Source organism: Marinomonas spartinae (assembly GCF_016461715.1).
In the GTDB taxonomy this organism is placed as follows: domain Bacteria; phylum Pseudomonadota; class Gammaproteobacteria; order Pseudomonadales; family Marinomonadaceae; genus Marinomonas; species Marinomonas spartinae_A.
The window spans coordinates 1-57671 of the sequence record NZ_JAEMUI010000005.1; the positions used below are offsets into that span (position 1 = coordinate 1).

Genomic DNA, 57671 nt, shown 5'->3' on the forward strand with positions numbered 1-57671 from the left:
TATCACCTTTTTTCTGATCGTTTCGTCTTTGCTGACGCTATCAGATTGCGCTACAGCAAAAGAGATTAATAAGCAACGCTGGCTTCAGCCTAATATAGAGAAAATTTACTGCGAAGAGGCTGCTCTAGATCAAGACAAAGCAATAAAAGGGGAACAAGATAGCACCTCTATTCAGTTCTTGGCTTTGGTTAAAAATTATACTGCTTCAAGTGATTATCTTGAACCAGTTGGCTACTTTCTAGCGACTAAAACTTACCCTAGAGCACCGCCAGTTTTCTTGATATAGCTTCGCTCTTTCTAACTTTTTAACTTTGGAGAATACATCATGAAAACACTAACTTACGTTTCAACAAAAGAAGTCAATGCCTTAACCTGGCCAGTCACTATTGAAAATACAACACTATACTCACCCGCATTATGCGTGTTCACAGATTTTAAAACATCGGCTCCTCGTGTAATCGAATCCAACACTCGCGCTGATGAGTTGGTCAGACTGATGAGAAAAGAACATGTTCGCATGAAGGTGGTCGTTGATGAGAAAAATAACTTTGTTGGCGTAATCAGCCTAGAAGACCTATCAGAAGATGCTTTTATTAAGCACGTGGCAAATGGTTATGCTCGTTCAGAATTGCTTGTTGCAGATTTAATGAAACCAAAAGATAAAGTACTAGCCTTGTCTTATGCCTCTCTAAAAAATTCTGATATTGAATCTTTACTGTACAGTCAACGCGAAACGGAAGGCCAACATTTACTCGTTATTGATGAAGAAACAAAAACCATTCGAGGCCTCGTTTCTGCAAGTGATATCGCTCGCCAGCTACGCTTAGACATTGATGTAGCCTTCTCTAGCTTTAAAAACATATACAAAATTGCTTTATTAGGCGAAAAATATAATAGTAAAAAACTTAGAGTAGCCTAGAAAAAGATTACTCATCAAGTGTGTTTTGCTTATAAAAATGAGAGGGTTCAAAGAATGACTTTGAACCCTCTCATTTTTACCCTTCTCGTCTTTGAATCCAATAATAGTAAACATCCCCTTCTTGCTCTTGTTTAACCAAAGTATGCCCTAAAAATCGACAAAAATTAGGTATATCTCTGGTCGTAGATGGATCTGTTGCAACCACTTTTAGCACCTCAAGGGGCTCTATTTTTTTCATCTCCACATGTAGCATCATGACTGGCTCTGGGCACATTAATCCGCTAGCGTCTAACAATGAATGGTGTTCCATAATCTGATCCTCCGACTGATTACCCCTATTATAAACCTCCAGGTTGGCTAGACAAACTTTTCTGACAACCAACTCTTAACCATGCTAGCCACCTTTGAAACCACCTCGTCTTGTGTTATGGCCTGCTTTTTTAGCGTCTTAAAATCATGATCGGCTCCTTCAACCCACATGATCTCAATATTCTTGTTGAGTTTTTGCTCCAGGACCCAAGTAGGCTTACCGAACACATCCCTCGTCCCTTGAATAATCAAGCAAGGGACATCAACAGCTTCCAAAAACGCCAAACGATGCTTCTCAGGTTTACCGGGAGGATGAAAAGGAAAACCAAAGCAAATAACCCCCTTCACTCTATTATCACTTGTCAGCTGCGTTGCAACTCGCCCTCCCATCGATTTACCCGCAACAATGAGAGGGTCCGAGACACTTAGGTAGTCAGCAAACTCTGGTATTAATGTATCGAAACGTGGTGGCGGACGCTTTTTTCCAGTGGCCTCTTGTTCCTGCATATAGGCAAAAGTCACGGGTATGACAGGGCAACCTTTTTCTCCTAACTGCTGGCTAATGCGTTGTAGAAAGTCACTATTTTTGTGACCGACGCCCGCTCCATGAGCAAGATAGATAGGCAATATTTGCATGGCTTCATCTCAACACTAAAAACGAGTTTTTTAACTTGAATAAAAAGTTTCTCTCTTGAACTTAGCAAGATTTTTATTTTGACCTTAAAACCTTGATCCAAGTCATACGAACAGAATCCCCATAAGAGTAAACTGCCATTAGAAAATTTAATAGGAAAACATCATGATCTGGGATCCATTACTCATTCAAAAATACAACTTATCAGGCCCTCGGTATACTTCCTATCCGACAGCTCCGTTGTTCGATGCATCCATCAGCAAAATTGCTCTCATCGATAGAATGTTAAGGCCTTCAGACGCCCCAATCAGCCTCTACTTCCACATCCCATTTTGCGCTCATCTTTGTTACTACTGCGCCTGCAACAAAATTGTGACAAAACAATACGACAAGGGCGAGGAGTATGTGGAGTTATTAGGAGAGGAAATACGCCTACGCAGCTTAATGATTGACGCTGATCGTCCGGTGACACAACTGCACTTCGGAGGTGGCACACCAACCTTTTTGTCTGAGTCACAATGGCAGCAGTTATTTGATGTAATCAATAGACATTTTTCTTTGATTACCAATGGCAGTCAAGACTATAGCGTTGAGATTGACCCTCGAGAGATAAGCAAGTCAAAACTGACGCTTCTGACAACCATGGGCATAAATCGCGTCAGCATAGGCGTTCAGGATTTCGATATAGCGGTCCAAAGAGCCATTCACCGCATACAACCTGTTGAAATAGTTGAAAAACTCGTCAATGACTGCCGCGAACTCGGTATACGTTCTATTAACTTCGATTTAATTTATGGCTTACCGTTCCAAACTCTAGACGGTTTTAAAGAGACGCTGAATATCGTTTTGAGATTACAACCAGAACGTATTTCTGTCTTTAACTACGCTCACTTACCTGAGCGGTTCCCTGCGCAAAAACGGATTCCAGAGGAGAACCTACCTTCTGCAGAAATGAAGCTGCATATACTCAAAATGACCATTGATACATTAATAGAAAATGGCTACGTCTATATTGGCATGGACCATTTTGCTAAGCCTGATGATACGTTGACGATTGCTCAAAACGAAGGCAAATTGCAACGTAATTTTCAGGGGTACACCACCCATGCAGATACAGATTTGATTGCCTTTGGCGTATCCGCGATCAGCAACTTAGGCGGCGTGTATATCCAAAACCATACTGACTTGTCTCTTTACCAAAATAGCATTGAAAACGGTCAACTCCCTATTATGAAAGGCTATATCAGCGATAATGATGACAGAATTAGACATCAAGTCATTATGACGCTTATCAGTCAATTTAGATTAAGCTTTCAAGCCATAGAACAAGAGTTTACTATACGCTTTAAAGAGTACTTCGCAGTAGAGCTTGCTAAATTAAAGCAGCTAGAATTGGATGGCATCATTGAAATTCTGAGCCAGCAAGAAGATACTATTATAAAAGTAACAGATCGGGGACGATTACTTATTCGCTGCGTATGCATGGTTTTTGACAAACATTTGAACAGCGTAGTCAAGTATTCAAAAGTAATATAATCTAGGGAGAGTGAAATGCCCGCAACACACACACAATCACGTTTTAGCAGTAAGTTATCTTCTCAGTGTCAAAATTGTAGCTTAAGTGCGCTATGCCTACCTATCGCTCTGGCAGACGAAGATATTAATCGATTAGATCAAATCATTGAGCGAAAACGCCCTCTAAAGAAGGGGGAGGTGTTATTCCATCAAGGCCAACCTTTTAGTTCTGTCTTTGCCGTGAGAACCGGCACACTAAAGACTTTTAATATTACCTCTTCAGGCGAAGAACAAATCACAGGCTTCTATTGCCCTAGCGAACTGGTTGGTCTAAGCGGGATCGATGATAATACCTACCCTATTTCTGCTAAAGCACTAGAAACAACCACCGTATGCGAAATCCCATTCAGTCATTTGGAGAATCTTTCCGCACAAATTCCGTCACTCAAACACCAGATGTTCAAAGTAATGAGCCGTAAAATTGGCGATGATCAGCAAATGATGGTACTTCTGGGCAAAAAGAATGCTGACGAAAAAGTAGCCTCATTCCTTCTTAACCTATCGAACCGCTTTAAAAAGCGTGGTTATTCAGCGACGTCCTTCCGACTTTCCATGTCCCGTGGTGAAGTGGGTAACTATTTAGGCTTAGCAGTAGAAACAGTTAGTCGTGTGATCACACGCTTTCAAAAAAACGAATTAATCCAAGTAGATGGTAAAGAAATTTCCATTATTGACTTGCCAGAAATGCAAAAACTCGTGGGAGTTGCGCCTGACTGTGGTAAAATAGCTCAGTTTTGAACTACAAACTAGGCGCACTTTGATTATGCTGTATGATGATTTCTACGTTAAGTCATTAATTCGTTCTGTTGAAGACTGGCCAAAGCCAGGCATCAACTTTCGAGATATCACCCCTATTTTTAGCGACCCAAAAGGCATGCGTATGGTCGTTGATGCTTATGTGCATCGCTATATTACCAGCGATATTACTCATATCGCTTGTATTGATGCTCGCGGCTTTTTGATCGCGGCCGTACTGGCATATGAACTACAAAAACCGCTGATTTTGATCCGTAAAAAAGGGAAACTGCCTGGCAAAACCATTTCACAAGCGTACGACTTAGAATACGGTTCCGCTGAGTTGGAAATTCAGGAAAACTCAGTAAAAACTGGCGATAATGTTTTATTGTTTGATGATCTTATTGCTACAGGTGGCACCCTATTAGCAGCTATTGAGCTATTAACGAGCCAAGGTGCAGAGGTTAAAGAAGTGGCCGCTATTATTGACCTGCCCGATCTAGGTGGAAGCCAAAAATTACAGGATAGAAACATCCCCGTTTTTAATCTGTGTGCGTATGAAGGTGATTAATCATCTATTTGCCTTTATTCACTAGAGGCAGTCTAAAGCATCAATAAAAAAGGTGGCGAATGCCGCCTTTTTTATTGATCGACTTTTACTAGCCAGCCTTTGAAGCACTTCGCATAAAAAAGCGCGTCAAAAATATCAAGCTATCCTTCTAAACTTCTAAAAAGCAACATCAGCACCAACAGAAATACCATCATTACTTTTTTGACGCTGACCATTTTTGTAAATAGCTTCAGTCGCACCGTAACTAATAAAAGCACGGGTATTGTGCGTTGTCATATACTCAAGGCGTGCGTTATAGGTATACATATGATCCAGTCGAGAAATCGTTAGCACCTCAGGAGAATAATAACCGGAAGCGTATATGCTTAAACGATTCGCCATTGGGAAGGTATAACGATACCAACCACCTAACGCTACCGCTAATGCAAGATCATTATTTTCATCTTTTAAATTAGAATCGAGAGCATATAGACGCGCCCCTAGTCCAACCTGCAACGGCCCCGTTGCATCTGTATCTTGAATACTCAAGCCTGCATAAGCAGAAGAGGTATCTTTATCCGCATCATGCGTCCCCCCCGCATCAATTGAAAAAGGGCCTGCATCAATACTGGCATCCGCTTTCAACAAATCGTTTCTTAAGTTCACACTTACGTTAGAAGCCAATACCATGGAAGAGCTTAGTAGCCCTGCGGTCAACAATAGTGCTTTGTTGCTTAGTTTCATTAGAACTTTCCTATAGTGAAATAATATTCAATTTATTAAATGCATCTTCTGATTGTTTTAAGCCTTTAAAATCAAACAGCTCATTATCAGCAAGATGGGAAGGCACCACATTCTGCATGGCAGTAAACATAGAATCGGTTCTACCTGGGTAATCTTTTTCCCATTGCTGAAGCATATCTTTTACGACTTGCCTTTGTAGATTCTCTTGTGAACCACATAAATTACAAGGAATAATGGGATAAGCCTTCATATCGGCAAATGCTTGAATGTCTTTTTCCTTGCAATAAGCCAATGGTCGAATAACCATATGCTTTCCATCATCACTTAACAGCTTAGGCGGCATAGACTTTAACTTACCACCGAAAAACATATTTAAAAAGAGCGTCTCAAGTATGTCATCTCGATGATGACCTAAAGCAATTTTAGTCGCGCCAATCTCTTCTGCAAATCCGTAAAGTGAGCCACGACGTAAGCGAGAGCATAATCCACAAGTAGTCTTACCTTCTGGAACGATTTCTTTGACGATGCTATAGGTGTCTCTCTCTAAAATATGGTAATCGACTCCAATTTCGTCAAGATAGGCTGGCAACACATGCTCGGGAAAACCAGGCTGCTTTTGATCTAAATTCACAGCGATGATGCTGAAATGAATAGGGGCGCTGGCTTGTAAATTTCGTAAGATATCCAGCATAGTAAAAGAGTCTTTACCACCAGATAGACACACCATCACTTTATCACCGTCTTCAATCATATTGAAGTCGACAATGGCCTGACCTGTTAAGCGTCTTAAACGCTTTTGCAGCTTATTAAACTCAAGTTTTTCTTTCGGGTTGTTAGATAAATCCATTATGTACACGCTATAAACTAAATGCCGCTATCTTACTATAATCATTATTTTGTCGCATTAAAAAAGCAGCAACTTGATAAAAAGCTTGCACATTAGTGACGCTTTGACAAATCATCCACAAAATGCAGCTTAGTCCCACACAGCTTGCAAATATACTCTGTGCCTTTTTGCGCTCTAGTATGACGCTGTTTGGTGAACGTGTGCGTTTGACAATGGCATTGGTAGTAATAACTTTGTTTTGGTGGTGGAACATCAAAGCTATGGGTACGTTGTGGTGGAAGTCCATACACTTTGTGCATTACCGCCTGCCACTCTTTGCCATGTGGTCGCACATCATTTCCGTATATCTGAAACACAATAATATGAGCAACCTCATGGGGCACAACCGTCTCCAAAAAGTCCTGAGGATTTTGCTGGTACATATACGAATTAAAACGCACTTCATTTTTGTGCAAATGAGCAGTACCTGCAGCTCGTCCCTTTTGACGTAGATTCGCATTTGGTAACTCAAACTCAGTGCCGAAAAATTGATTCGCTCTGTTTATGCAGTCTACTACTTTACGCTGTATAGTCGCTAGGATCTGTTTTGGCGCATCAGTCTCATAGGATTCATTCTCCATATCGAAAGAAAGTTGGCTTTTGGCATACATAGGCGGCCCTATTCCTCGTTGGTTCTTACGTCATTCAAGATGGTCAACAATTGCTCTGCATAAGAAGAAATGGCTTCAACGGATAGCCCTGTTAAACGACTCAATGAAGCGACATTGCTCGGTTTATGCTGTTGCACTAGTCGCAACTGACGATCTGACAAAGGATTATTCTGCACTCTACTTTTCCAAGTTTTTAGTTTATGCCAATCTATCAGCTCTTTATGAAGCGCATTCTCATCTAATATTGGATAATAACGCTCATGGGGCAAAAGTATCTGCTCTTCTCCCTTCAAAACTCGCTTGGCCTTTTGATTCAAGTGCACACAAAAAGTAGTGGAATAGTCTATTTTTATATAACTAAATCCAATTAAGTGCCGAATCACCGCCTTCCACTGAATATCGGTAAACTCCCTGCCTTTTCCAAATAAAGACAGAGTTTCACCTTGAATGCTTATAACACCTTTGTTGCGCTTTCCAAGCAGGACATCAATCAACACAGAAAAAGGCTGCACCCCTTTTGTATAATAAATAAGAGAAAGCATTTTCTGTGCCGCTATGGTCGCATTTTGCTCAGAAGACGGTGACAAACATCGATCACAGCGTCCGCAAGGCTCAATTTCTTCTCCGAAATGCGCGAGAAGATGTTTGCGGCGACACCCTCGACTTTCAAGTACTTTAAAAAGCGCATACAATCGATCATGACTCTCACAATCACTAAATTGTTGCGCCTGCAGCATATCTTGAAGCCCATACAATAATAAGGATTTTGCAGGCTTACCATCTCTACCAGCGCGACCAACTTCTTGAAAGTAGGCTTCCGGACTGCTCGGTAAATCAAAATGGATAACAAAACGAATATCAGGCACATCAATGCCCATACCATAAGCTGTTGTTGCTACCATAATGACACCAGGCTCATTCAGAAAACGTTGATGATGCTTTTGCTTATCCAGCTCATGCATGGCTGCGTGGTAAGGCAAGCTAGTTAGCCCAAGGCGTTCGAGCCAGCTCGCTAGCTCTTGGGTTTTTTTTCGTGAACGGCAATAAATAATACCCTTTTCACCCGCCATTTCATGGTGCAAAAAATACAATATTTGCTGTTTAGCTTTACGCTTTTGAGCAATTTGAATCTCAATATTCGTCCGATCAAAACTGTTTTTTAAACGTAAACACCCGTTGATTTGCAGGGAATTTTCAATGGTCTGAATCGTTCTTAGATCGACCGTACCGGTTAACGCAATGATAGGAACCTTGGGGAAAGTGGCGCGTAGAGTCCCCAATTGGCTATATTCCGGCCGAAAAGCCTCACCCCATTGGGCGATACAATGGGCTTCGTCAATAGCAAAAAGGGAAATTTGAATATCTTTTAAAAAGCCAATTACCGTCGGTTGCACTATTTTCTCAGGCGACATAAAAAGCAAATCAACTTGATCATGCCGCAGAGCCCACACCAAATCTTCTTGCTCTTCGATATTCAAAGCAGAATTGAAAAAATAGGCATTGACCCCCGCTTTTCTGAGCACATCCACCTGTTGCGCCATTAATGCTAGTAGTGGGCTGATGATAATACCAATACCCTCACGTATTAACCCAGCAGATTGATAGACTAAGGACTTACCACCGCCAGTAGGCGCCATCAACAAAACATCATTCCCCGAACAGAGGGCATCAATGGCTTCCTCTTGTAAGGGGCGGTAGGCTTGGTAGCCGAAACGGGACAATATAGTGTGTTTGGTTATCATAAGAGAATTATCTCTTAAGTAAGGGCATTGTGCATCGATTTTTAGACGCTTTTTCGCTAGAATTCGCCACTTAATCCGCTGAAATCACTTTTAAAGTTTTAGGAAATCTTATATGGCACACCAACCTCTTGATGATCTTGAGTTAGATACAATAGAAACCTTTTTAGAATCCGATCGAGTTCATGAAGAATGTCAGAATTTCGTTATGGCCCACGGCTTTTTAACAGCACTGGCTATCTGCCCCTCCCAATTTACCGAAGAACAGTGGCTACCTGTCATTTTTGAGGAAACCCCAAACTTTGAAAGTCAAAAAGAAGAGAAGCAAATTACTCAACTGATGTCTCGCTTATTTGTTGATATCCAAAAAGAGCTTGAGTCAGAAGACGAGTTTCTCATTCCATGCGAGTTAGAAATGGGACCAAGCGCAGAAGAACTCAGCGAACTTCAAGAATGGGCCACCGGTTTTATGGAGGGGGTGTTTATGACTGAAACCTTCTGGTTTGAAACCGAAAAAGAAGAAGTCGTGGCGGAGCTTTTACTCCCTATTATGGTGGCCTCTGATTTATTTGACGATGAAGAAGTGATACAGATCCGACAAAGCGAAAAGCTCACTCGCTCCTGTATTGAACAAATTCCTGAAGTTGTAACAGACCTCTTTCTTGTGCTGCGTACCGAACCAGAAAAGCGCCCAGCTCCCTCCGCATCTAAGCATGCGAACAACAAACAATCAGGCAAAAAAACCAAAAACAACAAAAAGAAAACACATGGCAAAAAGCATTAAGAACGAAAAGCTCTAGTTTATAAAAGCAATAATACTTCTCGGCTATTATCGCTTATTTTCAGTCACTTTTTTTCTCACAGCAACAAAGGTTATGTCATCTATCTGTTCTGAGTGACCTTGGTATTGAGAAAGCTTATTCTTTAGATCCTCTTGCGCTTGATTTAAATCGGCATTGGCATAACACGCCGATACAAGCGCTTCCAAGGACTCAGCCCCTAACATTTCCCCAGCTTCATTTTTTAACTCAGAGACACCATCAGTCGCGATAACTAAGGTATCCTCTGCAGCAATGCTGAATTCACCTAACGTGTTATCAAACTCGGATGGTCCTAAAATTCCTAAGGGCATATGCATGGATTGCAAATAGTCTAGCCTGCCATCTTGGCGGCGTATATAAGCCTTGGGCATACCACCTCCCCAAAAAAACAAATGACCACCAGGCTTAATTAAGACAATGTAGGCTGCACAAAACATATAATCGGGCAGGATACTGATCAACATACGATTAATATGGCTTGCAAGTTTAGAGATTTCTATATGATCATCTACGGCATCAAAAAACGCTTGCGCAACAGGTAAGGCGCCAATGGAAGCGGAAAGACCATGGCCGGTAAAATCCCCTACAAATATGAGACGCGCTCCATCAGAACGGGAGTTAACAAGTGCTAAATCGCCATTGAAGCTAGCGGCAGATAATCGGGTAACCGCCACATTATGATCGGTATTTTCACAGCGTATTAAGACATGATCAAGCACTTGATGAGCCATTTTATGCTCCCGCTCGATCATCGCTTTGTAATACACCAACTCCCGATTTTTTTGCGACATCTCTTGCACAAGCATCACCTGGCGCTTGTGACTCTCTATACGAGTATTAAATAAAGCCTCTTGAAAGGGCTTCGGTAAAAAATCATCAGCGCCAGCACTGAAACATTTCTCCATGGTCGAATCAGAAGATTGCGACGATAAAAAAATCATTGGAACAAAACGACCATTAGCTTTTAATTTGAGCTCCCGGATGAGAACTAAGCCGTTTCCTCCTTTTACAAGAACATCTAGGGTAACTAAATCAGGCTCCCAGTCTTCAAAAAGGTCAATCGCTTCTTGAAATGTCGTGGCGGTCTTTACATCTAGCCCATGCCCCTTAGCGCACACGCTAACGATTTCACGGTAAATAGGCTCGCTGTCGACACATAAAAGCTTCATTAAAATGCCTTTATCGAATAGTGAAACGTTTGTCAAAACGAGAGATCATCAAAATATTTCTGATGAAGTCATTGGCACCTTTTAACTCTATTTCGCACTCATCACCTAAACTGTTTTTCATGCTAAGCAGCATACCCAAAGCGGCACTATCCAAGTACTCAACCTGGCTCATATCAACACTAAAAGACAATTTCTGGCCAATAAAATCAGCGTAAGCGTCTTTAAATTCATTGAATAAAGAAAAATCAAAACTTCCAATAATGATAATATCAACACAATTATCAGCTTGATGATAATTTACTGTAATGCTCATATGAACCATCATAACGCGAGTTATTACCCGCGTCCTCCTCCGTGACAATTAGGTGATCCAGACACATCACCTTGACGCTCCGACCATTCTTCAGGGGTAAACAGATGCATTGCTAACGCATGAATAATATCCATTTGTTTAGATAATATACTGTAAACTAGCTGATGACGCTGCACTAAACGCTTACCAGAAAACTGTTCACTAACTAAAACCAACTTAAAATGTGACTCACTACCTTCTGGCACATTGTGCATATAGCTCTCGTTTTCTAAAACGAGATACTGAGGAGAAAACGCCTCCTCTAAGCTCTGTTTAATATCGCTTTCTATTTTCATTATTATCTCGGTCTATCATTTAATCTAGTCGTTCTAATACTATATTAACCCCATATTTCGCAGTCATATAGCATTCATGTCAGTAACCCGTTAATCACACCGACTTTATGCTGGATTTAAAATGGCTTCCATATCACCATTCAGCAACGTTTGACCTTTTTCTTTTGGATAAGCCACGTCAATAGAAACCGCTCCGCCCTCACGCCACACACTGATCACCGTATCCATATTCGCCGCCATAACAGCTCGTTTATCATCAGGTGCCGCCGCGATAACTTGCAAACCGATGTCCTTCATAAAGCCCATACAAGTCGACGTTTTAATCATATCTATTTTGTTAAACGCTTCATCGAACATGGCCAAAGAGAAGCCGCCAACAATGTCACCATCCATTGTCTCGTGCAATCGATAAGTCGTCGATAACGCCGCCGCGATTGCCAAATAAAATGGGATTTGATGCTCACCACCCGACCCCGTCTGAATTCGCTGACTTAACGTTGTCTTCTTGTTACCATCCGCATCGAGAATATCGACCTCGAAGTTATAAAACTTACGATAATCCGCCAGATCCTGTTGCTTCTCTTCGTCTGTAATCAGCTCTTGAATCGCCGTAATGGCACGCAAATGCTCTGGATCCCCCGTCATTTCAGGGTCAAACAAACCACCGACATTCGCTTGATCTTGTGCACTAAAACGATCGACCAAGTCAAGAATATCTTTCATATCACCATTTGGGTAATAACGGAACTGGTAAGTTTCATTATTAAAGGGGCGACGCTTTAAACTGTGATTGAGTTCTCTAATAATGTGAGCGACCTGATCCAAGGAATCTTTAAGTTTTGACACATAATCAGAACGGAAAGTTTCCTCGGCTTCTCGCCTAGCAAGCTCGGCACGTTTGGCATATTTTGCCAACTCTGTTTCACTTAACACGTCAATTTGATAATTCACATAATGTTGAAACTCTTCAAATTTGGATTCCAGATAATCCAGTTGGATATCATTATCCATATTCGCATTATGATATTTAGCATAGTGGTCAGCCACATCTTTACGCACTTTTTGATCAAAGCTTCGCGACTTATCTTCTGCTTTTTCGGCACGACTGATGGCTTCCTTATAAATGGCGGCCCCATTGACCATACTGTTTTCTAACAATGCATAACGCTCACTGGCAAATTCTGCATTATAAAGCGGGCTGGTAGTGAGACGATTACGCTCCTCATCAAGAGCCGATAAGGCCGAACTCAATTGGTTTTTCTGCGTATTCAATGCACCGTATTGCTCGGAAATTTGTTGCCGTTCGCGGTCCAATTTTTTCTGATCCAGTTCTACCGTTTCAATACGCACTTTCAGCGCTTCAATCTTCTCTTGAAGGTCTTTATCATCATGCTGCTGAAGTTGAGCGATTTCCGCTTCGACATTTTCAAGCTCTTGTGTCAGTCGAGTAACTGCATGGGTCGCATTATTTAATGTTTCAGCATCGAACTGATTGCTCGCCATAATACGTCCCAACAGATTATCTGCCTGCTCTAAGCGCTGGTCAGCCTTAAGGTGATCCATCAACTCGCCACTTAATTTAGCTAATTGCTCTTCGCGGGACTGCCTCATGCCTTCTGTATTAATACCTACCATCATATGCGGCACAGATCGTATGGTGGAAATACTGCCAGACAACTTCAACATCCCATCCGCAGTCATCGCGCTTTCTTCACGCAAGAGCTCGCGCTCTGTTTCCACTGGCTTGATACCACCTAACCGACGATTCAAATACGCTTGGGCATGGTCATTGTTGCAACGAATAAATTTGAGCGCTGAATTACGATCACCACGGCTTAGCCATAACCTAGTCTGGGTTGTATCAACAACACGACAGCCCATTAGCTGACGACGATGGGCACGGAAAATGCGAATTGCTTCTTCCGCATCCTCAGGCTCAACAATCAAAGCTTCACGCTGAGCTCCTAAATACCCTTCAATTGAATCTTGCCATTTACGATCCGTCACCTCTGCCAAATGACTAAGAGGGGTTGCCGTGATCTGAGCGTCTTTTAATAGCGCAATCAAACGCTTGGTATTTTGCGATAATGGGCTCACCCCACCTTTCAAGGAAGATACATCCGACTCGAGTTGTTTACACTCATCTTTCAAGTTCAAAATGGTACGATTTAATTCTGAACGCTGCCTGAATACCAAGGACTTTTCAGTATCTAAACTTTCATTGAGCGCACTCAATAGTTGAGTTAACGGTTTTAAACTCGCTTCAATACGGCCATCTTCACCAATCAAACCAATATAATTGCCTGTTTCTTTTACCAGTGCATTTGTCGGTTCAGATAACAGATCCTCAAAGGCCGATAGAGATGACATCAACACCATGATTTGGCGGGCCTGAACAATGGCCTTTTGATCTTGCTGAGCTTGCAATACTAAGAACTTTTTATTCTGCTCTAACTGCTGAAGCTTAAGCCCAACATCAGAATGCTCGTACTGCTGTTCTAAGCGTAACAATTGCCCCTGCAATTGCTTAAGCAAATGCCCTTGCGTCGTCAACTCTTCATCAATTTCTTCTTCACGCTCTTTATGGAGCTCGTACTGGTCTTGTATGTCATCTTGTTTGGTACTTAACTCATCAAAACGCGCTTCCGTTGCGATCCAATGATAATTAACCGCCGTTTGCTCCTGCTGGTGTTTTTTCTCACACTCTTGCTGGATCAATTTGAGATCGTCAATACGCTTGGAGACTTCTTGGGTTTTGCTTTCCAATTGACGATATTCATGGAGTGATTTTTGATACGCTCCCACCTGAAGTGGCGCTTCTGCTAAAACGAAATCTTGAACAAAACGCGTAGGCGAAGCAATGGGCACAAATTTTAAGGCGTTTTTAAAGTTCTTCAAGAAACTATCAAGGGTAATCAACTGATCAGAACTTGGGCTAAGCTCTTCTAAATAGCGATTGATATATTGTGTAGCTGAAGCACTGCCTGACTTAATGTAAGGGTCTAGGCAGGCTTTTTTCATATTTTCCCGCACTTCAATCCAAGGTTTCGCCTTATAGCTTTTGCCTTCCATCGCATCAATAAAGTCTTCTTTATGAACCCCCAAATTCGGCAACACATAACGCCCCAAGGTATCCTCCTCAGGTGACGCCAACGATGCACTTAATGCAATACCAACCGTCGATTCCTTACCTGTGATAGAGTCTTCGAACACTAGCGCCAGATAACTGATAGCATCTTGCCTTGGTTGCGCACCGAAGCTTTTCGAGTTGGCTTGGCCTGAATCAATCATGCCTAAAATATAAGAGCGAATACTACGCCCACTTGCCTTACCATCGTTTGCACTGGCGTTATAGTTAAGATGGCGTTTACTTGCGCCAGTTAAGACGGTTTGAATGGCATCTAGAATCGACGATTTCCCAGACCCCGTTGGCCCGATAATCGCAGTATTACCTCGGATATTGATTTCTTCTGCACCCAACAGGTACCAGTTTACCAATACAATTCGATTTAACTTTTTCATGTCTTGGTTCCTGTCCTAGTCTTCTTTTTTCATCGATTCTGTTGTATTTTTACCATTATTAGACTCGGCGTCAGTATCACCTGCGTCATTAGATCCGTCGACACTCACATCTGAGGAACTGGACTGTTGAGCATCATCTGGATCCAACTCAATATCGTCATCGTCAGGATCTACACCATTGAACGACTCCAGTTGACGCAAGTAAGCCTCCGTCACAATTAATCGCACGACAGGCGTTATATTAATGATCATATTTTTGCTGTCTTCATCGTAAGTTTTACCACGAATAATGACACCATGACGGCTAAATAAACTGAGAATGTCTTTAAAGCGCGTTTCCGTTGGAATTTCTCGCTTCACCAATTGCACATAGCGATCCAATATCGTATGCGTATTCGTAGCGACAAACCCATTATCGACTTCGAAGTTTTCCACTTTTTCTTCGTATATTTGGCGCAGTACCAATAGAAAAAGGGTTTCATCGGTTTTTAAACGAACAAACGCTTCGCGCTGAACGGGTAAAACGCCTGCCAAACGCTCATTCTCATTCACATATAACTTCATACCCAGCGCATCAAACACATTGGAAAAATAATCATGATATGACTCAACCAATAAATAATGCTTTCTTTGCCCATGCTTAAAGGCGCTCACGAACTGATTCGCGAGTACGAAGTTGGCGGTTTGTTGAAACTCTTGAGCGTCTTTTCCAGACTCCTCAACCACTTTCTTTAATTCTCTAAGCATTACGCTTGGCTCCTACGCACTACATTAAATTCACGACATTCTACAAAGTCATGCACATCTAAATAACGCTCTGTAAATTGTACTTCAAACGCTTTTTCTATTTTCTTTGCGGTTACCCCCAAAGAGCCGACATAGCGCAAATGATCAAAGCACACTAAGTCTTCGACCGACTCAATGGTGAAGTCCAAGATATGCTTGTTCTCTTGGGTGTTCATTTGCCGTTCCAGATAACTTTGCAGCTTGGTCACCGTTACTTGGCGGGCTTCGTGGAAGCGGCGTTGATGATCTCTCAGTTTAATGGCATCAATAGAAACTTCCGCAGGGGTCATCACTCTTGGTGGTGGCGGCTCTCGGCGTTTCATCGGCTGTGCCGCAGATTCCATCCCCACAACGCGAGTACCAATGACATTTTTTAAGGTCGGCAAGCGCTCGAATTTGGCAACATCAGATATAATCCCAGATATTTTATTTGCCATGCCTGGGCGAGAACTGTCCATATAACGAGCCGTATCAGCGGCGCGTTTTTCTAATCGATAACGGTATTCATCAATGCGATCCAAACGTTGCTCAATGGTACTGAAGGTTTGAATAATGTCTCTACAGTCTTTTTCTACCAGAGCTTGCGCTTCGGCCATGGTAATTAACTGTTGATCCACATAACATTGGGCCACATCGCCCATTAATGCGGGGTTGGACAAAAATTCCTGAGCGTACTCTAGAATTTGCCGTCTAAAGCGAAAAGGATTATTGCTGGTTTTGATGGTTTTATAGTCTGCGATTAAAATGCCTTCTACAAATAAATCAAAAAAACCAGCCACGATGGCTTTTGGATCGCGGCTTGAAAACAACTCTCTTTGTAAGCTACGGATCCCCAGCAAAATCTGATTAAGATGGGCCGAGAAATCCCGCGATGCTTCAGCGGATTGACTCAAAGTCACCCCACGCTCTTTGGGATGTTTCGCAACGGATTCCAAGTTACTTAGAATGCTCAGCACCGTGGCCCCATAGTTGCGTTTACCATGACGGCTAATTTCCACCAAAGCACGCAACAACATAGAGATTTGCGGCGTCATCAACACACTGACACGGTACAGCTCTTGCTCTTCGACAAGCCATCCGGTATTGACTAGCCGATGATAAATTCTTAGGGCGTAATCATGAATGGTTTTAGGGGATTCGAAGGATTCCTTTTGCTCATCGTGCCAAGCGTAACTGTCTAAGTTATGCAGAGTATCTTCAATCGATTCAATAATAGTCGATTTTTCTTTAATAGGATCTTCAGCGTGGTCGTAAAAAACCTCCGCTAAATCATACAATACCGCTTCAATTAAACCACGGTTTGAACCAGATAGTGCTTGGAAAATTTCATCAGGAAGGTGTCTAAAAAGCATCCATTATGCTCCAAAGCTAGAGAGTAAAGTCAGCATTAATTGTTTTGTCCCAAATGATGAGCAATAACCTGATCCATGGCCTGTTTGACGATGTCATCTTCACCAATAGGAGACAGTAACTCTATCTCTAAATCATCACGTTTTAGACTTTCTATTTGAGCCGGCACATCATAACGTAAATGACGCCCTACCGCGAAAAACAATGGCAAAACAGCCACTTTCTTAACACGCTTATCTAAATGTTGCACAACGTCTTCCAAACTTGGCTCTGTCAACTCCATATAAGCCAAACTTGAGCGCTCTGCACCGAAACGAGAAATCGCTCGATCATATAACGACTCGAAAGGCTTCTTCCACATAGGGTCTGGGCTTCCATGTGCAAGAAGTATGATGTGATCGTATTCTTTGCGTAGCATTGTGATACCTAATGTTTCTTAATCCCCCCATTTTAGCCATCATAAGGTAGAAAAAGAAGGCGTTTATAGAAAAAGCTTACTTAACTGTACAATAGTTAAACCACTTTTGGAGATTTTTGCTTTTCTATAGAAAGCATTGATCCCATTTCCTTTTTTTTGCGTAATCATTATTGTATTTGAAAATAACTAGGGCCATAAAAATGAAGATACTTGTATCTGGAGCAACCGGCTTTATCGGACGCTCACTTATTCCTACTCTGCAAAAAGCAGGGCATCAAGTATATGCATTGGTGCGTCAAACAGACAGTCGTCTGGATAAAAGTATTCAGCAGTTTACCGTCCATACACTAAAAGAACTGGATGAACCAATGGACGCCTTTATTAATTTAGCAGGAGAAGGCATTGCCGATAAACCGTGGACAGAAAAGCGCAAAAAAAGTCTATTTGATAGCCGTGTCACTCTAACCAAAAAAATTCAACAAGCGCTTAAATACTGCCCCAAAATCGTTATATCCATGTCAGCCGTCGGTTTGTACGGAAGCGACTCGAACCAAACCTACCATGAAGAAAGCCCTCTACCACAAGATGGCTTTGCCCATGAAATTTGCCAAGCTTGGGAGAAAGCGGCAATAGACTTTGCAACGCACGGTGCACGCCTAGTCATTTTCCGACTCGGTGTCGTATTAGGCCCTAACGGTGGCGCCTTAGACAAAATGCGCCCTGCTTATTTATTTGGCTTGGGTGGGAAAATTGGCAATGGCAATCAATGGTTTGCGTGGATACACATTGACGATGTCATCAAGGCTATTAATCAAGCCCTATCAGATGAGAAGATGCAGGGAGCATATAACCTTGTTGCCCCAGACATCATTCAACAGAAAACCTTTGCAAAATCTTTTGCAGCGTCACTTAATCGCCCTGCGGTCTTTCCTCTGCCAGCCTTTATCTTGGAACTGGCTCTGGGCGACATGGCAAGCCTATTAACAAAAGGCCCTAAAATCCTCCCGACTCGACTAACAAATGAGGGGGTTGAATTTACCTATCCTGCAATTGATGGCGCCTTGATAGCGGTTCAAAATCGGCGTTAGCGCTTTTTCTTTATCTCTTTTTCCTAAGCACTGGCATGCCATTATCATCATTCAAGGTGTGGGTGCATTTGGGGTATTGAATACAGCCCCAAAAATAGCCATTTTTGCTTTTTTTCCTAACCAAGTAATGGCCACATTCTCGACAAGGATATTTTTTGGTGCTAGCTGGCACGCCATCGTCATCTTCAACCGTAATTTTACAATCAGGGTAATTACTGCACCCCCAAAACACATTGTCCTTAAAGGTTTTACGCCTCAATGGCGAATGACAAGCGGGACATAAGTAACGTTTTGCTCTAACAGGCTTACCTGCTTCATCATTGGCCGTGTAATCACAAGCAGGATAGGACTCACACCCCCAAAACACCCCGTTTTTCCCTTCCTTACGGAGCAGAAAATTACCGCATTTAGGACAGCGATAATGGACTTTCGGCGCGACGATCCTCACGTCATCTTGGGAAAGGAATTCTTGCTCCCAATGACTCGAAGGTAAGTCGTTTTTATCGTCGTATCCTGCCATGATGACTCGCTTTCACCATCCAATACAGGGTTACTCGCCCGCCTCGGAGCGAATTTTCTTAGCGCCATCACGAGCTGCATCAGCAGCTTTACCTCCCAGTTCTTTCATCCTTTTCCAAACGGAGGAGCCAACTTCTTTGCTTTTTTCTGCCGCGACCTCGCCATATTTAGAGGCGTTCTTGGACGCTTTATCCGCAATAACACCACCTTTTTCTTTTGCCACCTGCCAAGCTTCTTCTCCCTTTTCTGCCGCTATTTTTCCATATTTAGAGGCTTTTTCCGAGGTGATATGCCAAGCCTTATCGGCTTTTTCTTTTAAGGTCTCCGGCGCATCTTGATCCGCCGCATGAGCAAATGGAACAGCAAACAATAACAAAGAAAAAAGAATCGCCAAAACTCGCATAGAACACCTCATAATAGATTGTCAGAATGACCTAACCAAGAAAGAAGAGAATCAATAGCCTCAAGTGTGACTAAATCAGGATATTTAACTAAGTCTTTTTCTAAGACTTGCTCATGAGCCCACGTACAATGATAGGGAACATGAATAGCTCGTGCTCCAATATCCAATACAGGAAGCACATCGGACTTCAGTGAATTACCCACCATAAGAAAGTTTTGCTTATCAATCTTATGCTTCTCCAGAATCCGCTGGTAAGCCATTGGTGTTTTATCACTCACCACTTCAATGTGATCAAAATACTTTACTAATCCAGAACGAGAGACCTTTCCTTCTTGATCCAATAAATCGCCTTTAGTAATCACCATTAACTGGTAATTCCCATACAATTTGCTCAAAACGGTCTCGACATGATCAATAAGCTCAATCGGAGCAGAAAGCATGGTGCGCGCAAGCTCAATAATTTGATGTATTTTTGAGCCTGTTATGCGTCCTTCCGTCAGTTCAATAGCCGACTCGATCATCGATAACGTAAAGCCTTTAATGCCATAACCAAAATACTTGAGGTTGCGCACCTGTACTGCCCCAAGATGGGAACGAATATACGGCTCATCATGATAACTGGACAATATCTCAATAAAGGCATCTTGTGCATGATTAAAAATATCTTCATTACGCCATAGCGTATCGTCTGCATCAAAAGCAATGACTTTGATAGACGATCTCGCTGCGCGAAAATTTGTATTGCTATCGACCATTTAAGCCAACCACTGAGATGTGTTTTTCTGGATCATATCCAAGTATAAAGCGACATGATCATCGCTATCGTTCAAAGCAGGTATATAATCAAACGCTTCACCGCCGTGCTGTTTAAACTCGTCACCCAGCTCCAACGTAATTTCTTCCAACGTCTCAATACAATCAATGGCAAAAGCGGGACTAATAACATTCACCTTTTTAATGCCTTTACCTGGCAACGCCTTAAGGGTGTCACTTGCATAAGGCTTTAACCATTCTTCACGACCAAAACGAGACTGATATACATGTGTCCAATCCCCCTCTTTTAAATCAAGCTCTTCTGCCACCAAACGAGTGGTATCATGGCAGCGACGAGCATAAGGGTCGCCGTTTGTGACATAGCGCTTGGGAATACCATGATAAGACAAAATCAAATGGCGACGCTCGCCTTGTTTGTCCCACTGGTTTCGCACCGAGTTAGCCAGCGCTTTAATGTATAAAGGATGGTCTGCATAATCTTGCAATAGTTGTAACGCTGGCCAATGGGGGCACTTTTTAAGGGAGGCCATTAACCTATCGTAGCCAGCCGCTGTAGTCGTACCTGAGAACTGTGGATACATAGGAACCACAACAATTTTATCTACCCCCGCTTTGCGCAGCTGATCTGCGGCGACTTCCATACTTGGATTTCCATAGGTCATCGCCATTTCAACTGGTATCGCTTGACCTGTCTCTCGCTGAAGTGCGGCTTTCACTCGCTCTTTTAAGCGGCTTCCCAGCACCATCAACGGGGATCCTTCGTCCATCCACACCTGTTGATACACCCTAGCCACTTTCGCAGGACGTACATTTAAAATAATCAGATTCAAAATGGGCTTCCAAAGTAATGGATTTAAGTCCACCACACGTGAATCAGAAAGAAACTCTTTAAGAAAACGACGAACTTCTGGCGCTCTCGGTGCATCTGGCGTTCCCAAGTTAATCATCAGAACACCGTATTTTGGCGTATTTGTCATGTCATTCCTTATTTATAGGTAGAACTTCGGCAGAACAATCCCTTACCGCATTAGGCAAATTGTCAGAAGAAACGCATCTGATTAAATAAAAACCCAAACCATTCACTCCTGATAGTATATTGCCTTAGATAAGGCTAGAGCGAGAAAAAACAAGGTATTTCAACGTCGTTTTGTCAGCTCCTTAACCTCGGCAGCAGCATGTGTTGTAAGATAAGGCTCAATTCATCCATATTCTTAGCGCCGCAATGACCAAAAAAATCACCGCCGACACATGAACGACGCCTTTATCTAACGCATTGCCTTTGTTGCGACATAAAAGGTAGGTAGCCAGTTGGCTGATCGCGAGCGCCAAGCAAGTGGGTAAATGCACCGCACCGACAAAATAGTGCGTGCCACTCAGAGCAAAGGCTTTGGCAGGAAAGGAAAAACCAACCATTGCCGCAACCACAACAAATAAGGCTAGACCAGTCGAGACACCACTCACTTGTTCTTTTTTTATAGTATGCATCTGCAACATCACAGAATAAAAAAGCTTCCCAGAACTGGCCGACATCACGCTAACACACCCAATCAATAAAGTAATCGGCAACCGGAAAGCACTTTGTGACAGTTGGGAAAAGCAACGCCACTTAGATAGCTCATCAAAAGGACGATAGAGTAGAAACACGTTAATCATCGCCATCAAGACCAATAAAACAAGTAACAATTCAAAGGTAGCGAGGGTCATCAAGGATACAATTTGAGCACCAATTACTCCTCCCATGGCGGCGCCAGGCGCAAAGGCAATCAAAGACTGGGAGTCTATTTGTTGTGTTTTCATATCATGCAGCCAATCAACTAATAGCATCGGCGCCATGGACGTTATAGCGGTTGCAATCACTGGAACAATAAGCGCTGGTGGAGGAAGTTGAAAAACAGGCATAAAAAGCAAAACGGTGGGCACGATAAACAATGCACTTCCCATTTTTACCGTGGCAAACAAGACCCCAGAGAAAGCGCCACATATGAGCAAAAAAACAACAAACTGAATATCCACAGATCAGACACCTTATTTACAGCACGATGCATAATAAAAAACAGGCCCATTAGCCTGTTTTTTTAAAACCTCTTTTTACCATGACATAATCAGTCACTCTTCATCACAGTACGAATGCGCTCTTGAATTAAAGTCGCTAATTTATCTGGCTGGAATTTGGATAAAAAGTCATCACAACCGACTTTTTGCACCATCGCCTTATTAAAACTGCCACTTAGGGATGTATGCAAAACAATGTATAAATCTTTTAAGCGAGGGTCTTCACGAATTTCACGGGTCAAACGGTAGCCATCCATTTCCGGCATCTCAGCATCGGTAATCACCATTAACAGCTTTTCAGGCACACTCTCTTCCGTCGCCGCCCAGTTTTTCAATTTTTCGAGGGCGCGCTTACCATCAGTCGCTTCATGAACCGTAATTCCCATATAATCCAGCGTTGAACGGCATTGCGCCAAACCAACGGAAGAATCATCAACCACCAGCACCTCTAACCCTTTCGCCACTTCCATTAAATCATCATCAATGATATCTGGACTAATGCTGGTATCATAAGGAGAAATAACCGCCAACACTTTCTCAACATCAATGATTTCAACAAGACGATCATTAACCCGTGTGATAGCAGTTAAATAATGCTGACGACCCGTACCATCTGGAGGTGGTAGGATTTCGTTCCAGTTCATATTAATGATTCGATCAACCTCACCAACCATAAATCCCTGTACTGTATTATTGTATTCTGTAACAATCAGATTACAGGGCTGGCCCCGATCAATGGGTCTCATACCAATGGACTCCGATAGATCAATCACTGGAACAGTTCGGCCCCGAAAATGCGTCACGCCAGCAACAGAAGGATGACGATGTGGCATCAAGTTCAATTTCGGTAGTTGCACTACCTCTTGAACTTTGAAAACGTTAATCGCGAACATTTGCATTCCGCCAAGGCGGAACATCAGTAGTTCTAATCTATTTTCGCCAACTAACTGCGTACGCTGGTCTACGGCGTCTAACATGCTTGCCATACATTACTCCGGACTGTTTTCCATGTTCAATATAACTTCATTATAACCATGATATTGTATTACGCTTGAGCTTACAGTAATTTTTTGCATCAAATAGGTATCCAGAGAGTATTTAATGATCAGTAAGGATTTTCTTTTCACTCGCCAAACAATTGTCGGGCATAACACTGCCGTCAAGGCAAATCATTTGCTTCACCTTGATGGCATGAAAAAAGAAGTTAGCCATTCTTTTTTGGCAACGCTTTTTTCAGATCTCGACCTAGTCGACACCATAAAACCCTACCCCATTTTTATTAAGACATTGTGTAGTGAAGTAGAAAATATTCCGTCACCACCTGCATCATTCAACTTTGTTCTCTTTTTTGATGCCCAAAATATCGCTCGCAGACAAGCCAACGACACGCAATGGGATGACCTGTTTACTGAATTACGTCTGCAAGGTTATCAACTTGGTATTCGTAACCCATCGCTAGCCATGTTAAATCGAATATCCATTGACCCGTTCATTTATGTTGAGCTTAATTTGGCAGACAGCAGTGCAACCGAAAGCATCAATCTTTGCAACCACCCAGCCCTAAGTCAAAAAAAACTTTGGTTTAGTCGTATCAATTCTCAACAAGAACTAACCCTGGTGAAAGAAAAAACCACGGCCCAGTGGTTTAGTGGTGATTTTCTCTCTGAAAGTGTCCCGGTGAAAGGGCGAAAAATCCCCACCTACCGTTTGATATTATCAAAATTGTTAACCATTTTAAAAAGCCAAGATGGTTCGCTCAAACAAATGGCAGAATGCATAGAAACCGATCTAACATTGACGTTCCGAGTCATCAAACTCACTAAAACCGTCACCTACTATCGCCAATTTAATGTGCAAAATGTACAGCGGGCAATTGAAATAATCGGTTTTCGGGACCTGATTAAATGGGTTAGTTTAGCCATGTTCAGCAGCATTGATGGTAAACCTGATTGCTTATTTTCCATGGCCGTTCATCGCGCTTGTTTCTGCGAATCCTTAGCAAGAAAACTTTACCCTAGAGAAAATGGCGCTTTTCTAACTGGATTATTCTCTTACCTGCCCAGTTTTTTTGATGAGCCACTGGAACAATTAGTAAAAGATTTACCCTTAGCACCAGACATAGCTAACGCGCTAATCGACAAAAAGGGCAACCTTGGCTACATCCTAAGCCTTGTGATGCACTACGAATCAGGGCGCTGGGATAATATTTTATTTGACACCCTTGCAAAAAGTGGTGTGTCAAAACAAACACTTCGAGAGCTTTATATTGAAAGCTTACGTGATGCAAAAGAAATTTATTCGAAATGAGAATGAGACATGATTGATATTGGTGTAAATATAAACCACAACGATTATTTAAAGGATTTAGAAGAAACACTCCTACAATGTCACCAAGCCGGTGTGGAAGGCATTATTTGCATTGCCTCGGACTTGTCAGAAAGTAAAAAAATACAAATCCTGTGTGAAAAACACCCACAAATGTGGTTTACCTTAGGCTGTCACCCCCACCAGGCAAAAAGCTGGACCACTGCAAGCGCGGAAAAACTCAATAAATTAATTGAGCAAAAACGCCCCGTGGCGGTCGGTGAAACAGGACTGGATTTTAATCGTAATTATTCAACGCGAGAAGAGCAAATCTATGCCTTTGAACAACAAATAGACATAGCAAAAGAACACAGCCTACCTTTGTACTTGCATGAACGCGATGCTCACCAAGATATGTTAACCATATTAAAACATCACTATCATGGCGAAGTGAAAGGGGTTGTGCATTGCTTCACAGGTTCAAAAGACGCTTTGCACGCCTATTTAGACTTAGGGTTATACATTGGTATCACCGGCTGGGTGTGCGACGAACGCCGCGGACAAGACCTGCAAGAGGCCATTCCATATATACCCAACGACAAATTGCTGTTGGAAACCGACGCCCCTTATCTCTTACCCAGAAACATTCGCCCTCGGCCAAAAAGAAATCACCCTAAATATTTACCTTGGGTCGCCGCTGAAGTTGCACGGCTAAAAGGCATTCATGTTGATGATCTGGTTCAACAGACACAAAAAAACACCAGCAGGCTGTTCTTCTAAACCTTGCTGGTGTTTCTTGCTCATCACTTATCAGACAAATTCCATATCGTCATAGGCTATTGCCAGCGTGGAAATGGGCAAAGGTGTTAGGGGAGTCACGGGGCAACTCATTAAACTCAGTTCACTAATATTCTCAATCTGAATACCTACACTATTGAGACAAATATTCGCTACCTCATTCATGAAGTCTTCGTCCAATGACTGCTTAGTGAGATAGCGATTACGAATAATGAAGAATAAGCCGCTTTCAATAAACTCTGTGGTGATGTCAATATCGTTTACTCTAAAGACACGCTTAGACACTCCTTCGATCAAAATAGCTTTTAGAGCTTTACGAATACCCCCTTCCAGCCTTTCGCAGAAACTATTCCCACCATAGAGATAAGAGGCCCACTTAGGCTTGTTTATTGTCAGACTAATAAAATACTTTACGAGTAAAGTAAGGCGCTTATCAATTTCCTGATGCGTGGTTAACAACAAATCCAAATCACGGAAAAGCACATCACTGAGCACTTTCCTCACGTCCATCAGAGCCGTATCTTTACTATCAAAATAATTGTAAAAGGTACCGATACTGACATTAGCATGTTGGGCAATATCCTGAACAGAAACTTGATTCCACTCTCGATCGAGAATCATCTCTTGGATAGCTGAACGAAGTTTGTCCAGAGTTTGACTGCGTTTACTTGGCGACTTCATATTAAATCTCAATGTCATTTCATCTTCCATCCATAGATAAATAAATTCACTTGAAGGATGAATATATACTGAAAAAGGCAAAAATTCTGTAAAAAATTAAACGATTCAAAGGTCTATTTCGTAAAAGATTGTGAACCTCTTTTTAAGAAAAATCACCCTCCAAACCACTTTTAAAAAAACCTATAGCAATGATATCTGTTTACTCAAAAGGCTTTCCATATTAGTTTTGTAAAAAGGCAAAATACTGTCTGCAATCGGCTCAATTTGTTTATTGATATAGTGCTCATAATCTAAGTTTACAAGGTCGGCTTCACTTTCATAAGGCACCACACCTGTCACCTGATAAAGATAATTGACTCGTTTGCGTCCCTTATCAAATTCAAGAGGCTGGCCCAACTCTGCACGGCGTTGATCAATTATCGCCGCCGCGCGAACATGTGGTGGCTTGTTTTTCGTGTAGGAGGCCAAGGGACGACTAAGCTGTTTACTGTATACTAATAAATGATCAAGCTCTCCAGCCCTTAGTCTGGCAACCGTCTCTTTAATGAATGTAACAGGGTTTTCATCATTAAACATTTTCTCAAAAAGCGTTTTTTGAAACTCTCTCGCCAATTTAGTCCAATCCGTTCGCGCTGCCTCTAGCCCTTTAAAAACCAACTCACCGCCAGTCAGCCCCGCGTAGCGCTTCTTACTCCCCTCCTCTTGCCCTCGAATAGTCGGCATAAAGAAACGCTCGTAAACGCGCTCAAATTCGAGCTCAAGATAAGAATCTATATGGGCATAGTCTTGGCACCATTCAGACAATAGACCATTAATGTCGTCACAAAGTTGTTGCCCTAATAGACGCGGATCTTCTTTGTCATTATTGAGAGTGATAAACAAAGAGTCGGTATCACCATAAATCACCTTTGCCCCTTTCTCTTCCATCCATTGCTGCGTTCTTCCCAATAACTCATGCCCACGCATGGTAATCGAACTCGCCAATTCGGCATGATAAAAGCGACAGACATTTGATCCCAGCACACCATAAAATGAATTCATAATGATCTTAATCGCATAGCTTAAGATCGTGTTCCCTTCACGCTTTGCTCGCTCCCTTGCCTGAGCAAGCTCAGCGACCAGTTCAGGCAAAATCGCTTCTTTTTTGTAAAAACTTGCACCGAGGTAACCAGGCACCAAATCCGAACTCGCTTGCTTCTCCGCTAGGGGCATATTGCCAGCGATGATCCTCGCCAATGGGTCGATATAAAACGTACGAATAATACTGGGATAGAGGCTTTTGAAATCAAACACCAAGACATTTTTATACAACCCAGGAATTGACGACATCACAAAGCCGCCGGGGCTTGGAACAAACACATCTTCTCGCCATGCTGGTGCGACCCAACCCGCTTTATGCAAGCGAGGCAAGTAAAGATTTTCGAACGCTGCAACCGAACCGCCCGTTTGTTCAAGTGGAATGCCCGTTAAATCCACTCGAGTCTGCTGTAGTTCAATCAGTTTTAACTGATCGAAAATACGCAATACCAAATCACAATCTTGCAGATTGTAATCAACAAAGGCGAGCAAATCCTCGCGATGCAAGCGCTCTATTTCTTGCCAGCGATCGCCACCATGGAGCAACTTCTCATCCTGAAGAATTTCCTTACTAACATTATTCAGGCTATAGGATTCAAAATGATAACCGCCCACTTTCAGTAACGTGATGCCATCCAGTGCAACTCGCCCTGGGATGGTTGCAAAATACTTACCTTGGTTATCCGAAGAATGAATGCGCCATTTCTCGCCATTCACTCCAAAAGCTGGACGAATCCCCAGCGTTTCACAGCGCTTATCAATAAAGTTCAAATCAAAGCCGATTAAATTCCAACCGATAAAAATATCCGGCGCATGTTGACGTACATAGCGCATAAAATCGAGCAGCAGCGACTTTTCACTCCCATAGGTGCGTATATGAGGGACGTTGATCTTTTGATCCGTCACCACAAAGGCGACTCGTTGATCCTTGGCCGTTATGCCAATCGATAAGAGACAATTATGGGTCACTGAGGTTTCAATATCTAACGACCACACCACCCAATTCGGTTGCCAAGTTCCCGGAATCACTTTTGCTTTGGTAAAACACTGTCCACTGGCATCAGGAATACCAATAAATCTCACACTGCCACGGACTTTACGTTCCATAAGATAGCGATTATGGGCTTTGATATCTTCTTCGTAGACTTGATAGCCATCTTTTTTGGCCAGCGCCACCATTTGCTGATGCAAGGTCAAACTTTTACTTTGGATCAACCTGACTGGCTGGCCGTGAAAAGACCGAAAATCCGATTCCGTCACCTTAACGCCAGAAAGGTGCTCTGGAAACACATGCGCAGGGGCGTCACTAAAAAACGTGGTAAATTGACGATCCGGCAAGACCTGAACCGTCCCTTCCAAGGTTTTGATAAATAAGCTCATCTCGAGCTGACCATTCACCTCTTTTGTATGGCGACTAACAACATAGCCATTTTTTTCTACAAACATCTATATAACCAAATTAAGTGTTAAATACCACGCAACAAATGCATCGGCGGCACTTTTAACACAGTTCGACTGGCAAAGACACCAACGGTTGTAATCAATAGAACACCAGCACTTGGGCCCAACAACCATAACATAGGATGCCAGCTTGGCTCAGCGTTAAAAACGTATACCTGAACACCGTACAAAGACGCCTCAGCCCCCATCGCAGCAATGCAACCGGCAAACAACCCTAAACAAGCAAATTCAATAATCAACGCCTGTCGAACCAAAGCCCCACGCGCCCCGAGTACTCGTAACAAAGCCCCTTCTTCCATACGCTCTTCTAACGTTGAGCGAACACTGGCCAGTAACACCAAGCCCCCAGCCGCTAAAATACATACCAGTACCAATTGAACGGCTTGTGACAACTGAGCAATGATGGATTGAATCTGTCTAAGTATGTCCCCGACATTCAATATGGACACCGTTGGAAATTGCGACATAGCCTGATAAAAGGCTTGTGCCTGACTGGGCTTAACAAAATAACTACTCACATAATTGGCAGGTGAATCATTTAAGACGGATTTCGGTACAATCACATAAAAGTTAGGCCGCATGGAACTCCAATCAACAAAGCGTAATGAAGTAATAGGTAACGTATGGAATACCCCGCCGATATTGATCGTCAGCTTATCGCCGAGTTTGAGACCCGCTTCTTTGGCGACCTTTTCTTCTACCGACAGGCCGTTGGCGGAAAAATCCCCAGCAACAACCTTATTGCCCTCGCCCACTTGATCTGCCCAGGTTAAGTTCATGGCCCGTTCAAATAACTCTGGCTCAGGCTTGTCATCAGGGTACAACTTACTCACTTGCTCGCCGTTAACTTCCGTGATTCGGCCTCGCACCATAGGATACCAAGACGACGATGTGATCTTTAAGGTGCGAGCCACCTGACTAATGGGCGCAATTTGATTGGCTTGAACATTAAACAAATAATGATTAGGCGCATCGGCTGGCAATTGCTTCTGCCAGTCGGCAATCAAGCTAGTTTTGATACCCACTAACACCAAACCAAGCATAATAATCAGCGTAAACACCAAAAGCTGAAAAAGATTGGGCACCAAGCGGCGATACAAAGCCGCCAAGCCAATTTGCCATCCGCTGGTCGCCCCAGATGTCACCGACCGCCCAAACCTAAACATTACCCAACCTAATAGGGACACAACCAAGCCAATGCCAGCCATTGCAACCATCATGACAGTCGGCAACATAACGCCCTGAGTGTATAAACACATCAAGCCGTACATGCCCGCAAAGCCGATCAAATACAAGATGACAGAGCGCTGTTCCACCCGTGCCGATGGCTGTAAAACAGATAATGGCGAAATACGAATCAAACGACGCATCAAGGGCAAGCAAAAAGTCACCAAGGAGATCAGCCCCGTTGCCACACCTAACCACATCTTCCAAAATTCAGGTTCTGGCAATGCCGTTGTCACTAGGCTTGATAGTAATGCGGCTATCATATTCTGGACAATCCAGCCAAACGCCAACCCCAGCAAGGCACCGATAACAAACAAAAACAGCAGCTGTAACAGGAACAAACGAGATAACGCCTTAGGCGTGGCCCCTAAGGTTTTTAAGACCGCAACCTGCATCAAATGACGTTTCACATAACGAGACGAAGCAAGGGCCATGGCGACACCTGACAACACCACCGCCAATGTCCCAGCCAACAACAAGAACGACTCCGCGCGATTAATCGTCTCACCAATCCGTTCCCCCCGTTGTTTCGGGGTAATCCAACGTTGGCCCTCCGTCAGTTTAGGGGCGAGCCATGTTTGCAACGCACTAAGCGCATTTGCCTCCCCTGCCACCAGCAAAGAGTAGCGCACACGACTACCAGGAATAATCACGTTAGTCGCCGCTAAATCGGCTTTATTCATAATCGCTCTGGGGGAAATCGAAAACGCTGACGAGCTGGCCCCAGGGTCGAGGACTAAATACTTCGACACCGTTAAGGTTTTGTCACCCACTTCTACCGTTTGACCGATTGTCACCCCTAATAAACTGGCTAAGCGAGACGATATCCAAATGAAGCCCGGTTTGGGCGACTCATTAGATTTGACACCTTGTCCAAACAAAGTTGAGTCAACTAAGAAATGCCCCTTTAGTGGGTAACCATTGGTCACTGCACTCACTTGAGAAAGCTGCAATTTGTTTTTCGCGAAGATCATGGTGCTGAACGACGCCCGCTCCGCTACCGACAATTTTAAAGACTCGGCTTGTTGCAGCCAAGACGGCGGGATTACCTGATCAGAACGTACCACGCGGTCAGCGGCCAACAAAGAAGCTGACTCCTGCTCAAAAGATAAGCGCAAACGATCAATAAACAAACTAATAGCGGTCACTGTACCAATGGAAATCACCAACGCCACGAGTAAAGTCACCACATCAGAACTGCGCATTTCCTTACGCATAAAACGCCAAGCAAAACTCATCGTAGTGGGTCCTTGCAGTTGTTTTGAGTAGATTCCTGCAATCGGCCGGAAGACATCACTAACTGACGATCACATTGTGCTGCTAAGTGGTTATCATGAGTCACCATCACCAAGGTGGTGCCTTCTGATTGGTTTAACTCAAACAATAACTTAATAATCACCTGCCCGTTCTCTTCATCCAAATTGCCTGTTGGCTCATCAGCAAACAAAATCTTCGGCTCAGAAGCAAAAGCACGAGCGATGGCCACCCGCTGTTGCTCTCCCCCTGAAAGCTGCCTTGGGTAATGGGTTAAACGATGAGATAACCCCACTTTTTCTAGCAGTTGTAGCGCTTTTTGACGTGCCATTTTGTCACCCTTAAGTTCAGCCGGTAACATGACGTTTTCCAGCGCATCTAGGCTGGGTAACAAATGAAAGGATTGGAAAATAAAGCCAACATACTGACCACGAAGCAGCGCTCGCTTTTCTTCATTCAATGTTGTTAGAGAATGCCCATATAAAGCTATGTCGCCTTCCGTGTTGATATCCAAACCCGCCAGTAAACCTAACAGTGTGGATTTACCTGATCCAGAAGCACCAACAATAGCAACAGATTCCCCCTCCTTGATTTCTAAATCAATTCCTTTCAGTATGGTCAAATCACCTGTTTTTGAAGAGACGGTATGTGTCAGGTTTTTAACTTCAATGGCAACTTCAATAGCGGTTTGGCTTTCCATAAATAATGTGTCTCACTTAATAAGGTTTTATATGCGTATCACTCAACGAATAAGGGTCGTTTGTGCCGCCCTCATGCTATTTTGTTCGTATGCTCAGGCCGCCCCTACCCATAACCTACTTGTCATGGGAGACAGCTTAAGTGCCGCCCATAATTTAAGACAACAAGATGGCTGGGTTAGTTTACTAAAAACAAAACTTTCTCAGTCACACCCACAGATTAGCATTATTAACGCCAGTGTGGGCGGCGAAACCACACAAGGCGGGATGGCCCGCTTTCCCGCATTACTCAAACAATATCACCCCCGCTGGGTCATTTTAGAGCTCGGTGCTAATGATGCTTTACGTGGATACCCACTGGATCAGACCACAAAAAATCTCGGTTCTATGATTGAGCAAGCTCAACAAAACAAAGCGATCGTGCTGTTAATTGGAAACCGTATTCCACAAAACTACGGAAAACGCTATACCGATATGTTTTTTGGCCTCTACAAAACCCTTGCAGAGCAATATAATGTGTCCTATGTTCCTTTCATGTTAAAAGGCGTCGCATTAAACAAAAATCTAATGCAAAGCGATGGACTGCACCCGAATGCGAAAGGCCAACCGATCGTATTGCAAACCATCCTTCCTTATCTTCTTCCCTTATTAAAGAAAAACTGAGAGGCACTATGAAAGCCGTTTTTTTAGATCGAGACTCCTTTCCAAGCAATATAGAATTTAACTACCCTGAGGGCATTTCAGAAGTCATCGAATACCCCAACACCTCCCTTGACGCGGTCGCTGAACGTATTCAAGGGGCAGGTATTGTACTGACAAACAAAGTGGTGTTGACAAAAGACGTTATCGAACAGGCCCATGATTTAAAACTGGTTCAAGTCACCGCGACAGGAATCAATAATGTGGATGCACAAGCCTGCAAAGAACATGGCATCGCCCTGCAAAATGTCGATGGCTACTCGAGCATCAGCGTGCCCGAACACACTTTTGCTTTATTACTTGCCTTACGTCGCAACCTAGTTGCCTACATAGACGATGTGCGTGCTGGCAAATGGGCTGACTCCCACTTTTTCTGTTTTTTAGACTACCCCATTAAAGACCTAGCCAACACAAAGTTAACCATTGTTGGTAAAGGCATCATCGGCAATAAAGTCGCAGAGATAGCCAAAGTATTCGGTATGCAGGTAATGTTTGCTGAGCACAAAAACGCTAAGGTCGTTCGTGAGGGTTATGTCCCCTTTAACGAGGCAATTCAGCAAGCCGATGTGCTGTCTCTGCACTGTCCACTCACAGAGACCACAAAAGACTTGATCAGTACCGCTGAATTTGAACAAATGAAGCCCGACGCCATCTTATTAAATATGGGCCGTGGCGGCATTGTTAATGAACAAGCATTAATCAAAGCACTGACAGAAAAGCGCATCATGGGGGCGGGCTTTGATGTTGCCACACAAGAGCCCATGCCTCACCACCATCCGTTACAAGCCTTGACCAAGCTACCGAATTTCCTACTCACACCGCACATTGCTTGGGGAAGCAATGAAGCAATGCAAAAATTGGCCAATATTGCCATGGAAAAAATCGCGCAATTTATGAATCCAACCTCATGACACTAGACATTTTATTTCAAGACGATGATCTTGTGATCGTCAATAAACCCGCTGGGCTATTGGTTCATCGCACTGAACTGGCAAAAGACGAGGAAGATGCCGTCGTCCAGCGTCTGCGTGATCAGACGGGAAAATGGGTATTTCCAGTGCATCGGTTAGATCGCGCCACCTCGGGGGTGCTTATCATGGCTTTTTCGCCACGCATCGCCAGCGCTTTGGGTGAGCAATTTTCCCATAATCAAAACCAAAAAACCTATCATTGTTTAGTACGTGGTTTTTGTCTCGACCAAGGTGTCATTGATTACCCTTTAGTTAAAATCAGTGAGCCTAAAGGCATGCCACGTTTTAAAGTGCCAGGATCGGAAAAGGAGGCTCAAACCGAATTTGAATTACTCGAACGATACCAACTGCCGTACCCCGTCAGCCGTTACGATAGTATGCGCTTAAGTTGGCTAAAAGTGATGCCCAAACAAGGCCGAAAACACCAAATTCGCCGACATTTTAAACACACATTACATCCATTAGTGGGAGATAGTCGCTATGGATGTCGTCATATCAATAAAGTGATGGGCACATTATGGCCAGAAACGTTTCGTTTAATGCTCCATGCCTCCAGCCTATCTTTTACCCACCCTGTCAGTCATCAAAACATGACAATTAGCGCGCCCTTTGATGATAAAATACAAACGATCTTAGCTCGTTTAAAAGCACATAAAATCCTTTAGCACAAGATAACCGATGCTTATGAGGATAAAGAAAAGAAAGCATAATGCAGAAGAAGGTAAATGGCGGTAGCCCCACTAGGCGACAACGCCTATTGTAGGGGCTCTTGCGAGTCTACACGCCATTTATAGACAAAGGTATCCTGAATACCGGAAGGCATCTTGACCGACGCTTCTTTGGTGACAGAGTACTCAAAACCGCAAGACTTCAGAACACGAATGGACGCCTCATTCTCAGAACTTACCTGAGCGTATAATTCATTGATACCATAGCAAGCCAAAATCGGCAGCAAGCGGCGCAGAGCAAACTGAGCAATTCCACGATTTGAGCACTGCTTAGCCACTCGGTAAGACACTTCGGCCACCGTATGTTGCGGATCGAGAAACTGGAAGCTAAATCGACCGACTAATGCCCCACTGTGCAAATACACAAGAAACTGAACAAGATTTTGCCCCCCCGATAATTGTCGCTTAAAATAGCGCTCGTTTTGACGCATTAACACTTGAGATGGCAAAAACTCAGAGAACCAAGCTTTGTTATTGAACTCGAACAATAAAATGGCCTCTAGATCGGTCTCGGAGGCTCGCTGTATTTTCAATAATCTATTCATGTTTGACCACGCTATTCAACCTATAAAATTATAGTAGAAGATAAAAGTGAGTCCTGCCTCATTTTTTGTGAATCGTCATTATTTTTACAATGTTATACTGCTAAATTGACCACCATTTTACGATAAGAGATTGAATTACAATGAAATCACGCAACCTCGTTTACTCGACAGACCAAGGAAGACTCTGCCCTCTTTGCGAACACCCTACTGATAACTGCATCTGTAAAAATGACGGTATTCTTGGGGATGGCAATGTACGTATCATGCTGGAAACAAAAGCCAGAAAAGGCAAAGGTGTCACCGTTATTTCGGGTTTAGCCATGGCCGCCGACGAATTAAAAGCCCTCGCCAAAAAACTCAAAGCACAATGTGGCACGGGTGGGTCAGTAAAAGAGGGAAATATTGAGATTCAAGGTGACAATCGGGAAAAGGTTAAACAATTACTCGAAAAAGAAGGCATCAAGAGCAAACTGGCTGGTGGTCACTAGCCCCTCTGGACAAGCATTATTAATGCCAACTCGATTTGTATCATTCAACCACACAATTAATACAAAACTTTACATTAAAGTTTTTTTTATGGCTTTCGATAACAAAAAAAGCAATATAACTGTTTGATTTTATGTAACAATGACATTTCACTCATCGCTGAATTTGCCTATGAGTGAAATGTTCAGTAAACGCCCTAAGAAAGACGTCGTGGCGGTTATTTCTGTATTTGAGGTATAAATGTGGGATGAAACACCAAAACAAGCACTAAAGTGGATGCAAAAAGCTGTGCCACTGATGCTTCAATTGGATATTTCACCAACTCCGTATAACTATGGGATTTGGTATGAGTATGTATCTAATCGTAACAAAGCCCTGAATCAGTTAGTTGATGAAACCCTTAGAAAACTCGGCAACATCCCAAACTTTCTCTCTCGTGACTTTTTTCATGAATTTATACTGCCTAATGAGTTCCATCAAAACAACAAAAATCAAAAGAACATAGAGCAAGTCGCCAATCAGCTTGAAATGTCATCTATTGAAATGGGAGACAGCTTGTCGGACTTAAATGCTGTCATCAGCAAAAGTAGAACGGCCCTTCAACACTCAGATAGCCAACAACAACTTCATAAAGTGATTAGTTATCTGGATCGAGGTTCTCGAAAAGCGCTAGAAGTCTCGCAAAAATTTCAATCAGATCTATTGGATGCCCAAAAAGACATTCAGCAACTCAAACTTGAATTAGAAACGTTAAAGAAAAGCCTAGATATTGACCCCCTAACAAAACTGGAAAACAAAACCGCATTTGAACGGCACCTTTACGAGCATCAACCAGAAGCGGAAGACGACATAAGTCTGCTGATCTTGGATATTGATTACCTAGGTCGCATTAATAAAGACTATGGTCAGCGTGCGGGCACGTCGCTTATTCGTTATGTGGGCGCACTGTTGGAAACCATGCAATTAGAGAACTCGCACATTGCTCGCCTAGAAGGCGGAACCTTTGGCATTATGTTGTACGAATCAACATCAGGGGATGCTCACGACTATGCTGAACATTTACGCTATGAGATTTCACAACAAAAAATCCGACACAAACAAAGTAAAGAGACCATACCGCAGGTGACCGTTTCCATCGGGATTGCGACGTTAGTCGGAAAAGAAAGTATCGAAAACCTCTTTGCTCGAGCAACCACACAACTAAAACGGGCCAAACAACAAGGTAAAAATTGCTTCTGCTTCCTTTAAGCCATATTTATTACAATATCGTTTACACAGACTCTGTTATCATGCGGATCATAATTACCCTTACAACCCTGAAATAATAGGATAGCTCTAATGGAAACAACTCATTCACAGGATCATAAACTCTTTTTTGACGTCAGAGACTATGAATGTGATATGCAAGGCATTGTTAATAATGCGGTTTATCAAAACTACCTAGAACACGCCCGTCATCAATTTATCAAAAGTCGAGGGTTGGACTTTGCCGAAATCACTGCACAAGGTATTCACCTTGTGCTCATAAAAGCCGAAACACACTACAAACGCTCGCTAAAAAGTGGCGATCACTTTTATGTTACGACGAAAACGGAACGACTCTCTCGTTTTAAGATTTTGTTTCGACAAAACATTTACCGCAAAGACGACACTCTCATGCTGGAATCGCAAATGACCACAGCCTCTATCACACCAGAAGGACGCCCCGTAGTCTTCACTGATTTAGACAAACTTCTTTAGATTGCTGCTCATGATTCAACATTAAGTAGTCTCTAGCTCATGGTGTAACGCCCTACCTAATGTAAAAAAGTAGGTTTGAAAAGCACTATTAATGCGTTGTCGCTGTTCTGCTCTGGGATACAATCCCAATTTGGCCTCATCAGAATAGCGGCTACCTTTCACCAAAAAAGCACTTTTCGGCTGAACATCCTCAATAAAAGCTTCAAAGGCTCTCGCACACATTTCTTCAGGTTTGGCGTAATAGAACACCTTCAGCTTTTCATCCACCAATTGTGAGCAACGAAACAACTCGCTAGGCTCGCCGCCAGATTCACTGAGCATGATCGCCTTAAAACAGTCCGCCAGTAATGCATTTAAACGATGCGGGTGCATAATATGATTTTCCAGCCAATGACTGGAGGCAAACGCCATATTGCTGGCCGTGGCAAACATCTTCTCACCGATATAATGATCGAACGCATGAAACCATTCATGGGCCAAACTGCCGGCCCCCGCATTTTTCGCCAAAGACAACTGCCTTGTTGTAGGCACATAATGCGCGGCAACGCCTGGCCGACCGCCTTTCCCGTATTGCAAGCCCAAGGTACCACGCAATGAAATAAGCGGTTCAGGCCCTTGCAAAGCAGACATCAAATCACACAAAGCTTGATAAAAATTCACTGCTGCTCTATCACGTTCCGCTGGCGTGACCCAACGCCCCATTTCTATTCCACGAAAATTGAATTGCCGACGAATGGCGACAAAATTCACACTACCATTCATTACATCCCACACTTTTTAACAAGCAAACAGCAATACTGTATATAAAAACAGTATCAGTATAATCCGATAAAGCCATTAAGTTAAGACATGAGCACGCAAGAAACGCAAACAGAAACAGTCAACCAAGAACCGGAACGGACACAAAGAAATTGCTTAATGATGGAACACATCCAAGGCAGAAAACCAAGAAGAATGAATCAGCTGAGCAGACAGGATATAACCCAAAACGATAAACTGCCCTCCTCCAAGCAATAGACCTGTCGTAGACAGCACAGTAAAGCGCCACCAACTGACACGCATATTGCCAGCAAGAAAAGGCATAAACCAAGCAACGGGGCCTAGCACACGCGCAAAAAGAATGGCCCAATTCCCCTTTTTATCCATCACCACTCGACACAAAGCAACCTTACGCCTGAGTTTAGGCCGTAAACGACACAAAAACCGTTGTGCTCTTTGTCCGTATCGAAAGCCAACCCAATAACTTAACTGATCACCCAGCCAGCCGCCGAGTAATGCCATGAACACAGCAAACACATTCTGGTGGTAAAGCTGGTAACCAGCCGCAAGGTAAAAAGGCTCTCCTGGTACAAAAATATTGATGCCAATAAACGAATCAGCAAAGGTGCCAAGTGCGAGACTTAACTCCTTAATCACGACTTAGTTGTTCTCATGGTAGTGACCAAACTCGTACTCAATTTCATTATTGTACATTTCGCCAATAAAAAAGCGTCTGACATTCGCCTTAATATACAAATACCCCGTTTTGAAAGTACCGTCTTGCTTTAAGCGGCGTGGGTCAAACTGAAAGGTCATCGCTAGCATTCGAAAGCGCCAAGTCTTACTGGCTCGATTCACATAATCACAGTCTTCACACAAATGAATTCTCTCATTAAAACCACCTAACTCACGATGAAGACGTTTCGTAGAAAAGATACAAGCCCCAATGGCGGTAGGAAAAAAGAACTGGGTGAGATAAATACCAACATTAAACATGCCATAACTCAGCTTTGTGGGCAGCCCTAATCTGCTTGCCCCCATATATACCCCGGCGATTTCCAGTTTTGATTTATTTAATTTATTAACCGCTTTAGATAAAAAACGCTCATGCAAGCGGACATCGGCATCTAAAAATAAAATACGCTCATATTTCGCCAAATTCGCCCCCACATTACGGCCAAGGCTTACCCCTCTTTTCTCCATTTTGTGGACTCTGAATTCATTAAAGCAAGTTTCATACTGGGCAGCGACCAATAACGTGTCATCCTCACTGTTCGAATCGACAATAATTACTTCAAAGTCTTTGAATACCTGATTATTCAGATCCTCTAAAAGCCGTCCAATTCGTTTTTGTTCGTTGTAAGTAATGATAATGACACTTAATTTGTTCATCTGCTTTCCTCTCTCATTGCCTATAAAAGGCGTCATATTCACCATGGCTTACCCTCCTTTTCGGGCAGAAAATAGGGCTCGCTAAACAACGCCAGTTCACATTTACCCTTCATGATAAAGGTCAAAGCTTACAGGAACCTTAACAGTTATAACTTTTGATTCCCAAGGCATAAAGGGTCTTACAAGCCCCGATCAACAAACCGCTTTATCAACATGATGTCATCTATTGATGAAAGAGAGTCGTGATTTTTAGGAAGCAATAAGACTATTCAGTAACACTCAGCAAAAGAACAGGCGATGCTCGGTGAATAACAAAGCAATCAGTAAAACATGCCTATATAACAAACCAATGACAACCCCCTCGTCACAAATCGCTCTGACGAGACAACTTACCATGACAAGCTGATCCTCCATCGAACCGACAGAACGTTACCACGTTTAAAGGGAACTATTCGTCCATAGTATTGTCATAATTTTTTGAGTGAAGACGTGCCATAATTCGGGCAACAACGTTTATTAATCATCTACTCGATCCCTACGTCATTAGAGCGTTAAAGAAACGAAAACAAGAAGAGAGAGTTACATGAGCAACCCTTACAACGAACTAACGCCAGAAGAAGCCAGCGTCATTTTAGATAAAGGCACAGAACGCCCTTTTACTGGCGAATACACGGACACCATGGCAGCAGGCTTATACGTTTGTCGCCAGTGCGAAGCGCCACTTTACACCTCAGAGCATAAATTTATTTCCCACTGTGGCTGGCCTAGTTTTGATGATGAGATAGAAGGCGCTGTAGAGCGCATCCCCGATAGAGACGGACGCCGCACCGAAATCGTCTGCGCTAACTGCGGTGGTCACCTTGGCCATGTGTTTGAAGGAGAGCATCTTACTGAAAAAAACATCCGCCACTGCGTTAACTCTATTTCCATGAAATTTAAAAGCCAAGACTAACTGTCTTGGCTTTTAAACGCTCTATTCCACAAAGCAAAATATCAGACATAAAAAACCCCGACTAGACGCCAATCTAATCGGGGTTTCTTGATAATGGCGGTCCGAATGGGACGTGTATGGCACTGGCAGATCGAAGGAAAGATCTAGCCTAAGCGATTGATTTATAAATCATTAATTAAATTTAATCTTTACTTAATATATATCCAACTAAGAAAATTTCAATAGCTTGTCGTTAGGTAAAGAGCCAAATGGAGTTTGGCTCTTTACCTTTTTTAGCACCAAAAACCGATCATGCTATAAGCTATTTAGGCACTTCATTTTCCTTTAAATCTTGTGCCTCAGCACCAGCTAAATGTTCACGCCACTCCGCAGCGAAGGATTGCGCCGTCTTAGCAAAGGCTTCTAGCTGCTTAATACGCTCTTCCAATTTTTGATATTTTTCTTTATCCGAGAGTGCGCCAAAGTGGGTGTCGGTTTCTCCATACATAAGTTTTGCTAATAGGGTTTCTGGGTCGTCTTCTAAGCCTGCTTTTTCTATCAGGCTGAGCCATTCTTCGGAACCAACGGCGGCGGATGTCGAAGCACACATTAAAGCATGTCGGATAAGAATCTTAGCGGTGGTATCTATAGACTCTATAAACTGTAGACACTCTGTCTGAGAGCCGTCTAGTTGATGTTCTTTGAAGATTTTTTCTGAGGGGTTGGAGTAGCAAGGTCTGTTACTTTTCGGGTTTAGGTCACGCAAGAATTCCAGCAATGGGCGAAATTCGCTTAACGGCGCTGAATACTCTGCTAGACCTGCTCGGTGTTTCCAAAGAGAGAATATGGCTTCAGCGCAAAGTCGTCTTTTCTCAATACGCTCTTCTGCAATGGCTTGTTCTGCGTCTTGTATTAGCTCCGCGATGTAATGGGCCATCCAGCGCCCTAATGTATCAACGGATTCATCTAAATCGAGCTCTTGGGTCAGCTTCTTGCCCAGCTCTAATAGCGCCTCACACTGTAACGATTCGACCGTCGGTTCGGATAAGGAAAAGTTTGGTGTTGGGGGGAATGGCGCGGAAGCCATAATTATCTCTCCTTTCATTATTAAAATATTGCACAGAGCGATCAATCTCAACTTCTACGATGAGATCCATATTAAGTCGTTGTAATAGCTGGATAACAAAGGGATAGGAGACTTGTAGCAATGAGCCATGATCCAGCTCGGTATCACGATCGTATTCGTTTAACTGACCCCATATATAAGACCAAGCCACTTCTTCTTCCGCTTTGGTAAACCAATTTCGCTTCTCAGTATCAGAGCTGAGCTGCATTAATTCACAAATATAAGAAGCAAATTCAGGGGCTGGATATTGGATCTCTCCTCGCCAAGGGTCTTTTTCATCAAGCCTGCAACCAATGTGTCTATGGGAAATCCAGCCCTGCAATTTGAAACCATCAATATCTAGCTGGAAGTCTTCGTCATCTTCCGCTGACGGAATACGATAATCATGGGGACTAATAGTACTTTGCAGGGCTCTTAGTAATGCATGAGAATTACTAGGCGACACTAAAGCACTACATATATTGATAGATTCCTTTCTACTCTTACTTTCCTCAGTCCATTCATTGTTAACTTGAGTCAACTGCCCCCATAGATTTAAACATCCCGTTTCAATGATTAAAGCTCTCTCAAAATCTGTTTTATTGAGATTCAAGTGCCATTCTTTGAAATCAGGCGCATTTTGCCATGCAGATTTAGCAAATGGATTGGGGTCACGACGATCAGCCAACCAATGGCCATTATGGCGATAAAGATTATGCTCCCTGAGCCAAAGGGAAAATTGATCCGTTTGCCTTTCACTATAGATATCTTTATATACAGAAATCTGGGTTAACAATTTCCCTGCGACTACCATCATGGCATGGTATGAAAGGTAAAAAAGTAAATCGTCCGTTTTCGGTGAGAAACTTTTTGAATGCTGTGTGTTTTGCCATTTATAAACATTCTTAGTGTAACGAGGGTCGTTATCACCTCGCGCATTACCTTGAATCCCCCACTCATCCATAATGACTTGAGCGGCTTCCTTTTCAATATATTGCTGAGTGACACCAAAGCACCTTGCTAACGGCTCAAACCAATAAGGCCCCATATCAATGCCGAAATAGAATTGCTTTTCTTCTGTACTTTCATTAACAACATGCTTAGGAGACCTCGAAGAACGAATCCTTTTTTCAGATTCAATAATAGGGAAAGGGGAAATATTTACCTGTAATAAACGCTGGTATGTTTCTTCTGGTAGCACAAGACATTCTTGTTTCACTAACTCTAATAGTGCTTGTTTAGCGAATGCTTGTATTAATACATGAGGCTCATCAGAGAAAGTGTTCTGTAGCAGATAATCTTGATAGCAAGCCACTTGCACAGGGGATTCTTGGGCTGAACGAGCTAACGCAATCAGTAACCAAAGGCGAGCATGTAAGTGGTAAAAAGGCAAACTAGCATCGGCAAATACCGATGCAGTGGTATGACCATCCATTGTCACAATTTGAGGTAAGACAGCTTTCTCTTTGAAGTAGGCTAATGTCCGTACCGTATGAGCAGCTTCCCAGCGAAGGCTTGCTTGAGGCGCTGCCAAACAGCTCCATAGGTAACCTGCTAATACTGTGTTTATATCAGCAGGAGGCATAAGCTCGGTAGACCAAGGGCCATCACCATCTTTTTCATCTAATACGCCTTCAAGTAAATCCAAGCCAAAATTCAGAGCCTCAATGGACTGCTCTCTATCCAGTTTGCTGACTAGAAAGCTTGCCCATTTGAAATATTGATTTTCTTCTAGCGCTTCGATTGCTTCTGCGATGCCTAGCAAGACTTGATCAATTAAGTCTTCTTGAGTTAAGCCTGCGAGCTCAAATACTAGCTGCATCGGTAGGGATTGGTAATATTGATTTAAGCTAAATCTGGAGAAAGATCGGCGACAAAGTTTTTTGATCATATTGGCTAAGGCGGGCTTGATCGCTAAACGCTTTTTCCATTTTTCGGGAAAATATCCTAAAAGATCTCTAATTTCGTAAAAATCAAAACAATTTGCATCACTTATAGCGTTAATAAAGTCTACTTCCTTGCCCACACCAACACGACGGCAAGCTTCGTTAAAAAACTGCTCACTGTAATAAGGTGGTTCTCCATCTCGAAACTTCTTATAAGCCTTTCGCACACCATCCGCTTGGTATAAATCCACCTCTGAAAATATATCCGCCCAATCTTTTTCTTCTTCGGAAGAGCGTCCCGTTGTCAAATAATTATGGTCATCATGTTTTTGATCTATCTGTTGCGGCGTGTTGTTTTCCATGCATTGGGAGAAGGCATCAATAGTTAGCTTATACTTCTGCAATAAGGCTTGAAATGCTTGCCAATCTTTCCAGCTTTGCTTTTCCAATGAGAAGTAGCGGAACACATACTCAGTTACTCTTTGCTTTTCTTGTTGATCGGCTTCATTCGCAAGGTAATACGACAGTAACTGAGGAATATTCCAATTTGCCCGAATACACAGCAACGCCAATGCAGGTTTTGGCGCTAGAGCGCGTTGCTCCAGAAAATTCAGCACCACGACAGGCAGGATGCTTTGATGATAACCAAAATCTCGATCTCGCCAGCGGCTAACAATGGTTAAAGAGGAATTGGGGCATAAAGTAGTTATCGCTTTGACGGTATCATCCCAACCCAAATCTTCAGAACGCCCTAGATATTCATGAGTAAGCTCCGCACAACGAGCTAGTCTATATGCCGTCTCTGGTTGAGGTTGTTTTTTTTCTTTAGGATGATTCGCTAAGGTTAGCAAAGCGTTCCAACGATCAAGGTTTTCATCCCCTACTTTACTAGCCACTTGAATCGCCTGATCAAAGTAAGCCTTTGCCTCAGACTGGCTTAACGCCAATACCGCCCGTGATAATTCGATGTATTGGTTAATTTGCGTGTCGGCATCTTCTCTTATTGCATTGATGCGCTCAAAAGAGGCGCTGGCAAACTCTAAACCGTATTCTTGTAGTCCTTCTCTGCGAGAGGCTATTCGGGAGAGGTATGTCGAAGTCGGCGTTAGTAAACTTTCTGTCTCTTCTGTTGCATAGCCATAAAAGGCCCACCAATGGGATTTGCTGACCTTGGGTAAAGATAACAAGCTCGTAAACCAGACGAGGACAATTTCATTGTTAATCAGTACCTTATCATGACCGTAGACCTGTGCAGTGGCTTGACCGGATAGACCTTTAGTGGTACTTAGCTCTTGAGAGTATTCGTGTTCACTAATGCTACCAACAAACACTTTTCCCCATAGCTGATACCAAGGTAACAGCGCTCCAATATTTTCTTTAAGGCGGCGAACACCCTCTACATGAGAATAACCGTTCTTGTTTGATTGAAGCTCTTTTTTTATTTCACTAGAGGCTAGATCCATTAATTCAATAGGCCGATTCCGTAAACAACCTCTAAGCACATAAGCCCATAGCAACACGGATTTACTTGCCGTGGCTCCATAACGCGACGACAAACTTTGTGGTGGCGTTTTTGGGAGATAACGCGTGAGTAAATCTGCTAGATTCTGGTTATCTGTAATAGAGTGGATACAGGCAGACTCCACTAACGCAGTAATGGCTTGCAAACCTTGATAATCAGTAGAATCAAGTTGATTACCTAACTTAAGATGAACACGATTGACGAATTTGTAACAGCGTTCCACTGCCTTTTGGGGGATGGCCTTATGAACTTCTCTAAGCTCTTGATTAATCGCCAACACAAGGTAAATATTATTTCCCGCTGCGATGGACAAAGCCTCTAGCTTTTTATAACGTCCTTGATCTATTAGCCTTTGGGCAAGTACCCGCCCCACATCATAAGATAAAGACTTAGGTCTCCATTCCCTCAACGCAACAGCGCATGAGTTAACTCCATTAATATTCAGAACCGCCCAGATTACATTAGCAATATCCTTTCTACTAACCCTTTCCTTATCTTTTTTATCTTCTGGCAACCTACTCCAATTTCTGAGCCACTCATAAGCCATACGCAATTTGGAACGAGCTTCACCTAGTAAATCACTATTACCCGATAGCATTGATGATTCATAAGCATAGTGTCCGCCCATCCATGAAGTACTAAAGGCACGTTGTGCCACCAGCTCTTCCAGCTTCTCGCTACTCAATAAACAGGAGACAAGATCAGTATTTTTCTGTAATACCGTTCTTTGCCTTTTATCCCCTGCACTTTCACCGCCTGCTTTAAGTGCCAGCTTCGTGGCATCGGTATAGCGCTTTTCTCGCAAACAGGCTTTAAAGGCAAAATCCAATCGCTGTAGTTCAATATCCCGCTTTTCAATCGGACTGGTATCAGGAAGAGCTTGGGACGATAAGGCAAGCTCAATCAATTCTGTCAACATTCCAGCTTCTAGCATTAATTGCGGCAAGGTTGCTGCGATATAGGCACTGCTGGGGGCAATAGCAATAAGCGTTGCAATAAATTGCGCTAATTTTTCTTTAGTGGGTTTAAAGTGTTCTCTAAACCACGTTTCAGTTGGTTCGTCCAAAAAGCGTATTCGGTCACCAGCAATAAATAGAGGGCGTTTAAGATCATAAACAAAGCTTTTTATTGCTGAGTCATCGACACCAGACACTAATGACAATACTGGTATAGGGATTAGGGGACGCAAGGCAGCTAACGCAGCGCAAAGGCTGTCAATTTGCTCCTTCTCTATATTTCCCACAGCTTCATCACGTAGTTTTTCAACAGAAGATTTAAGTAAACTAGCTATTGTATCTTCTACCGTCGAGGGAGTTGGGCCAAGCCAACGTAGCATTTTCGGCAAGCTTAGCTGTTGCGCTATGGCTAACGCTTGTACCCGTGGATTCTGGGAGCTAAGTCGATGAAATTCACTGACATCCTGTATACGAACATCAGGAAAGGTCTGTTTTAAATAACGCTGTGTTTCTTCTTGCTCAAATGGCAATAAAGGCAAAGCCAAGGTTTGCGGTGGTGGAGACAAATGTTCTTGCCGATGGCTACGACATAAAAAGATTAAGCGAACACCATTTGGCATTTGTTCACGAATCAAGTCTCGAACAAATGCATGATGGCTCCCTACTTCCATTGCAGCCATTTGCGCGTTATCTGCTGCATCAATGACTAAATAGAGCAATGTCTTAGCGTTATTGCTGCGTAAGCCAGTAATACTTTGCTGAATACGATAAAGAAACGCCCGCATATAAGCAGAAGAATCCGCATGAGGCGTTGGTATTAGAGGATGACACAAACCTTTTGCTGCTAATTCATTGGCAATCTGAATCAGTGCATCTCGATGCCGATGACGGTAACCACTGGCACTGCGATATTGTCCGTCACCAAAGCAGTCGTACAAGATCCCATCATTCTCACCATCAGCCAATTGAGAAAGAATCCGTATGGCAAACGCAGACTTCCCTACTCCACCATCCGCATGAATAATGATAGGAACGCCTTCGGCACTTTTTATCTGCTCAAATAAATTTTGTTCTTGGTTACGAGCAATCAGGTTATCTACTTGCTTTATTAAACATGGTGCTGGAAACAAACTGTCCTCAGTCGTTTTTAGCGCTCTAAGAACATCTATTTTCGTAATCGAAGGATTATCAGCTCCCTTCGAAGTAGCCTTTCCGGTAACAAGCTCTTTTAACGCCGTTGGCACATTTGCATCAGAATCCGGCAGATAATTGTTTAAGTCTTGAACCAAACTCAGCGCTTCATTCCATAAACCGTCTTGCTCTTCCTCTAAAACCAGTAGTTGACAGAATTCTGTCAACGCTTGACCACTAAGACCTGTGTAGCCTTCAAGTTTCTTATGGTTAACCCTATCTATAATTGACTTACCTAACGCTGCATCCTTTACCGCTTGAACAAACTCCGTATGGATTGGGCGATTGGTTAGAAAAACGAATTCGAGCTTTTCACGAAAGTTAACGGTAGGGTAATCTTGGATAAGCTTTTTATAACGCTTGGCAAAGCCTTTTATGGTTTTTTCTAAACCGCTTGGGGGCCAATGCTCATCTTCTTGATGAGTAGAATGCTTAATCTGAACATAGCGGATTCGGGAAGCTTGTTCTATATGCTCGCTACCGAAGTACTCACCAACATCAACCAGTTCTTCCCCATCTTTAATTTGCTCTGTCCCTTCCCTTAGCGAAGGGCCTTCAATGGTGACAGCCCTTAACTCTGCTGTTGGAGAAAGTAACAACAAACACCGACGAGCAGCCCAAATATAATGAAACTGGTCTCCATCTCTACTAGCTCGTACTAAATCGGTATTTGACACTATCGCTTCCTTTTTATCTCCTTGTTCTTATTACTATACTCCATAATGATAAGCTTTCCAGCGCCACCACTAATAGTCTAGTGTGCAGAACTAGATACCCTTTCTCACTGTCAAGCTAATATCTAACAGTTAATTTCTTTTAAAAGGATATTCATAAGATCTTTCCGCTGAGTCTCTTTTGCACCGGTCCACCACATTCCACCTTCGGATAAGGAATCAACCTCTGCACTAGAGGCTTTACAGAAATTAGCCTTAATTGCAGCTCTTAACTCTTCAAACTTAGCATTAAGTTCGAAAAAGCTACTTGAAGAACGCTGAATACTGTCATTAAATTCATCAAATGAACAGTTGACTCCTCGCTTTGCACACTCATCTATCCCCCAAGTAGTAACTTTCGCTTGTATAATAGAAGTTGTGTAATCCATTACCCCTTTTGGGGAAGACCCTAGCAAATAGCCCGCTTTTTCGATTATCTCTTTTCGTTTTTTTATCAATGATTCTTTTTTATCCAACTCATGGAAATAGTAATTTCCACTCAAAGAGAATACGCCACTAAGAAACGCAATCAGAACTGCTTCAGATACTTTCATCTTTTCTCCAACATGAATCGCCACTAGTTCAGCAAAGATTTAATAGTTTGTTTATCACATTCTGACAACCTACTGTAACCCTCAATTACCTCCGCCAAATCATCATCTTCACAATACAAATAAGCTACTGGCACTCCCAATACCTCGCTTATCTTTTTGGTCGTGTTGATATCTGGTAAATGAGTACCTTTTTCATACTGATTCATCCTTGGACTGGCTACAGATGGATCTAAACCTGCCTGAATTCCCAATTGCTTTTGAGACAACCCCATTCTAGTCCGGGCTTCCTTAAGTCTCTTCGTGAACACATTCATGATTAGTCTCAACTCTAAAAATTGAGACTAAGATTTTCTTAGTAAAGATGTTGATCAGATACTAAGGATAACTTAGTATCTAATCAACATCTTTACTAACCAATCAAAGGATCATATAAATCGAAGAGAAAATCTAAATCATCAACATAAGTAATCTCAAGATCTTAGTCCCAGCCTAACAACTAAGAGCACATACACTCTTAACTGCATCGCTGCATATCTAAGTACCCCCTTGATTAGAAAACGGATGAAAAGCGACTCTCTTTTAACCTTAGATCAGACTGAGTTGCTAAACATGTCGCTAGATAATCTTAATATTAAAGTTTCAACATTTGCCGATCATAAATCTGGATGTCAGATACTTAAAAAAGCACTACTACAATTAGGCCCTGAATTGGCAGACGAGGCAATTTTGCAAGGAGAGGAGCTGTTCAATCGAATTCACGTACCATTTAATTTTTTCGCAAAAGAGCTGGTATCAGAAAGTATAGATCAAACAAATAACAATATTTCGTGGCTATTGCGGCGATTATTCTCAGGGATAGCCACTCCACCGGAAGCGATTAATGACAGCAAATACACCCTACTCTTGAGCATCATTAAACTGTATTGTAATTCAAAGTCGCTCGAAGACTTTGAATTGCGATTTCGCAAGGCTAAGGCCGCCTGGAGCACCAAGAAAAATCGGGATGCAAACAATGGAAAGAAGGCTTGTAACTTTCAATTAGCCGAAGATTTGGTTGACTGTCTAGATGAGCTGGCTAAAAGTAATCGAAGAAAGAAAAATGAAATGCTCGAAATTTTAATCGAAGATGCATGGCTAGAAATGAAAGGAAAAAAACCAGCTAGACGCTAGTCTAACTGGTTTTCTATTGATGTACTTTTTGATGTACAATTTCTAGAAACACTCTGTAACCCATGATTCTAGAGGGATAATGGCGGTGAGCAAGAGATTCGAACTCTTGATGCCTTTCGACATACACGCTTTCCAGGCGTGCTCCTTCGGCCACTCGGACAGCTCACCAAAACTTTTTAAATCACGCTCTGCGTAATTTGTGCGCGTATCTTAATGGTGAAGTTATTGAATTGCAACTCTTTTTTATAAAAAGTCCCGTTGTAAGGATAATTTATTCCGTCACCCATTCTAGACATGAGGCAAAGTCTGTCTCTTCTGGAATCTTCGGTGTTGAAGTAGGTGTTCCAACGTAGATTAGGCCCACAATTTGATCAGTCTCTTGTAAGTTGAGCAGGTCTTTGGTTTTTTGCGTGAAGCAGGCAGGGCCGCTTCGCCACATAGCGCCATAACCTAAGGCATTTAGGCCAAGTATGGCTTGTTGAGCTGCCGCTGATGTCGCCATAATCTGCTCTATTGCTGGCACTTTTGGATGTTGTTCGATATGAGCATAAACCAAAAGAATCGCAGGGGCGCGATGGGCCTTTTTCACAAAAGCCGCTTCTTTGTCTTCGGTTAAGTCATGCACTTCACTTTTGGCGTGTTGCCAGTAGACCTGTCCTAGTTTGTCCAGCCCTGCTCCTTCGTAAATACGAAAGCGCCATGGTTTAATTGCGCCGTGGTCAGGAGCGCGACAGGCAGCATCTATTATTGTCTCCCACTCGGTTTTGCTCGGTGCGGGAGCTTCCAAGCTAGGCTGAGACACACGATTTCGCATAAAAGTAATAATATTGTTAGTCATAAGCAGTGGTATTCCAACCGAAAATACAATCAATGTTCTTAATCACAAATATCTTAATGATAATGAATATCATATAAGTGCTTTTTAGGTCTAGCGCTATTTAACGAAACCATCGATGAAAAGCCATACAAACGAAAAAGCCAAGTACAAGACTTGGCTTTCTGGATAGTAGAGTCATTCAATAACGGTTGCTACTATTTCACTTGAAAATCGAGCATTCTTTGCAACGGAATCAAGGCTTTAACGCGCGTTTCTTCATCCACATGTATCTCCCCGGTTCCGTCTCTCAGGGCATTTCGCAACATCTCAAGAGAGTTTAAAGCCATCCAAGGGCAATGCGCACAGCTGCGACAAGTCGCCCCAGAGCCGCCAGTAGGCGCTTCAACAAAACGCTTCTCGGGAGACGCTTGTTTCATTTTATAAAAAATGCCACGGTCCGTTGCCACAATGAAGGTGTCATTACTCATGGATTTAGAAGCGTTGAGTAATTGTGACGTTGAGCCAACCACATCGGCAATTTCAACGACAGACTCGGGAGATTCTGGGTGGACGAGCACTGCAGCATCGGGATAAACCGCCTTAAGGTCAAGAATACCTTTGGCTTTAAATTCTTCATGAACAATACAAGCACCGTCCCATAAGATCATGTCGGCACCAGTTTCACGCTGAATGTAACCACCAAGATGCTGGTCTGGTGCCCAAATGATTTTTTCGCCCTGCTCTGTTAGGTGCTCAACTACATCTAATGCAATGCTTGATGTTACGACCCAATCGGCACGTGCTTTGACCGCCGCAGATGTGTTGGCATACACCACAACAGTACGATCAGGGTGCTGATCACAAAACGCGGAAAACTCCTCGATAGGACAACCAATATCCAAAGAGCAAGTGGCTTCCAATGTTGGCATCAAGACGGTTTTTTCTGGGCTGAGGATTTTTGATGTTTCGCCCATAAATTTGACACCTGCAACAACCAAGGTATCCGCAGGGTGATTTGCTCCGAAGCGCGCCATCTCAAGAGAGTCGGCGATGACACCACCGGTTTCTTCTGCTAATTCCTGTATCGCATCGTCTGTGTAATAGTGAGCAACCAAGACAGCATTTTTTGCTTTTAACAGGGATTTAATTTCTGCACGGATCTGCTCATTGTCCACAGATGACATTTTAAGCGTATTTTCAGCAGCAGAGAGGTGCTGTTGGACGGTGGCACGCAAAGCAACTTTATCAAGAAGTTCAGTCATACAACACCTCTTCAGGTAGGTACGTAAGAGCGTGTGATTCTGGTGGGTCGTACTGGATTCGAACCAGTGACCAATTGATTAAAAGTCAACTGCTCTACCAACTGAGCTAACGACCCAAAAATCACATGAGGTATATAAAAAGAAAGTTGGTGGGTCGTACTGGATTCGAACCAGTGACCAATTGATTAAAAGTCAACTGCTCTACCAACTGAGCTAACGACCCAACGGGTTGCGTATAATACAGAGCCCGTTGAGGATTGCAAGCTATTTTAGTTAAGCTTCGTCAGATAGCTTGTCGCTAGCTTTGCCGCTTTACTATCAGGAAAACGTCGAATCACTTCCTGCAAATAGGATTTTGATTTGTCAGTATTCCCTAATTGATCATTAACAATACCTAACTTATAGAGAGCATCCGGCACTTTATTATGACCAGGAAATTTGTTAATGACGATATTGAACTGATCAATTGCTTCTTTTGGTTTACCCAAAACAAGTTTTAATTCACCAAGCCAATAATATCCATTTCCTGTCAGTTGGTTATCAGGAAAGTCTTTTACAAACTCCGTGAAAGACACTTCTGCTGTTTCAAACTGTCGTTCTCTAATCAACTGATAAGCATTGTTATAGGCTTGCTTAGCTTCAGGGGTAACTGGCTTAAGGGCAATCGGAGCAAGCTTCACATCTGATGCGGACGCACCATTAGTTTGCGAACTCATATCGGCGATATTTGTCGGTTCGTTGTCGGTATCTGACGCTGATTGCGTGTTACTAGGAGCAGCCGCTGGCGTAGCAGATGGTGTCGCTGCCGGAACAGAACCTGGTGTCGCAGCCGTAGCAGCTGGTACAGTCTGTTGCTGTGCTAATTTTGCCATAAGCATAGAAACACGTTGATCAAGATCCACATAGCGATCACGTTGCTGAGACTTCATTTGATCAATTTGATGCTGTTGATCCTCTAGTTGACCAGTCAGATCTCTCACTTGACTCTGAAGCTGGTCAAGCTGAGTTAATAACTGCGTCGCAGCATTTACCGACAAATTCGTTTGATTCTGCCCATCAGCCATTGCAAGTGGTGCTGCTAATAGCAGCACCACCGCAAAGGAGCGAAAAGTTAAACTATTCACGATCATTTTTCGTAACGAAGATCAACTCGACGGTTTAACTGCCAAGATTTTTCGTCATGACCGAAAGCAACTGGCACCTCTTCACCAAAGCTGACTGTTTCAATTTGAGAAGCAGGTACGCCTTGGATCTCTAAGTAACGAGCTACTGCTTTAGCACGACGCTCACCTAGCGCCATGTTGTATTCGCGAGTACCACGCTCATCGGTATTACCTTCTAAGATGACATGTTCCTCAGGATTAGCAATCAAATACTTAGCATGTATTTGAAGTGCTTTTTGCGCATCAGGACGCACAATGGATTTGTCGAAGCTAAAGTAAAAAACAGTTGCCACACCATCCAGCATGGATTTACTAGTTTTCGCTTTGTCTTGTTGATTATCGACAACACTTGTTACTGAATTATCCTGGTTTGCAGCGTAAGTTGCACTTTTATCAGTATCCGCGGGAGCGGCTTGTTCAGTGGTCGCAGTACCTTCGTTTGTTGCAGTGGTTGCTGTAGACGCATCTGTATTTGCACCAGTCGTACTACAACCAGCAAGCCATGCTGCAGACAAACCAACTACTGCAAACTTTCCAAGTTTGTTTACACTCATTATTCACTCCTTCCAGTTATTTTAATTGAAGTACGGAGACCATGCTGGTTCACGTACTTCACCATCAGTTGAGGGCAATTTATATTTAACAAGCCCATCAACAGATACGACTGCCAGTATTTCCTTACCATTTTCGGTAGTTGCATACATTACCATAGTACCATTAGGTGATATAGTTGGCGATTCATCTAAGTCAGTATGTGTCAAAATTTTAACGCGTCCCGTCTTAAGATCTTGCACCGCGATATGAAAATCCCCTCCGACCTTCTCAATACAGACGAGGAAACGACCATCGGGCGTTAAACGCGCTCGGTAATTACTGTCTCCTTCAAAAGTAATACGTTCGACTTTTTTAGTTTTAATATCTAGGCGATAAATCTGCGGATTGCCACCTCGATCCGACGTAAAATAAATGCTATTGCCCTTAGGCCCCCATGCAGGCTCGGTATCAATGGCGTAATTATGGGTCATACGCTCTAATTTTTGCGTCGCTAAATCTAATGTATAGATTTCTGCATTACCGTCTTTCGATAGCACTAAAGCCAGCTTTTTACCGTCGGGAGAAAAAGCGGGAGAGCCATTCAATCCTTTAAAGCTCATTATCTGCTTTCTTTTTCCCGTCGCTAACTCTTGAATAAAAATTCTTGGACGCATGTTCTTGAACATAACATAAGCAATATCTCGTCCATTGCGACTCCAAGCGGGCGAGAGAATCGGCTCATCGGACTCAACAATCACTTGAGGGCGATATCCGTCGGCATCCGCTACTTGCAATTTATAGAGGGGATGTTTGCTTTCCGCATTCTGTTCAGTCACATAAAGAATACGAGTACTAAAATCCCCACGAATACCCGTTAACTTTTTAAAGACCGCATCACTAATATAGTGAGCTGCATCACGCAGATGATTTTTTGTCACATCAATAGTAGTGTAGTCATCCGCAGGCTTTTGAGTCAGCACGTTGAGCAACTGAAAGCCAACACGATAACGATCTCCACTAATGTTTTTAATGGAACCTATTAATACATAATCCGCTTTTAGTAAACGCCAATCACGATAATAAACATCCGACAATTTGCTGGGCTGACTCAACATACTGGAGCGAGGAATCGCCTTAAATAAGCCACTTCTCACCAAATCATCCTGAACGATTTGCGCCACATCTTGTGGCAATGGATCCGTACCATTATAACCAAACGGGACAATGGCAATTGGTAAGAGTTTATCCGCACCACTTGTCACTTCAATGACAAGCTGTGCCCTAGCAGCACTCGTAAAGAGCAAGCACGTCAATAATACTAAACACCATTTTCTTAACATCATTAGTTTCTTAAGTCCTGTGGATTAAAAATGATCACAACGTTACGAAAGTTTCTCTCAAAAACATATGGATCCACTTTCGATAACTCTCGAATAACACCCATGTTTCTAGCCGCATTCACTGCGCGCTGATCAAACAAGGCATCCCCACTACTTTCAACGACTTGTACATTTTGCACCTCACCCGTCGGTAAGAAAGAAATTTGAAGTTTTGTCTTCATATTATTACGCGCGTTGGGCGGTCTAATCCAAGCTTGCGCAATACGATTATTAATTAAGCCACTAATGGACTGAACCAACTGTGCCTCTTGAGCCGCTTTCTTTTCCGCCTCGGCCTTGGCTTCTGCCTGTCTTGCTGCCTCTTGAGCTAAACGCTCTTGCTCTGCTTTTCGAGCAATCTCCTGTTTTTGACGCTCAATCTCTTGCTGCCGTTTTGCCTCTTCTTCAGCTTGGGCTTTTTTCTTAGCTTCTTCGAGACGCTTTTTCTCTTCCGCAGCTTTTTCCTTGGCTCTTTGATCCGCTAACTGTTTCTGCCTGGCAATTTCTTGCTCTTTTTTCTTCTGAGCGGCGGCGGCCTCTTCTTTGGCTTTTGCTGCCGCTTCTGCCTTACGGACCGCCATTTCTTGTGCTTGTTTGGCCTGAGCTAATTGTTTTTTCTGGGCTTCAAAGGCTTTACGCTCAGCCAGCTCTTGGGCTTTTTTCTTAGCGGCCAACTCTTTCTGTTTGGCTAGCTCAGCTTGCTGCTCGGCTTCTTTTTTCTTTTCCGCTTCGCGCTTACCGATAATGGTTTTAGAAATATCAACCACAGTGGCATGCACAATCGGCGGACGCTTTGGCGTGGGTAACGAGTCATCATTAAAATTAATCGTCAGCACGCCTATTAAAAGAATAGCCAGATGCAAGCCAACCGCTAATACGATTGGTACACCGTACCCGTCTTTCTTAAAAAAACTCATCAAGTATTATCCGGATCCGTTACAAGACCAACATTCGGCACACCTGCTCCCTGTAAGGCAACCATCAAACCAATAATCGCACCATAGGAAACATTTTTATCCCCTCGAACCATCACTGGAGTACCTGGATTTTGACTTAGCACTTTTCGCACACGTGCTTTAAGCGCATCCAATGTGATAGATTGCTGCTTGCCACCTACATCCAAATAGAACTGTCCTTTGCTGTCCACAGAGGCAATTAAAACATCTTTTGAATCCTCTTGAATGGCTGCGGCACTTGCTTTGGGCAATTCAACATCGACGCCTTGAGTAATCATCGGGGCCGTAATCATAAAAATGACCAGCAGCACCAACATAACATCGATGTAGGGTACAACGTTTATTTCCGCCATTGGGCGACGGCGCTTTTGTCTTCTATTGGAGCGAGCCACTATGCTACGCCTCCCTCTCTGACATGAAGTTTGCGATGCAAGATACTGCTAAATTCATCAGAAAAATTATCGTACCCTGCGGCTAGAGACTCAGAAGCAGCTGAAAAGCGGTTATAGGCAATGACCGCTGGAATCGCTGCAAATAGACCGATCGCCGTCGCAATCAATGCTTCAGCAATACCCGGTGCGACCGTAGCAAGGGTCGCCTGCTGAACATCTGCCAGTCCGATAAATGAATGCATAATCCCCCAAACGGTACCAAACAAACCAACATAAGGGCTGGTTGAGCCAACCGTTGCCAAAAACCCTAAGTGTTTGTCCAATTTCTCTTCTTCACGGTACAATGCCACACGCATTGAGCGCTGCACACCTTCCATCACCGCATCGGGGTCAACGTGTTGACTTTGACGCAGCCGAGTAAACTCTTTAATACCTGCAATAAAGATATTTTCAACCCCTTCGACACGTCTGCCCTCTTGATTGAGCTTTTTATACAGCTTACTTAAATCAATACCAGACCAAAATTGGTCTTCAAATGCATTACGAACTTTTTTGGCTTGCTTTAGTACAAAGGCGCGTTGAAAAATAACCACCCAAGATAAGACAGATGCAACCAGCAAGAGCAACATAACAATTTGCACGACTAAACTGGCACTGGCGATTAACCCCAAAATTGACATTCTTAACCTCTATTTAAAATCCGACGGTAATTGATAATTAAAATGTTCGTAAGCGCGCTTCGTTACTTGGCGCCCACGTGGCGTTCGTATTACAAAACCTTGTTGTATTAAAAAAGGTTCAATGACATCTTCAATTGTATCTTTATCCTCACCTAACGCAGCTGACACACTGTCCAAGCCTACTGGACGTCCGTCAAACTTTTCTATCATAGTCAATAACATACGTCTATCCAAGTGGTCAAAGCCCTGACTATCAACGCTTAACATATCCAACGCCCGCTGAGCTATTTCTTGCGTAACAACACTCGCCCCACTGACCTGTGCCACATCGCGAACTCGACGCAGCAAACGATTGGCAATACGCGGTGTGCCACGAGAACGTCTCGCCACCTCGAAGCTTCCTGCCTGATCCAAATTCATGTTCATTTTATTGGCAGAACGGGCTACGATCGTGGTCAATGATTCAACATCATAAAACTCAAGACGCTGCACAATCCCAAAACGATCTCGCAACGGTGATGTTAATAACCCAGCCCGTGTAGTAGCTCCGACAAGCGTAAACGGCGGAAGTTCGATTTTTATTGATCGAGCGGCCGGTCCTTCACCAATCATAATGTCTAACTGGTAGTCTTCCATCGCTGGATACAAGACTTCTTCTATGGCTGGGCTGAGTCGATGAATCTCATCAATAAACAGCACATCTCCTTCGTTCAAATTCGTCAGTAACGCAGCTAAATCTCCAGCCCGCTCTAATACTGGGCCCGAAGTAGTGCGAATTTCCGCGCCCATTTCATTGGCAATGATATTTGCCAAAGTCGTTTTGCCAAGACCTGGCGGCCCAAAAATCAGCGAGTGATCAAGGGGCTCTTGGCGTTGGCGGGCAGCTTGAATAAAAATCTCCATTTGCTCACGCACCACAGGCTGCCCGATGTAATCTGACAAGGATTGCGGGCGAATGGCTCGATCAATCTGTCGATCGTTGCCTTTCAGTTCAGCTGAAATAATACGATCAGTTTCTATCATTTATATTACCTTAACATGGCTTTAAGAGCCGCTTTGATAACGTCTTCGCTGCTGGCACCATCCACTGGGATGTTGGCAATTGCCTTCGCTGCCTCTTGCGGTTTATAACCAAGCGCAATCAGCGCCGCTTCTGCCTCTTGTCTTGGATCCGCTTGTACTTGTTTAAGGACAGCAGGCGCTGAAAACAAGTCTGCCTTCGCGGCTTGGCCTAATTTATCTCTTAATTCAATAATCAAACGCTCAGCCGTTTTTTTACCCACTCCTGGAATGCGAGTCAGAGCCGTCACATCCGATTCTTGTACATTTGCAATCAATTCTTCGGATGACATGCTAGAGAGTACAGCCAGAGCCATTTTGGGCCCAAT

The 57671-nt window shown here is 43.1% G+C and carries 58 protein-coding genes and 3 tRNA genes (1 of these 61 running past the window's edge); 17 read left to right on the top strand and 44 right to left on the bottom strand.

Annotated features, from left to right (window positions below; translation table 11 throughout):
* Both JHD45_RS06635 and JHD45_RS06640 read left to right on the top strand, forming a co-directional pair.
* Window positions 1-286 (top strand): hypothetical protein (locus tag JHD45_RS06635; RefSeq protein ID WP_199475733.1); only part of this gene is annotated, 286 nt, incomplete at its 5' end.
* Window positions 287-325: 39 nt separating this feature from the next.
* Window positions 326-919 carry a CBS domain-containing protein gene (locus JHD45_RS06640; RefSeq protein WP_199475734.1) on the top strand — a complete coding sequence of 198 codons (594 nt, stop codon included), beginning with the start codon at window positions 326-328 and terminating at the stop codon, window positions 917-919.
* A gap of 76 nt (window positions 920-995) precedes the next feature.
* On the opposite strand, the gene tusA is transcribed toward JHD45_RS06640, so the two are convergent.
* Window positions 996-1229 (bottom strand): sulfurtransferase TusA, encoded by a 234-nt coding sequence (gene tusA / locus JHD45_RS06645; protein ID WP_199475735.1) that lies wholly within the window; start codon window positions 1227-1229, stop codon window positions 996-998.
* Window positions 1230-1276: 47 nt separating this feature from the next.
* On the bottom strand, window positions 1277-1864 hold the full coding sequence (locus JHD45_RS06650; RefSeq protein ID WP_199475736.1) for an alpha/beta family hydrolase: 588 nt from the start codon (window positions 1862-1864) through the stop codon (window positions 1277-1279).
* A 163-nt stretch (window positions 1865-2027) separates the two neighbouring features.
* On the opposite strand from JHD45_RS06650, the gene hemN reads away from it, so the two are divergent.
* The 3 genes from hemN to JHD45_RS06665 are packed head-to-tail and all read left to right on the top strand — an operon-like array spanning window position 2028 to window position 4743.
* A complete protein-coding gene (gene hemN, locus JHD45_RS06655; protein ID WP_199475737.1) occupies window positions 2028-3398 on the top strand; it encodes an oxygen-independent coproporphyrinogen III oxidase in 1371 nt (456 codons plus the stop codon).
* 15 nt (window positions 3399-3413) lie between these two features.
* A complete protein-coding gene (gene fnr, locus JHD45_RS06660) occupies window positions 3414-4175 on the top strand; it encodes a fumarate/nitrate reduction transcriptional regulator Fnr (protein WP_199475738.1) in 762 nt (253 codons plus the stop codon).
* A gap of 25 nt (window positions 4176-4200) precedes the next feature.
* Window positions 4201-4743: an adenine phosphoribosyltransferase gene (locus JHD45_RS06665; RefSeq protein WP_199475739.1), complete on the top strand. Its 543-nt coding sequence runs from the start codon at window positions 4201-4203 to the stop codon at window positions 4741-4743.
* A 156-nt stretch (window positions 4744-4899) separates the two neighbouring features.
* On the opposite strand, the gene JHD45_RS06670 is transcribed toward JHD45_RS06665, so the two are convergent.
* From JHD45_RS06670 to JHD45_RS06685, 4 genes are all read right to left on the bottom strand, one after another.
* Window positions 4900-5466 (bottom strand): YfaZ family outer membrane protein, encoded by a 567-nt coding sequence (locus JHD45_RS06670; protein ID WP_199475740.1) that lies wholly within the window; start codon window positions 5464-5466, stop codon window positions 4900-4902.
* A 10-nt stretch (window positions 5467-5476) separates the two neighbouring features.
* Window positions 5477-6313 carry a tRNA 2-thiocytidine(32) synthetase TtcA gene (gene ttcA, locus JHD45_RS06675; RefSeq protein ID WP_199475741.1) on the bottom strand — a complete coding sequence of 279 codons (837 nt, stop codon included), beginning with the start codon at window positions 6311-6313 and terminating at the stop codon, window positions 5477-5479.
* Window positions 6314-6405: 92 nt separating this feature from the next.
* Window positions 6406-6963 (bottom strand): SprT family zinc-dependent metalloprotease, encoded by a 558-nt coding sequence (locus JHD45_RS06680; RefSeq protein ID WP_233407656.1) that lies wholly within the window; start codon window positions 6961-6963, stop codon window positions 6406-6408.
* Window positions 6964-6971: 8 nt separating this feature from the next.
* On the bottom strand, window positions 6972-8705 hold the full coding sequence (locus JHD45_RS06685) for a RecQ family ATP-dependent DNA helicase (protein WP_199475742.1): 1734 nt from the start codon (window positions 8703-8705) through the stop codon (window positions 6972-6974).
* Between the two features lie 112 nt (window positions 8706-8817).
* Between JHD45_RS06685 and JHD45_RS06690 the strand changes: the two genes are divergently transcribed.
* Window positions 8818-9486: a YecA family protein gene (locus JHD45_RS06690; RefSeq protein ID WP_199475743.1), complete on the top strand. Its 669-nt coding sequence runs from the start codon at window positions 8818-8820 to the stop codon at window positions 9484-9486.
* A 45-nt stretch (window positions 9487-9531) separates the two neighbouring features.
* On the opposite strand, the gene JHD45_RS06695 is transcribed toward JHD45_RS06690, so the two are convergent.
* The 7 genes from JHD45_RS06695 to JHD45_RS06725 form a co-directional block, all read right to left on the bottom strand.
* Window positions 9532-10692, bottom strand: coding sequence for a fused response regulator/phosphatase (locus tag JHD45_RS06695; RefSeq protein WP_199475744.1), 1161 nt, complete (start codon window positions 10690-10692; stop codon window positions 9532-9534).
* A 10-nt stretch (window positions 10693-10702) separates the two neighbouring features.
* Window positions 10703-11005 (bottom strand): STAS domain-containing protein, encoded by a 303-nt coding sequence (locus JHD45_RS06700; RefSeq protein WP_199475745.1) that lies wholly within the window; start codon window positions 11003-11005, stop codon window positions 10703-10705.
* A 23-nt stretch (window positions 11006-11028) separates the two neighbouring features.
* Window positions 11029-11340, bottom strand: a complete 312-nt coding sequence (locus JHD45_RS06705) for a BolA family protein (protein WP_199475746.1) — start codon at window positions 11338-11340, stop codon at window positions 11029-11031.
* Window positions 11341-11445: 105 nt separating this feature from the next.
* Window positions 11446-14862, bottom strand: coding sequence for an SbcC/MukB-like Walker B domain-containing protein (locus JHD45_RS06710; RefSeq protein WP_199475747.1), 3417 nt, complete (start codon window positions 14860-14862; stop codon window positions 11446-11448).
* 15 nt (window positions 14863-14877) lie between these two features.
* A complete protein-coding gene (locus tag JHD45_RS06715; RefSeq protein ID WP_233407658.1) occupies window positions 14878-15609 on the bottom strand; it encodes a DUF4194 domain-containing protein in 732 nt (243 codons plus the stop codon).
* Window positions 15609-17000 carry a Wadjet anti-phage system protein JetA family protein gene (locus JHD45_RS06720; RefSeq protein ID WP_199475748.1) on the bottom strand — a complete coding sequence of 464 codons (1392 nt, stop codon included), beginning with the start codon at window positions 16998-17000 and terminating at the stop codon, window positions 15609-15611. Before JHD45_RS06720 ends, JHD45_RS06715 begins: the two co-directional genes overlap by 1 nt.
* 35 nt (window positions 17001-17035) lie before the next feature.
* Window positions 17036-17416 (bottom strand): sirohydrochlorin chelatase, encoded by a 381-nt coding sequence (locus JHD45_RS06725; protein WP_199475749.1) that lies wholly within the window; start codon window positions 17414-17416, stop codon window positions 17036-17038.
* A gap of 200 nt (window positions 17417-17616) precedes the next feature.
* Between JHD45_RS06725 and JHD45_RS06730 the strand changes: the two genes are divergently transcribed.
* Entirely contained in the window at window positions 17617-18504 is an 888-nt protein-coding gene (locus JHD45_RS06730; RefSeq protein ID WP_199475750.1) for a TIGR01777 family oxidoreductase, read from the top strand.
* Window positions 18505-18514: 10 nt separating this feature from the next.
* Here JHD45_RS06730 and JHD45_RS06735 read toward each other — a convergent pair whose 3' ends face one another.
* From JHD45_RS06735 to JHD45_RS06760, 6 genes are all read right to left on the bottom strand, one after another.
* Window positions 18515-19024 (bottom strand): type I DNA topoisomerase, encoded by a 510-nt coding sequence (locus JHD45_RS06735; protein ID WP_199475751.1) that lies wholly within the window; start codon window positions 19022-19024, stop codon window positions 18515-18517.
* A 30-nt stretch (window positions 19025-19054) separates the two neighbouring features.
* Window positions 19055-19426 carry a hypothetical protein gene (locus JHD45_RS06740; protein WP_199475752.1) on the bottom strand — a complete coding sequence of 124 codons (372 nt, stop codon included), beginning with the start codon at window positions 19424-19426 and terminating at the stop codon, window positions 19055-19057.
* Window positions 19427-19434: 8 nt separating this feature from the next.
* The gene (locus JHD45_RS06745; protein ID WP_199475753.1) at window positions 19435-20181 is read right to left on the bottom strand and encodes an HAD family hydrolase; all 747 of its coding nucleotides are present in this window, start codon (window positions 20179-20181) and stop codon (window positions 19435-19437) included.
* A complete protein-coding gene (gene hemH, locus JHD45_RS06750) occupies window positions 20182-21177 on the bottom strand; it encodes a ferrochelatase (protein WP_199475754.1) in 996 nt (331 codons plus the stop codon).
* Window positions 21178-21394: 217 nt separating this feature from the next.
* Window positions 21395-22213 (bottom strand): TSUP family transporter, encoded by an 819-nt coding sequence (locus JHD45_RS06755; protein ID WP_199475755.1) that lies wholly within the window; start codon window positions 22211-22213, stop codon window positions 21395-21397.
* 89 nt (window positions 22214-22302) lie between these two features.
* Entirely contained in the window at window positions 22303-23238 is a 936-nt protein-coding gene (locus tag JHD45_RS06760; RefSeq protein WP_199475756.1) for a chemotaxis protein CheV, read from the bottom strand.
* Window positions 23239-23353: 115 nt separating this feature from the next.
* Between JHD45_RS06760 and JHD45_RS06765 the strand changes: the two genes are divergently transcribed.
* On the top strand, window positions 23354-24559 hold the full coding sequence (locus JHD45_RS06765) for an EAL and HDOD domain-containing protein (RefSeq protein ID WP_199475757.1): 1206 nt from the start codon (window positions 23354-23356) through the stop codon (window positions 24557-24559).
* 9 nt (window positions 24560-24568) lie between these two features.
* The gene (locus tag JHD45_RS06770; protein ID WP_199475758.1) at window positions 24569-25336 is read left to right on the top strand and encodes a TatD family hydrolase; all 768 of its coding nucleotides are present in this window, start codon (window positions 24569-24571) and stop codon (window positions 25334-25336) included.
* Between the two features lie 30 nt (window positions 25337-25366).
* Here JHD45_RS06770 and JHD45_RS06775 read toward each other — a convergent pair whose 3' ends face one another.
* The 4 genes from JHD45_RS06775 to JHD45_RS06790 form a co-directional block, all read right to left on the bottom strand.
* Window positions 25367-26053 carry a TetR/AcrR family transcriptional regulator gene (locus tag JHD45_RS06775; RefSeq protein ID WP_199475759.1) on the bottom strand — a complete coding sequence of 229 codons (687 nt, stop codon included), beginning with the start codon at window positions 26051-26053 and terminating at the stop codon, window positions 25367-25369.
* Between the two features lie 162 nt (window positions 26054-26215).
* Window positions 26216-28558, bottom strand: coding sequence for a DNA polymerase II (locus JHD45_RS06780; RefSeq protein ID WP_199475760.1), 2343 nt, complete (start codon window positions 28556-28558; stop codon window positions 26216-26218).
* 20 nt (window positions 28559-28578) lie between these two features.
* On the bottom strand, window positions 28579-31038 hold the full coding sequence (locus JHD45_RS06785) for an ABC transporter permease (protein ID WP_199475761.1): 2460 nt from the start codon (window positions 31036-31038) through the stop codon (window positions 28579-28581).
* Window positions 31035-31754, bottom strand: a complete 720-nt coding sequence (locus tag JHD45_RS06790) for an ABC transporter ATP-binding protein (RefSeq protein WP_199475762.1) — start codon at window positions 31752-31754, stop codon at window positions 31035-31037. Before JHD45_RS06790 ends, JHD45_RS06785 begins: the two co-directional genes overlap by 4 nt.
* Window positions 31755-31827: 73 nt before the next feature.
* On the opposite strand from JHD45_RS06790, the gene JHD45_RS06795 reads away from it, so the two are divergent.
* Genes JHD45_RS06795 through JHD45_RS06805 form a run of 3 tightly spaced genes read left to right on the top strand, consistent with a single transcriptional unit; the run spans window position 31828 to window position 34087 of the window.
* Entirely contained in the window at window positions 31828-32415 is a 588-nt protein-coding gene (locus tag JHD45_RS06795) for an arylesterase (RefSeq protein ID WP_233407660.1), read from the top strand.
* A gap of 8 nt (window positions 32416-32423) precedes the next feature.
* A complete protein-coding gene (locus tag JHD45_RS06800) occupies window positions 32424-33362 on the top strand; it encodes a D-2-hydroxyacid dehydrogenase (RefSeq protein ID WP_199475764.1) in 939 nt (312 codons plus the stop codon).
* Window positions 33359-34087, top strand: coding sequence for a pseudouridine synthase (locus JHD45_RS06805; RefSeq protein WP_199475765.1), 729 nt, complete (start codon window positions 33359-33361; stop codon window positions 34085-34087). The genes JHD45_RS06800 and JHD45_RS06805 overlap by 4 nt, the downstream gene beginning before the upstream one ends.
* 89 nt (window positions 34088-34176) lie before the next feature.
* Here JHD45_RS06805 and JHD45_RS06810 read toward each other — a convergent pair whose 3' ends face one another.
* Window positions 34177-34695, bottom strand: a complete 519-nt coding sequence (locus JHD45_RS06810) for a GNAT family N-acetyltransferase (protein ID WP_199475766.1) — start codon at window positions 34693-34695, stop codon at window positions 34177-34179.
* 140 nt (window positions 34696-34835) lie between these two features.
* Here JHD45_RS06810 and yciH point away from each other — a divergent pair, with 140 nt between their 5' ends.
* The 3 genes from yciH (at window position 34836) to JHD45_RS06825 (ending at window position 36921) form a co-directional block, all read left to right on the top strand.
* Window positions 34836-35183, top strand: a complete 348-nt coding sequence (yciH, locus tag JHD45_RS06815; RefSeq protein ID WP_199475767.1) for a stress response translation initiation inhibitor YciH — start codon at window positions 34836-34838, stop codon at window positions 35181-35183.
* Between the two features lie 238 nt (window positions 35184-35421).
* On the top strand, window positions 35422-36429 hold the full coding sequence (locus tag JHD45_RS06820) for a GGDEF domain-containing protein (RefSeq protein ID WP_199475768.1): 1008 nt from the start codon (window positions 35422-35424) through the stop codon (window positions 36427-36429).
* Window positions 36430-36519: 90 nt separating this feature from the next.
* Window positions 36520-36921, top strand: coding sequence for an acyl-CoA thioesterase (locus JHD45_RS06825; protein ID WP_199475769.1), 402 nt, complete (start codon window positions 36520-36522; stop codon window positions 36919-36921).
* Window positions 36922-36942: 21 nt separating this feature from the next.
* On the opposite strand, the gene JHD45_RS06830 is transcribed toward JHD45_RS06825, so the two are convergent.
* The 3 genes from JHD45_RS06830 to JHD45_RS06840 form a co-directional block, all read right to left on the bottom strand.
* A complete protein-coding gene (locus JHD45_RS06830) occupies window positions 36943-37683 on the bottom strand; it encodes a CLCA_X family protein (RefSeq protein ID WP_199475770.1) in 741 nt (246 codons plus the stop codon).
* A 153-nt stretch (window positions 37684-37836) separates the two neighbouring features.
* Complete coding sequence (locus tag JHD45_RS06835) at window positions 37837-38337, bottom strand: DedA family protein (RefSeq protein WP_199475771.1); 501 nt, start codon at window positions 38335-38337, stop codon at window positions 37837-37839.
* A 3-nt stretch (window positions 38338-38340) separates the two neighbouring features.
* Complete coding sequence (locus JHD45_RS06840) at window positions 38341-39072, bottom strand: glycosyltransferase family 2 protein (protein WP_199475772.1); 732 nt, start codon at window positions 39070-39072, stop codon at window positions 38341-38343.
* Between the two features lie 583 nt (window positions 39073-39655).
* Here JHD45_RS06840 and JHD45_RS06845 point away from each other — a divergent pair.
* Entirely contained in the window at window positions 39656-40024 is a 369-nt protein-coding gene (locus JHD45_RS06845) for a methionine-R-sulfoxide reductase (RefSeq protein WP_199475773.1), read from the top strand.
* Between the two features lie 301 nt (window positions 40025-40325).
* On the opposite strand, the gene avs3b is transcribed toward JHD45_RS06845, so the two are convergent.
* The 4 genes from avs3b to JHD45_RS06865 all read right to left on the bottom strand — a co-directional run bounded on the left by avs3b (window position 40326) and on the right by JHD45_RS06865 (window position 48244).
* The gene (avs3b, locus tag JHD45_RS06850) at window positions 40326-41090 is read right to left on the bottom strand and encodes an AVAST type 3 anti-phage proein Avs3b (protein ID WP_199475774.1); all 765 of its coding nucleotides are present in this window, start codon (window positions 41088-41090) and stop codon (window positions 40326-40328) included.
* Window positions 41017-47340: an NACHT domain-containing protein gene (locus tag JHD45_RS06855; RefSeq protein ID WP_199475775.1), complete on the bottom strand. Its 6324-nt coding sequence runs from the start codon at window positions 47338-47340 to the stop codon at window positions 41017-41019. Before JHD45_RS06855 ends, avs3b begins: the two co-directional genes overlap by 74 nt.
* Before the next feature lie 122 nt (window positions 47341-47462).
* On the bottom strand, window positions 47463-47930 hold the full coding sequence (locus tag JHD45_RS06860; RefSeq protein ID WP_199475776.1) for a hypothetical protein: 468 nt from the start codon (window positions 47928-47930) through the stop codon (window positions 47463-47465).
* A gap of 23 nt (window positions 47931-47953) precedes the next feature.
* Window positions 47954-48244 (bottom strand): helix-turn-helix domain-containing protein, encoded by a 291-nt coding sequence (locus tag JHD45_RS06865; RefSeq protein ID WP_199475777.1) that lies wholly within the window; start codon window positions 48242-48244, stop codon window positions 47954-47956.
* Window positions 48245-48491: 247 nt separating this feature from the next.
* Between JHD45_RS06865 and JHD45_RS06870 the strand changes: the two genes are divergently transcribed.
* Window positions 48492-49100, top strand: a complete 609-nt coding sequence (locus JHD45_RS06870) for a hypothetical protein (RefSeq protein WP_199475778.1) — start codon at window positions 48492-48494, stop codon at window positions 49098-49100.
* An 80-nt stretch (window positions 49101-49180) separates the two neighbouring features.
* Here JHD45_RS06870 and JHD45_RS06875 read toward each other — a convergent pair.
* The 13 genes from JHD45_RS06875 to ruvA all read right to left on the bottom strand — a co-directional run.
* A tRNA-Ser gene (locus tag JHD45_RS06875) sits at window positions 49181-49268 on the bottom strand.
* Between the two features lie 103 nt (window positions 49269-49371).
* Window positions 49372-49938: a nitroreductase family protein gene (locus tag JHD45_RS06880; protein ID WP_199475779.1), complete on the bottom strand. Its 567-nt coding sequence runs from the start codon at window positions 49936-49938 to the stop codon at window positions 49372-49374.
* 194 nt (window positions 49939-50132) lie between these two features.
* Window positions 50133-51179, bottom strand: a complete 1047-nt coding sequence (gene nadA, locus JHD45_RS06885) for a quinolinate synthase NadA (RefSeq protein ID WP_199475780.1) — start codon at window positions 51177-51179, stop codon at window positions 50133-50135.
* 40 nt (window positions 51180-51219) lie between these two features.
* A tRNA-Lys gene (locus JHD45_RS06890) sits at window positions 51220-51295 on the bottom strand.
* Between the two features lie 31 nt (window positions 51296-51326).
* Window positions 51327-51402: transfer RNA gene (locus JHD45_RS06895), tRNA-Lys, on the bottom strand.
* Between the two features lie 46 nt (window positions 51403-51448).
* Entirely contained in the window at window positions 51449-52309 is an 861-nt protein-coding gene (gene ybgF, locus JHD45_RS06900) for a tol-pal system protein YbgF (RefSeq protein WP_199475781.1), read from the bottom strand.
* Window positions 52306-52896, bottom strand: a complete 591-nt coding sequence (gene pal, locus JHD45_RS06905) for a peptidoglycan-associated lipoprotein Pal (RefSeq protein WP_199475782.1) — start codon at window positions 52894-52896, stop codon at window positions 52306-52308. Before pal ends, ybgF begins: the two co-directional genes overlap by 4 nt.
* A gap of 21 nt (window positions 52897-52917) precedes the next feature.
* A complete protein-coding gene (gene tolB / locus JHD45_RS06910; protein ID WP_199475783.1) occupies window positions 52918-54219 on the bottom strand; it encodes a Tol-Pal system beta propeller repeat protein TolB in 1302 nt (433 codons plus the stop codon).
* Window positions 54219-55172, bottom strand: a complete 954-nt coding sequence (locus tag JHD45_RS06915) for a cell envelope integrity protein TolA (protein ID WP_199475784.1) — start codon at window positions 55170-55172, stop codon at window positions 54219-54221. Before JHD45_RS06915 ends, tolB begins: the two co-directional genes overlap by 1 nt.
* Complete coding sequence (tolR, locus tag JHD45_RS06920; RefSeq protein WP_199475785.1) at window positions 55172-55603, bottom strand: protein TolR; 432 nt, start codon at window positions 55601-55603, stop codon at window positions 55172-55174. The genes JHD45_RS06915 and tolR overlap by 1 nt, the downstream gene beginning before the upstream one ends.
* Window positions 55603-56283 (bottom strand): protein TolQ, encoded by a 681-nt coding sequence (gene tolQ, locus JHD45_RS06925; protein WP_199475786.1) that lies wholly within the window; start codon window positions 56281-56283, stop codon window positions 55603-55605. The genes tolR and tolQ overlap by 1 nt, the downstream gene beginning before the upstream one ends.
* Before the next feature lie 9 nt (window positions 56284-56292).
* Window positions 56293-57306, bottom strand: a complete 1014-nt coding sequence (ruvB, locus tag JHD45_RS06930; protein WP_199475787.1) for a Holliday junction branch migration DNA helicase RuvB — start codon at window positions 57304-57306, stop codon at window positions 56293-56295.
* Between the two features lie 5 nt (window positions 57307-57311).
* Window positions 57312-57671: the 3' portion of a Holliday junction branch migration protein RuvA gene (gene ruvA / locus JHD45_RS06935; protein ID WP_199475788.1), read on the bottom strand. Its footprint extends 240 nt past the window's final position; the window shows 360 of its 600 coding nt (coding positions 241-600); its start codon lies off the right edge, out of view; it ends in the stop codon at window positions 57312-57314.

Excerpts from the sequence above, each read along its gene's own strand:
- JHD45_RS06640 (WP_199475734.1), top strand. The coding sequence starts at position 326 with ATGAAAACACTAACTTACGTTTCAACAAAAGAAGTCAATGCCTTAACC.
- tusA (WP_199475735.1), bottom strand. The coding sequence starts at position 1,229 with ATGGAACACCATTCATTGTTAGACGCTAGCGGATTAATGTGCCCAGAG.
- JHD45_RS06650 (WP_199475736.1), bottom strand. The coding sequence starts at position 1,864 with ATGCAAATATTGCCTATCTATCTTGCTCATGGAGCGGGCGTCGGTCAC.
- hemN (WP_199475737.1), top strand. The coding sequence starts at position 2,028 with ATGATCTGGGATCCATTACTCATTCAAAAATACAACTTATCAGGCCCT.
- fnr (WP_199475738.1), top strand. The coding sequence starts at position 3,414 with ATGCCCGCAACACACACACAATCACGTTTTAGCAGTAAGTTATCTTCT.
- JHD45_RS06665 (WP_199475739.1), top strand. The coding sequence starts at position 4,201 with ATGCTGTATGATGATTTCTACGTTAAGTCATTAATTCGTTCTGTTGAA.
- JHD45_RS06670 (WP_199475740.1), bottom strand. The coding sequence starts at position 5,466 with ATGAAACTAAGCAACAAAGCACTATTGTTGACCGCAGGGCTACTAAGC.
- ttcA (WP_199475741.1), bottom strand. The coding sequence starts at position 6,313 with ATGGATTTATCTAACAACCCGAAAGAAAAACTTGAGTTTAATAAGCTG.
- JHD45_RS06680 (WP_233407656.1), bottom strand. The coding sequence starts at position 6,963 with ATGTATGCCAAAAGCCAACTTTCTTTCGATATGGAGAATGAATCCTAT.
- JHD45_RS06685 (WP_199475742.1), bottom strand. The coding sequence starts at position 8,705 with ATGATAACCAAACACACTATATTGTCCCGTTTCGGCTACCAAGCCTAC.
- JHD45_RS06690 (WP_199475743.1), top strand. The coding sequence starts at position 8,818 with ATGGCACACCAACCTCTTGATGATCTTGAGTTAGATACAATAGAAACC.
- JHD45_RS06695 (WP_199475744.1), bottom strand. The coding sequence starts at position 10,692 with ATGAAGCTTTTATGTGTCGACAGCGAGCCTATTTACCGTGAAATCGTT.
- JHD45_RS06700 (WP_199475745.1), bottom strand. The coding sequence starts at position 11,005 with ATGAGCATTACAGTAAATTATCATCAAGCTGATAATTGTGTTGATATT.
- JHD45_RS06705 (WP_199475746.1), bottom strand. The coding sequence starts at position 11,340 with ATGAAAATAGAAAGCGATATTAAACAGAGCTTAGAGGAGGCGTTTTCT.
- JHD45_RS06710 (WP_199475747.1), bottom strand. The coding sequence starts at position 14,862 with ATGAAAAAGTTAAATCGAATTGTATTGGTAAACTGGTACCTGTTGGGT.
- JHD45_RS06715 (WP_233407658.1), bottom strand. The coding sequence starts at position 15,609 with ATGCTTAGAGAATTAAAGAAAGTGGTTGAGGAGTCTGGAAAAGACGCT.
- JHD45_RS06720 (WP_199475748.1), bottom strand. The coding sequence starts at position 17,000 with ATGCTTTTTAGACACCTTCCTGATGAAATTTTCCAAGCACTATCTGGT.
- JHD45_RS06725 (WP_199475749.1), bottom strand. The coding sequence starts at position 17,416 with ATGCTACGCAAAGAATACGATCACATCATACTTCTTGCACATGGAAGC.
- JHD45_RS06730 (WP_199475750.1), top strand. The coding sequence starts at position 17,617 with ATGAAGATACTTGTATCTGGAGCAACCGGCTTTATCGGACGCTCACTT.
- JHD45_RS06735 (WP_199475751.1), bottom strand. The coding sequence starts at position 19,024 with ATGGCAGGATACGACGATAAAAACGACTTACCTTCGAGTCATTGGGAG.
- JHD45_RS06740 (WP_199475752.1), bottom strand. The coding sequence starts at position 19,426 with ATGCGAGTTTTGGCGATTCTTTTTTCTTTGTTATTGTTTGCTGTTCCA.
- JHD45_RS06745 (WP_199475753.1), bottom strand. The coding sequence starts at position 20,181 with ATGGTCGATAGCAATACAAATTTTCGCGCAGCGAGATCGTCTATCAAA.
- hemH (WP_199475754.1), bottom strand. The coding sequence starts at position 21,177 with ATGACAAATACGCCAAAATACGGTGTTCTGATGATTAACTTGGGAACG.
- JHD45_RS06760 (WP_199475756.1), bottom strand. The coding sequence starts at position 23,238 with ATGGCAAGCATGTTAGACGCCGTAGACCAGCGTACGCAGTTAGTTGGC.
- JHD45_RS06765 (WP_199475757.1), top strand. The coding sequence starts at position 23,354 with ATGATCAGTAAGGATTTTCTTTTCACTCGCCAAACAATTGTCGGGCAT.
- JHD45_RS06770 (WP_199475758.1), top strand. The coding sequence starts at position 24,569 with ATGATTGATATTGGTGTAAATATAAACCACAACGATTATTTAAAGGAT.
- JHD45_RS06775 (WP_199475759.1), bottom strand. The coding sequence starts at position 26,053 with ATGACATTGAGATTTAATATGAAGTCGCCAAGTAAACGCAGTCAAACT.
- JHD45_RS06780 (WP_199475760.1), bottom strand. The coding sequence starts at position 28,558 with ATGTTTGTAGAAAAAAATGGCTATGTTGTTAGTCGCCATACAAAAGAG.
- JHD45_RS06785 (WP_199475761.1), bottom strand. The coding sequence starts at position 31,038 with ATGAGTTTTGCTTGGCGTTTTATGCGTAAGGAAATGCGCAGTTCTGAT.
- JHD45_RS06790 (WP_199475762.1), bottom strand. The coding sequence starts at position 31,754 with ATGGAAAGCCAAACCGCTATTGAAGTTGCCATTGAAGTTAAAAACCTG.
- JHD45_RS06795 (WP_233407660.1), top strand. The coding sequence starts at position 31,828 with ATGCTATTTTGTTCGTATGCTCAGGCCGCCCCTACCCATAACCTACTT.
- JHD45_RS06800 (WP_199475764.1), top strand. The coding sequence starts at position 32,424 with ATGAAAGCCGTTTTTTTAGATCGAGACTCCTTTCCAAGCAATATAGAA.
- JHD45_RS06805 (WP_199475765.1), top strand. The coding sequence starts at position 33,359 with ATGACACTAGACATTTTATTTCAAGACGATGATCTTGTGATCGTCAAT.
- JHD45_RS06810 (WP_199475766.1), bottom strand. The coding sequence starts at position 34,695 with ATGAATAGATTATTGAAAATACAGCGAGCCTCCGAGACCGATCTAGAG.
- yciH (WP_199475767.1), top strand. The coding sequence starts at position 34,836 with ATGAAATCACGCAACCTCGTTTACTCGACAGACCAAGGAAGACTCTGC.
- JHD45_RS06820 (WP_199475768.1), top strand. The coding sequence starts at position 35,422 with ATGTGGGATGAAACACCAAAACAAGCACTAAAGTGGATGCAAAAAGCT.
- JHD45_RS06825 (WP_199475769.1), top strand. The coding sequence starts at position 36,520 with ATGGAAACAACTCATTCACAGGATCATAAACTCTTTTTTGACGTCAGA.
- JHD45_RS06830 (WP_199475770.1), bottom strand. The coding sequence starts at position 37,683 with ATGAATGGTAGTGTGAATTTTGTCGCCATTCGTCGGCAATTCAATTTT.
- JHD45_RS06840 (WP_199475772.1), bottom strand. The coding sequence starts at position 39,072 with ATGAACAAATTAAGTGTCATTATCATTACTTACAACGAACAAAAACGA.
- JHD45_RS06845 (WP_199475773.1), top strand. The coding sequence starts at position 39,656 with ATGAGCAACCCTTACAACGAACTAACGCCAGAAGAAGCCAGCGTCATT.
- avs3b (WP_199475774.1), bottom strand. The coding sequence starts at position 41,090 with ATGGCTTCCGCGCCATTCCCCCCAACACCAAACTTTTCCTTATCCGAA.
- JHD45_RS06860 (WP_199475776.1), bottom strand. The coding sequence starts at position 47,930 with ATGAAAGTATCTGAAGCAGTTCTGATTGCGTTTCTTAGTGGCGTATTC.
- JHD45_RS06865 (WP_199475777.1), bottom strand. The coding sequence starts at position 48,244 with ATGAATGTGTTCACGAAGAGACTTAAGGAAGCCCGGACTAGAATGGGG.
- JHD45_RS06870 (WP_199475778.1), top strand. The coding sequence starts at position 48,492 with ATGAAAAGCGACTCTCTTTTAACCTTAGATCAGACTGAGTTGCTAAAC.
- JHD45_RS06880 (WP_199475779.1), bottom strand. The coding sequence starts at position 49,938 with ATGACTAACAATATTATTACTTTTATGCGAAATCGTGTGTCTCAGCCT.
- nadA (WP_199475780.1), bottom strand. The coding sequence starts at position 51,179 with ATGACTGAACTTCTTGATAAAGTTGCTTTGCGTGCCACCGTCCAACAG.
- ybgF (WP_199475781.1), bottom strand. The coding sequence starts at position 52,309 with ATGATCGTGAATAGTTTAACTTTTCGCTCCTTTGCGGTGGTGCTGCTA.
- pal (WP_199475782.1), bottom strand. The coding sequence starts at position 52,896 with ATGAGTGTAAACAAACTTGGAAAGTTTGCAGTAGTTGGTTTGTCTGCA.
- tolB (WP_199475783.1), bottom strand. The coding sequence starts at position 54,219 with ATGATGTTAAGAAAATGGTGTTTAGTATTATTGACGTGCTTGCTCTTT.
- JHD45_RS06915 (WP_199475784.1), bottom strand. The coding sequence starts at position 55,172 with ATGAGTTTTTTTAAGAAAGACGGGTACGGTGTACCAATCGTATTAGCG.
- tolQ (WP_199475786.1), bottom strand. The coding sequence starts at position 56,283 with ATGTCAATTTTGGGGTTAATCGCCAGTGCCAGTTTAGTCGTGCAAATT.
- ruvB (WP_199475787.1), bottom strand. The coding sequence starts at position 57,306 with ATGATAGAAACTGATCGTATTATTTCAGCTGAACTGAAAGGCAACGAT.